Raw genomic sequence first — 52878 nt, 5'->3', positions numbered from 1 at the left:
CTCGGCCCACGAGTCCAGTGCTGCGACCATCGTGGCTCCCTCGCAGTGGTCGATGTCGGCCCACACCGCGTCCATCGACCCCATCGCGTCGAGCAGGATCGGGGCGGTCTTCTCCCCGATGCCTGGTACCCCGGGCAGGTTGTCGCTGGCGTCTCCGCGCAGGGCGGCGAAGTCGAGGTAGTTCGAGGCGTCGACACCGTAGAGCGCGCGCAGGCGGGTCGGGTTCAGCAGGGGCGAGTTGGCCATGCCGCCGTTGATCAACCGGAGCACCTGCGTGTGGTCGCTGATGTGCGCGAACGAGTCGCGGTCACTGGTGACGATCACGCAGTTCCAGTCGTTGTCGCGCGCCCAGGTGGCGGCCGACGCGTTGACGTCGTCAGCCTCGAGGCCCGGCGGAGTGAGGGTGGCCAGTCCGAGGGCGTCGAGCAGGGCGCCGGCCCGCTCGAGCTGGTCGACGAGCGCAGCGTCCTTCGGTGCGCGGCCCGCTTTGTACTCCGGGTAGAACGACTCACGCACCGACGAGACCCGGTCGTCGATGCCGAAGATCACGGCATCGGGGGCGAACTGCTCGATCGCCTCGATGATCTGGCGCAGCATGCCGTGCAGCGCCCACGCCGGCCGCCCGCCGCGGTCGACCAGGCCGGTCTCGGCGCGGGCGTGGTGGTTGCGGTGCAGCAACGACGGCGCGTCGACGGCCAGCAACAGCCGGCGGCCGCCCGGCTCAGTGGGGATCTTGGAAGGGCTCATGGTGTGGTCCGCATCCTACGGTCGGACTCCTCAGGGACCCTCGGGTGTGCAGCGGCAACGCACGGGGTGGAAGGATGGGGTCGTGCACCAGGTAACCGGAGGATCAGATGTCTGACAGGGAAGACGACTACTGCGAACTCTGCGACCTGAAGTTCAGCAACTGCGTCCACGGAATGCCGAAGCCGGTGGCGCCTGCGGAGCCGCCGAAGGCGGTGCGCAAGCCCCGGGTCGCCAAGCCTGAGAAGCCCGAAGCGGACAAGGTTTCTCCGGCGCGGGTCACCACGAGTACGCCGCGCGCAGCGCGACGCTGGACCGCACCCGCCGACTTCATGCCGCACATCGTGGCCGTGCTCGACGAGGCCGGCCAGGCGCTGTCCACCGAGGACGCGTTGGCCAGGATCGAGGAGCGGATGGCCGACCAGCTTCGTCCCGGCGACCTCGAGAGGTCTCCTCAGGGCGAGCTGCGGTGGCGTACGGCGGCCCGCAAGGCCCGCCTCGAGCTGGTGAACACTGGCCTGCTGAGCGCTGACCAGCCGGGAGTCTGGCAGCTCAACGACTGAGCCCCAGCTCGGCCTCGACGTCGTCGTACGCACCCTTGTCGAACGCGACCAGGTGCACGACCTGCACGGACGTGGGGGTCGACTCGAACACCTCGAGCGCGGCGGCGATCGAGTCGCGCCGCGGCCAGCCGTAGACCCCGGCGCTGATCAGGGGGAACGCCACGCTGCGCGCACCCAGCTCGTCGGCGACCTCGAGGGATCGCCGGTAGCACGACGTGAGCAGACTCCGGTCGCTCTGGCCGGCGGTGAGGTTGGGCCCGACGGTGTGGATGACCCAGCGCGCCGGCAGGTCGCCCCCGGTCGTCCATCCCGCGTCGCCCGTGGCCAGGCCGTCCGGGAACCTGGCGACACAGTCCGCGAGGACCCGTGGCCCGCCGGCCCGGTGGATCGCACCGTCGACGCCGCCGCCACCGCGCATGCGGTTGTTCGCCGCGTTGACCACGGCATCGACGTCGAGCGTGGTGATGTCGCCCCGGACCGGAGTGATCTGCGGTGTGCCCATGTCGTCGATTGTGCCGGGTGACATCGGCGGCGTCATCGGGGACGGACTGCTGCACGCCACCTGCCCACACCACCGGCAGGACGGCGCCGTATGTTCTGCCCGTGACCACCAATGAATCCGGGCCGGCCGAGCTCGCCGGGAAGCTCCTCGACGCGCAGGTCCGCTTCCACCTCGACCAGCTGACCGGTGACCGGCTCGCGGAGACGGTCTCGGGGCTTGCCGACGACCTCTTCACCGCGGCGGGCCAGCACCAGCTGGCCGACCTCGTCGACCGCGAGGCGGTCAAGGCCATCGTGGCGCGCGCCCTGGTCACGGTTCCGGGCAGCGCCGCCGTCAGTGGCATCGTCGAGCTGGCCGTCTCCGTGGCGTACGACGGCCCGGCCGAGCCGTTCCCCGTCGGAGACGTGGTCGCCCGTGAGCGCGTGGAGGCGCTGCTCGACGAGGTGCTCGGGCTGACCCCGGTCCTCGAGCGGGCACTGGAGCGCCTGACCGACAGCCCGCAGGTGGGCACGGTCGCGTCACGGTTCATGGGACGCATCGTCGGCGAGGTGCTGCAGGCCAACAAGGCGGTCGCCGACAAGGTGCCCGGGCTCGGGTCGCTGATGTCGTTCGGCACCAGCGCCGCCTCGAAGGTGATGGGCGCTGCCGACAAGCAGTTCGAGGGGCTGATCGGGGACGCGGTGGGCAAGAGCGGCACGTTCGCCGTACGCCGCCTCAACCGGATCATCATCGAGACCCTGCAGGACCCGACGACCCGCGAGGCCGTGCTTCAGGTCTGGGACCTCGTGGCCGCCGAACCCGTCGCCGGCGTGGAGCGGCACGCGACCCGCGAGGAGATCTCGGGGATCGTGGACGCCGCCCATGACCTGGTCATCACGACGGTCGGCGACGCGCACGTCGTACGCCTCGGTGAGGTCGTCGTCGACGCGTTCTTCGACCGGTTCGGCGGGTTCACGCCGACCGAGCTGCTCGACGAGCTCGACCTGACCCGCGACGACCTGGTCGCGGACCTGGTCCGCATCGCGCCCGCCGTCGTCGACGCGATGCAGGAGTCCGGCGAGCTCGAGCGGATCATCCGGGCGCGGCTCGAACCGTTCTACGCCTCCGACGAGGTCCGGTCACTGCTGGGATAGAGGGTGGGGCGCCCGCCGTCGACCGGCCGTTGCCGACCGGTCGACGGGCCCCACGGGTTGGACTGCTCAGGTTGGATCGCTCAGGCTGACTCGAACCAGGGGTGGTGCAGGTCGTAGAACGTGGCTCCCTGCATGACGGAGTCGAGCGCCTCGCGTACGTCGGCCGGCGGTTCGATCTTCTCTCCCTCGCGGGCGCTGGCCTCGTCGGTGAACGCGATCGTCTCCGTGAACGTGCCGTCGTCCTCGAGGGCGAGGGTGGCGCCGAGGATGTCCGGCCGCATCTGGTGCAGCATCTCGGTGTCGGCCATCATCGCCTTGAGTCGGCTCGGGTCCTCGACCTTGCCGCGGATCACCTGGACGAAGCCGGCGGTGTCGGATCCGCCGTCCATCATCAGGGTCACGTCGTCGCAGTCGTGGAACTCCACGGGCCCGTCCATCAGCTCCATCATCCGACCGGCCCACGCGTCCTGCTCGGGCCTGGCCGAGTTCTCCATCGCGGCCTCTCTCGACTCGAACCGGACGACGCCGATGAACATGTCGTCGTCGGTGAAGCCGTAGGTGCCGCCGAGGAACCCACGGGCCGTCGGGCCGAGCTCCTCGCGCCACGAGTCCGCCATGGCGTGCAGCTCGTCCTGTCTCGTGCACTTGCCCTGGATGATCTGGATGAACATGTGATGCCTCCTTGCAGTGGTGGGGATGTGGGTGTTGTTGATCAGGGGCGCAGCTCGAGGATGAGATTGACCGGCGTCTCGGTGGCCCTGCGGAACCGGGTGAACCCGGCGGCGGTGGCGATCTCGTGCAGCCTGGCTTCACCGGCCTGGGCGCCCAAGCCGGTGGCCACCTCCTGGGAGAGGCTCGAGGGGGTGCAGATCACGGTCGAGGCGGCGTAGAAGACCCGGCCGATCGGGTTCATGTTCTCGGCCAGACGGTCCTTCGCGAACGGCTCGACCAGCAGCACTGCGCCATCGTCGGCGAGTGCCGCGCGCGCGTGCTCGAGTGCGCCGAGCGGGTCGCCCATGTCGTGCAGGCAGTCGAAGAAGCAGATCAGGTCGTAGTCGGTGCCCGGGAAGTCCTTCGCCCTGGCAACCGCGAACTCGGTGTTGCCGCTGACTCCCTCCTCCTCGGCGGCCTGGACCGCGCGGATGATCGAGCTCTCGTGGTAGTCGAAACCGTGGAACGTCGACGCCGGGTAGGCGCTGGCCATCAGGGTGCTCGACGCGCCGTGCCCGCAGCCGACGTCGGCCACCTTCGCGCCGTGGCGCAGCTTCTCCTCCATGCCGTCCATGGCCGGGATCCACTCCGTGGTGAGGCTGGTGCGGTAGCCCGGTCGGAAGAACTGCTCCGTGCCCAGGAAGAGCTCCGGGTCGTGCTCGTGCCAGCCGAAGCCGTGGCCCTCCTTCATGGCTGTGGCGATCCGCGGGTAGTCGCGGTAGACCGACGACACGATGTGGTAGCCGCCGACCATGTACGCCGGGCTGTTGGCGTCGGCGAACACCATCGCCTGCTCGGGGGAGAGGGTGAACATGTCGGATGCCTCGTCGTACTCCAGGTAGCCGCTGGCGGCCTGGGCGGCCATCCACTCGTGCAGGTACGCCGAGGGGACGCCGGTTCGCTCGGCGAGCATCGTGGGGTTGGTCGGCGTACCGTCCGTCATCGCCTGCCACAGGCCGAGGTGGTCGCCGATCATCACCAGCGCGCCGTTCAGGGCGGCGCCGATGTCGGTGATCGCCTGGCCCGCCAGTGCTTCAAGCAGTTGTTCGTCGAGCGCACGTGTCGTGGTGCTCATCGCGGGTCCTTCTTCCGCATCGGGGCATGACCCCCGCCCCTCCAACGTAGATCGGCAAAGGCGCCGGTGGCATCACCGAAACGGGTGGTTTCGGCGCACGTGCGGCGCATGGTCTAGATTCCGCTGGGTGAGTGCCCAAGCCCCTTCCGCAGTGATCCTGATCCGAGCCAAGCGCTTCACGCCGAACCCGGCGACCGCGGCCGACAACGCCTTCCAGTCCGATGCACCCGCAGGGCAGTCCGAAGACGCCACCGCCACCCGCGCGCTGGCCGAGATGGACGCCCTGGCGAATGCACTCAAGGATGCCGGCGTGCGGGTGCACGTCTTCGAGGACGAGGACCACACCCGCCCCGACAGCGTCTTCCCGAACAACTGGCTCTCGACCCACGCCGGCGGCAACATCGCGGTCTATCCGATGTACGCCTCCAACCGCCGCCACGAGCGACGGGCCGACGTGCTCGAGATGCTGAAGTCGTCGTACCGGGTGCAGACGATCATCGACTACTCCGGCCTCGAGCCCGACGGCATCTTCCTCGAGGGCACCGGTGCGATGGTGCTCGACCACGTCTCGCGGGTCGCCTACACCGCGCGCAGCCACCGTGCCGACACCCATGTCCTCGAGCGGTTCTGCACCGACTTCGGCTACGAGCCGATGGCCTTCGACGCGGTCGACTCCGACGGCGTGCCGGTCTACCACACCAACGTGATCGGCTGTGTGGGCACGGACGTGGCGCTCTTCGCCCTCGGGATGATCCCCGACCTCCGCCGCCGCGAAGAGGTTCGTGAACGGCTCTCCGTCAACGGTCGCAGGGTCGTCGAGATCACCGAGCACCAGGTGCGTGAGTTCGCCGGCAACGCCGTCGAGCTGTGCGGTCGTACGCCGGAGGGCAAGCGCCGCTACATCATGGCGATGTCCGCGCGGGCCCGGCGCAGCCTGACCCCCGAGCAGGTCGAGGCGATCGAGGAGTCGTGCGAGATCGTCGACGTCGAGATCCCGACGATCGAGCTCGCCGGCGGATCGGTGCGCTGCATGATCGCCGGCGTGCACCTCGACCGTCGTCCGCTCGAGGCCCCGCCCGAGCTCACCGAGGCGGTCGAGGCGATCAACGAGGACCACCCGGTCACGCCCGACGGCCGCTTCGTCGCCATCGCCGACTGACGGCGTACGTCGCCGAACCGCTGGCGCTGGGGTTCTCCGGGGTAGCGGGTTAACGTCGGGACATGAGCGATCAACTGCAGCCAGAGGACACGCTCGACGACAGGGGCGTGGACGACATCCTCGACGAGGGCATCTCGCCCCCCGAGCGACCACGTGGCGTGACGGCCAAGGGCGTCACCGCCCGCGAGGAGCTCGAGGGCGAGTCCATCGACGAGCGACTCGCCCAGGAGGAACCCGAGGTCTGGGACGGCGTGCAGGCCGAGGTCGACGCGGACATCCTCGACGGCCCGGTCACCGGTGAGGTGGGTGAGGAGCGCGCCGGACGGCTGACCAGTCCCGACGAGGGCATGGGCGAGGACGACGAGTCGACGTTGGTCGGCCACGACGAGGGTATCGACGGAGCCGGTGCCTCCGCCGAGGAGGCTGCGATGCACGTCTTCGAGGAGTAGGTCGGCCGGGGTCTGGCCCTCGCCACGGTGGGTACCGCGTGGGTGACCCGGCACGTCCTCACGCAATCCTCGGGAGGCTCCGATGACTGATCCTGATCCGGCGGCGACGCCGTCGACCGCCGAACTCCTGCGCCAGCTCTCCGACGACACCCGTCGCCTTGTGCGCGACGAGATCGGCCTGGCCAAGGCGGAGATGACCGGCAAGGCGAGGAGTGCCGGCATCGGCGCCGGGCTCTTCGGGGCCGCCGGAATTCTCGGCCTGTTCGGTCTCGGCACCCTGATCACCACCGTGATCCTCGCCCTGGCGCTGGCCATGGACGCCTGGTTGGCCGCCCTGGTGGTGACGCTCGTGCTGTTCGCGGCCACCGGCGTGGCCGCGGTCGTGGGCAAGAAGCAGGTCGCCGAGGGGACGCCGCCGACGCCGGACAAGGCGGTGGCCAGCGTCAAGCAGGACATCAACGAGCTGAAGGGAGCCGGCCATGGCAACTGACGAGACCCGTGGACCCGTCGGAGAAGCTGAGTTCGAGCGCGACATCGAGGAGACCCGAGAGCGCCTCGGCCAGACCCTGGAGCAGCTGGGCGAGAAGTTCGACGTGAAGAAGCAGGCGCGCTCGCACGTCCCGCAGCTGGCAGTGGCCGCGGCCGTGGCCGCCACCCTCACCGCACTGGTCATCTGGCGCCGTAGGCGCTGAGGGTCGAGCGATGGTGGAGTTCGGCTACACGCTGATGACCGAGCAGGCCGGCCCCGTGGACCTGGTGCGCCACGCGGTGGCGGCAGAGGAGGCCGGCTTCGACTTCCTGGTGATGAGCGACCACTACTCGCCGTGGCTCGTGGAGCAGGGCCACGCGCCGTACGCCTGGAGCGTGCTGGGCGCGGTCGCCCAGGCGACCACCCGGATCCCGTTGATGACCTACGTGACCTGCCCGACGATGCGCTACCACCCGGCCGTGGTGGCCCAGAAGGCAGCGACGATGCAGCTGCTCTCGGGTGGGCGGTTCACGCTGGGGGTCGGCAGCGGGGAGAACCTCAACGAACACGTCGTCGGCGCAGGGTGGCCTGCGGTCGACACGCGTCACGAGATGCTGGCCGAGGCGATGGAGATCATCTCCGACCTGTTCGACGGCGGCCTCGTGGACTACCGCGGCATGCACTTCCAGGTGGATGCGGCACGGCTCTGGGACCTGCCCGACCAGCGGGTGCCGATCGGGCTGGCGGTCGGTGGTGCGCAGGTCACGGAGCGTTGCGCACCCCTGGCCGACCACCTGATCGGCGTCGAGCCCGACGCGGAGCTGGTCGCGGCGTGGAACCGTACGAAAGGAGCCGCGCAGATCGGCACCGACGGCACCCGCGGCATCGGGCAGCTCCCGATCAGCTGGGACCCCACCGACGCGGACGCCGCGACGGCACGGGCGCACGCGCAGTTCCGCTGGTTCGGCGGTGGGTGGGCGGTCAACAGCGACCTGCCGACGACGTCCGGGTTCGCGGGGGCCTCGAAGTTCGTGCGGCCGGAGGACGTCGCCTCCTCGATCGTGTGCGGCCCCGACCTCGACGCGATCGTCGACTCGGTCCGACCGTTCTGGGAGGCCGGCTTCACCGACGTGGCCGTCGTACAGGTCGACGGGTCCACGAACGACCGCTTCCTCGACGAGGCGGCCCGGCCGTTGCTGGACGCGCTGCGCGAGGCGGCGGGCTGACCAGCAGGGTCAGCCCTCGATGCCGGTGGCGGTGTGCGCCGAGCCCACCGGCTTGCTCTCCGGTGACCCCCGCTGCCGCAGGTAGATCGCCAGGACGGCCATCGAACCGACCGCCAGGAACTCCGACTGCCAGTTCTGCAGGGTGCGTGCCCAGAAGTCCGCATTCGCCAGGTAGGCGTGCCAGGAGATCGGGTCACGGCGTTGGCCGAGCCGGGTCTCGTTGTACGCCGCCCAGCCGCCGATCGACTGGCCCAACCAGGACAGGAAGAAGATCGCGGACATGACGAGGGCCAGCGACCACGAGTAGATCGTCGTGCGCAGGCCGCCGACCCGCGCCCACAGTGGCGAGTCCTCCGTGGCGTACGGGCCGACCTTCTGGTCCTCGTCGGACTCGAGCCCCGCCTTGTGCAGCACCTTCGACTCGGGCGACCCCTTCTGCAGGAACCAGACCGTGGCCAGGATGTAGAGCAGGAACTGGAGGTACTCGCTCTGCCAGTTCTCCATCACGTCCACCGCGAAGTCGGCCGACGTCAGGTACGTGCCGATCGGGATCCGGTCCGCGCCCTCGCCCAGCTGCTGGTCGTTGACCTGGTGCCAGCCGGCGAACGCCTGGCCGACCAACGCCGCCAGGAACAGGACGGCGAAGAAGATGCTGAGTGAGTTCTCCCTGACGAAACGACGCATCGTCATCTCACCTCACTGGTGCCGCAGGGCGATGGCAAGGCTGTAGGCGAGCCCTGCGGCGATCATGGCCAGGTATGCCACGAAGACGACACGCATCTCAGCCTCCCTGGAGTTGGCAGTCGTAGGGCTTGGAGTGCCGGACCGTGCAGCCGGCAGCGTCGACCCGCCAGTCGCCGTCGTGGCGCGAGAGGAACAGGGTGTCGTGGTCGTAGCGCACCTGGCCGGTGGTCCCGAACACGGCGACCTCTCCTGCGCTGCCCGGTGGTGGCAGCCGCTCGTCGGCCAGTGCCTCGTCACACGGCGCACCGGCAGACTGCACGAGGTCGTCGCGGGTGGTCGGCGCGAGCTGGGCGCAGGCCCGCGCCCAGTCACCGGCCTCGACCGCCTGCTCGAACTCGCGGGCCGTTCGTCGTACGTCGTCCTCGTGGCCGGAGCTGCACGCGCTGCACAGGAGCAGCCCGGACAGCGTCAGCGAGACAAGACGGAGCATGTCCTTCCGTACCCCGCCCGCCGAAGTCCATGCCGTCAGCCGGTGGTGTCACGCGACCGAGGGGGCGGTCCGTGTCACGAACTTGTGGGTGCCGTCGCACCACGGCAGGCGCTGCGACCTCTCGCAGCGGCACACCGCCACCACCGGCCTGGTGACCGGATGCTCGATCCCGTCGCTGTCGACCCAGGTGGCTGCTCCCCGCACCAGGAGGGGCCCACCAGGGCATGCCTGCGTGCGCACGTCCTGCGCGTCGGCCGTGGGGACTTCGCTCATGCCGGCGCCTCGACGAGCTGGTGCGACTCCCAGGTCTCCACCAGCGTCTCGGAGGCGATCGCCTCGACCCGGAGACAGGTCGCGGCGCCGAAGAGGACGTCGTCGGCGAGGCCGGGTTCACCCTCGACCATGGCCGCGCAGATCGAGCGGATCGCGAGCTGCTCGTGCACGGCGTCGGCCTCGACGTGCTCGTCGAAGTAGCGCGCCGTCGCGGCAGGCAGGCCGAGGCGCTCGATGCCGGAGAGGATACGTCGACACGGTGCCGAGCTGGTTGCCTCGAAGGCCGCGAGATGACCGAGGGAGGCACCGCGGAGCCGACGGCGCAGCGCGAACAACGACATCACGTTGTTGACCGCGAGCGTGGTGGCATCCGCCTCCTCGATGTAGGCGCCGTACGTGCTGTCGAGACCCAGCGCGTCGAGCGCGTCGGCGAAGAGCCCGGCGTGCAGTCGGTCGGCACGGCCGGCCCCGTACTCGTCGTACTGGAGCTCGGCCAGGGCGACCTTGGCAGGGCCGTCGATGCGGGGGAGCACGAAGCTCTGCGGATCCGACTCCTTGAGGTGGTAGATGCTGCGCCGGCGCATGAAGTCGGCGAACTGCTCCGAGGTGGCGCGCCGCTGCAGGAACGTGGCCAGCGAGCCGCCGTCGAGCTCGTCGATGAGGCCGCTCAGTCGGTTCGTGAAGCAGCCACCGGCGCGGTTGGCCCGTCGTACGTCGTCCGCGGTGAGGTCGCGGAGCAGGCTCTCCAGGGAGGCCTCGAGCATGCCGCGCGAGTGGATCAGCAGCGGGTCCCACTCGAGATCGGGGTCGACCGAGTCGAAACCGCGGTAGTGCAGCTCGAAGAGCATCCACAACGCCAGCTGGAAGTCCTCGTCGTGGAGGATCCGGTCGGCAGGGCGCGGCAGTGAGGTCACCGAAGACCAGTCCATGGAGCCTTGCGTGGCCCGTCCGGACAGGACCAGCCTCACCTGCTGGCTCAGTGGACCGCGCGGTGCGGGCAGCTGCATGGGTGACCTCCATGGGATGAGCGGGCCGCTGCGGTACCCGCCGGGACCGGTTTCAGACGTTCGTCGCGGGCTTCCGCTTCGCACGGTGACCGGGTCGACGGAGCAGCACCAGGACACCGCGCTTCCCGAAGGCGCGGACCTCCGATGCGACGAGGTCGACCTCGCCGACCATCCAGTCCCCGAGGTCGTCGGCCTGGGCGACGCTTCCCAGCTGGAGCACCGCGAGACCATCGCTGTGGAGGCAACGGTCGATGGTGAGCAGGCAGGCCCGGGCCAGTGCCAGCCCGTCATCCCCACCGTCGATCGCGACCAGCGGGTCTTCCGGGAAGCGATCGGTGTGGGCTGCCGGGACCCAGGGCGGGTCGGCGATCACCAGCGGGAAGACCTCGTCCGCGTCGAGGCAGTCGTCCACCGGCCGTCGGCGAACCTCCACCCGCTCGGCCAGGCCGGCCACGGCCGCGTTGCCGGCCGCGAAGTCGCAGGCCACGGCGTCGATGTCGACCAGCACGCCGTCGCGTCCGGTGCTCGCGATCGCCAACAGGCCGATGTGACCGGCACCTGTGCAGAGCTCGAGCAGTCTCCCCGGCGGTACGGCGAGGGCCAGCTCCGCGGCCCACGCCGACTGCGCCGCGGTCCACGGACGTGGCTCGAGCACGCGCTCGTCGTACACGATCGTGAGATCGCCGAAGGTGAGCTGCCGGGCGGCCGGGGCCTGGGAGGTGCGCATGTGCCGCGCGGTACCCGCCGCGTGGCCCCGTATGCCCTGTGGTCGAGGTCAGCCAGTGCGTGAGATCAGGCTGTCCGGACCGTTGAGCAGGTCGGAGGTGCAGAGCCTTCGGAACCTGAACTCGTCGCACAGCATCTCCAGCGTCGGCTCATGCAGCTCCGGTCGGTGCGAGGCGATTGCGTCCTCGACCAGCACGACGTGGAAGTCGTGGGCGTAGGCGTCCGCTGCAGTGGCCGCCACACAGGTGTGCGTCGACACCCCGGCGACGATGAGCAGGTCGATGCCGCGTGCGCGCAGCTGGTTCTCGAAGTCGGTCCCGTGAAACGCACTGTCGCGTGTCTTCACGACCTCGATCGCGCCGTCGGAGGCCAGCCCGGGGAGCGCCTGTGCGTCACTGTCCCCGGCGATGAGGAAGCCCATGTCGTCCTCCAGCATGTTGAGGGTCCAGGTCGACCGGTCAGGGAGGTGCTCGGTGCGCACCTGGAAGACCGGGACACCTCTGCGTCCGGCCCAGTGGTGCAGCTCGCTGCACCGTGCGGCGAGATCGCGTGCCCGGGGTGCGAGCGGGCCGGAGGAGAAGAAGGCGTCCTGCATGTCGATGACGACGACGGCGGGCGTGGATCCGTTCACGGCGCCAAACTACCGTTGCCGGGGGTCCCTTTCCCGCGAACGGGTACCGGAGTGCAGGTTCCCCTACGAATCGAGGACACCCATGGACGACGACCTGCTGCTCGGACAGCTCCAGCACCACTGGGCCGGCTCGAGCGCCGGCGTCGCCTTGTTCGAGCGCGTCGGACGCACGCACGGCGATCCGGAGGTGGCCGCGGAGATCCGGCTCATGGCGGCCGCGGTCAACGACGATCGTGAAGCGCTGCGACAGATCATCCTCAAGGTCGGCGGGAAACCGTCATCCGTCGCGGCCACCGGTGCTCGTGTCGCCGAGCTGCTGGGTCGCCTCAAGCCGAACGGGCGGATCGTCCGGCGCTCCCCGCTCACCGACGTGCTCGAGCTGGAGATGTTGCGTACGGCGGTCTCCGGCAAGCGGAGCGGCTGGCAGCTGCTGCGTGCACTGGCACCGCATGACTCCCGGCTCGACGAACGTGCACTGGACGAGCTCCTGCGCCGCGCGGAGGACGAGCTGACCCGCCTGGAGAAGATGCACGTGAGGGTCGGGCTCGAGCGGTTGCTGGAGCCTGAACCCGGTGGCGACTAGGGCTCGTTCGGCAAGCGGGCGGGTGAAACCGTCGGTTCGGGGTACCGGGACGGCCACGCGACCCGGCATCCGGCCGGTCGCAGACTTGGGAGGGTCACATGGCACTCGTCTTGTGGATCTTGGCCGTCATTCTGGTGGTCAGCGGAATCGTCTCGCTGGTGCGAGGACAGATCCTCTGGGGGGCAGTCCTGATCATCGTCGGACTGCTCGTCGGACCCGGCGGCGTCAGCCTCTTCACGTAGAGATGGCCGCGGAACGCAGGGGCAGCACCTCCGCGAAGGTGCTCTACCGCCCAGTGGGGCTGGTCACGTCCGTCGTGGCCGGCCTCCTGGCGAGCTCGGTCTTCCGGTGGGTGTGGAAGCGCGCCGCCCATGGCGATCGTGCAGATCCCCCGAAGCCCCTCGAGAGCGAGTACGCGCTCAAGGAGATCCTCGCTGCCGCCGTGGTCCAGGGCGCGATCTACGCAGTGGTGCGTGCCCTGACCGAGCGCGGGGGAGCGCGGGCCTTCGAGAGGGTCACCGGGGACTGGCCGGGGAGCTGACCTCCATGACTTCCCTCAGCTGCCTCATCCTCAACTGCACGCTCAAGTCCTCGCCGGCCGAGTCCAGTTCCGAGCTCCTCGGATCACAGGTCCTCGCTGCGCTGCTGGACCACGGGGTGACCGGCGAGATGCAGCGCGTCGTGGACCACGACGTGCGTTTCGGGGTGAGCACCGACGAGGGTGACGGAGACGAATGGCCGGTGCTGCGCGAGAAGGTGCTGGCCGCCGACATCCTCGTGCTGGTCACCCCGATCTGGCTGGGACAGCCGTCGTCGGTGTGCAAGATGGTGCTCGAACGCCTCGATGCCGAGCTCTCGGAGACGGACGACGACGGCCGCATGCTGACCTATGACAAGGTCGCCGGCATCGGCGTGGTCGGCAACGAGGACGGCGCCCACCACGTGACCGCCGAGCTGTGCCAGGCGCTCAGCGATGTCGGGTTCAGCCTGCCCGCCAATGCGGTGACCTACTGGGTGGGGGAAGCGATGCAGGGCGTCGACTACAAGGACAAGCAGCCCACCCCGGAGAAGACCGTCGAGACCACCAGGACGCTGGCACTCAATGCGTCTCACCTTGCCGGGCTGCTGGCGAAGTCGCCGTACCCGGCCACGAGTTGACCGGGTAGCACCATGAACGGCAGGCCGTCGTACGACGGGGGCTCAGGAGCCGTCGACGTCGAGGCCATCCACATCGAGAATGGCGATCGGATCCAGGCGGGTGACCTCCCGGGTGGCGAGGTCGACCATGACGGCGGTGTCCGCCGGCACCGGTGTCCATCCGGCCTGGCCCAGGCCGCTGGAGACGATCTCGAGCCGGCCGTCGTGCTCGCGGTAGTCCATCGCGAAGTACTCCGTCGTGTGCCGCGGCGGGATCTCGCCCTCGTCGTCGAAGAGCTCGCGCAGTGCCCGCAGTGGCGAGTCGGCGCGCGAGTTGATGTGGATGGCGAACATGTGGGTCGGTGTCAGCATCAGCGCGTTCAGGCTGCACCGGGGGAACTTCTTGATCAGCGTGCTGAGGGCAGTGGTCACGCCCACCGCCTCGTCGTCGTGCTCCTCGACGCTCTGGTGGACGAAGCGGAAGTAGCGCTCACTGTCGGTGTCGCCACGCAGCATCGACCGCGTCCTGGGGGTCAACAGGGCCTCGAGCTCGGCGATCGGGTGGATGTGGCCGTTGTGCGCGAACGCGGCGTCGTGGGCGAAGAACGGATGTGTGTTCTCGGGCCGGACCTCGAGGCCTCCGGTCGCCCAGCGCAGGTGCACCAGACCCGCACCGGAGAGAGGCTCGCGCACGAGAATTCCGTAGGTCTCGTCGATGTCGGCCGAGCGCGGCGAGCTGGACGTGCGGGTGGTGCCGTCCTTTGCGTGCCACGCCATGCCCCAACCGTCGGAGTGGACCGAGGTCAACGACGTGAACGCGGCGAGGCCCTCCTGGCCGAGCAGGTCGGCGACCGAGCACGGGGACTGGGTGACGTATCCGAAGAGGCGACACATGGCGGTGGGAGACCTTCCGGCCGACGAAGGGCAGGTGCGAAGCGCGATGAACGAACGCTCCAGGACAGGTACCCCGGATCTGTTCAGGACAGTCGGGGTCGAGGAGGAGCTCCTGCTCGTGGACGCCGAGACCGGCGCACCACGGTCGACGGCCAGCCACGTGCTGCGCGTGGCGGCCCGGCACGGCGACGGTGAGGCCGACGCGGACGACGTCGGTGGTTCCGTCGGACCGGAGCTCCAGGAGCAGCAGGTCGAGACGGACACGCCTCCCGAGGAGGACCTCGGCCTGCTCGAGATCCAGCTGGGCACGTGGCGTGAGAAGGCACGTGCGGCCGCGGCCGAGTCCGGGACGCTGGTGCTGGCCAGTGGCACCACCCCGCTGCCGGTGCGACCCCAGACCTTCGACGACGAGCGTTACTCCGAGATGGCGGACCGCTTCGGACTGACCGCGAGCGAGCAGCTCACCTGCGGCTGCCACGTGCATGTCTCGGTCTCCTCCGACGACGAGGCGGTCGGCGCACTGGACCGGATCAGGGTGTGGCTGCCGGTGCTGCTCGCGGTGAGCGCCAACTCGCCGTACTGGCAGGGAACCGACTCCGGCTACGACAGCTACCGGTCGCAGGCATTGACCCGGTGGCCGACCAACGGGCCGACCGAGGTCTTCGGCAGCGGTCGGGCGTACGACGAGCACCTGCGCAGGCTCACCGACACCGGAGTGCCGCTCGACGAGGGAATGGCCTACTTCGACGCCCGGCCGTCACGCAGGTACCCCACGCTCGAGGTGCGGGTGGCCGACGTGTGCCTGGACCCGCGCGACGCCGTGCTCGTCGCAGCGCTGGCCCGGGGGCTGGTCTCGACGGCGGCCGCCGACTGGCGCCGGGGTGTCGAGCCGGACTCCGCCTCCGTCGCCCTGTTGCGGCTGGCCATGTGGCAGGCAGGCAAGCGCGGCACCTCCGGTGACCTCCTCGACCCGGTCACCCACCGGCCGAAGCCGGCCCGTGAGGTGGTGGAGTCACTGGTCGCCCATGTGGCGTCGGCGCTGGAGGCGACGGGTGACACCGCACGGGTCCAGGAAGGCGTCGACCGGGTGTTCTCCCGGGGCACCGGCGCCGCCCGGCAGCGCGCGATCGTCGCGGAGGAGGGACGCCTCGACCGCGCAGTGGTGCGGCTGGCCCGGCTCACCTGACTCCACTGATGCCGACCCGAAGGTGGACGCGGGTGGATCGGCGCAGCATGATCGGTGATGACCGGACGAGGAGGCATTGATGAACCACCACCTTCGGGTGCATGCGCTCAACATCGTCGACGCGACGCGCTATCTGGTGCTCGGCACGGTCGACGACGCGGGCCATCCGTGGACGTCGCCGGTCTACTTCTCGTCGCGCGGGGTGCGTGAGTTCTTCTGGCAGTCGGCCACCGACTCCGTCCACTCGCGCAATCTCGAGCGACATCCGCGGGTCAGCCTGACCGTCTTCGACTCGACGGTCGCGCCGTACCACGGCCGGGCGGTGTACGCCGTCGGCCAGGCCGCTCCGCTCTCCGGGCCCGACCTCGACGAGGCGTTGGAGGCCTACCCGCGGGCGGCCGAGCGCCTGCACGCTGCCTCGTCGCGCGACGAGATGACCGAGCCCTCGCTGTACCGGCTCTATCGCGTGGTCGCCGACGAGGTGTGGGTGCTGTGCCCGCGCCCGCCCGGCCAGCCGTGCCCGTTGCACGGCGTCGCGGCGGACCACCGGGCGCTCGTCGACCTCGATGACTGAGATCGGAATTGCGGTCAACACCTGGCCTGATGCGGTCATAGCCTGAAGTCTGTCGCCTCGGGAGAGCTCGGGGCTGGATCCCGAGGAGAGTCATGGACTTCAAAATCGAACTCATTCCGCTCGCGGTGGCCGACGTCGACCGCTCGATCGAGTTCTACGGCAAGGGCCTGGGCTGGAGCATCGACCACGACCAGACCGTCTCGCCCGAGCTGCGCTTCGTGCAGGTGACACCGCCCGGTTCGGCCTGCTCGTTCTGCTTCGGGGTCGGACTCCAGATGATGCCGGAGGGTTCCTCGCAGTTCATCCAGGTCGTCGTCTCGGATGCGGACGAGGCGTTGGCCTACCTGCGCGAGCGTGGCATCGAGTGCGAGGGCGTCGACGACCAGCCGTGGGGCCGCTTCGTCTACCTCACCGACCCGGACGGCAACCGCTGGGCGTTCCAGCAGATCGTGATCCCGTCCTGACGGCGGGGCATCTGGTCGTCGTACGAACTCATCGACGTGGAAGCTCGGGCTGGCGCCTCATCGACCACCAGGTCGCCACGGCAAGCGAGGCGAGCACGATCGTGTCGCCGGCCACCGCGTCGAGGAAGTAGTGGTTGCCGGTCAGCACGACGGCGACCACCATCAGCAGCGGAAGCACTCTGCCGGCCATCCGAACCCAGGCATGTCCGGACTCGCGGACCAGGGCGATGCCGACCAGCAGGTCCCAGCCGACGTGGAAGCTCGGCATCGCGGCGTACGGGTTGGTGAACGCCGGTGGTTGCAACACGCGGTAGGCGTTGGTCTGGGTGGTCACCGTGTCGAGGAAGCCGAGGTCCATCAGGCGCGGCGGGGCGACCGGGTAGAAGGCGACGATCGCCATCCCCACCAGGCCCGAGATCAGCAGTGCGTTGCGGTAGACCGGGTAGGCGTCGGGGCGGCGCCACGCCAGCCAGACGAAGACCGTCCCGATCACCGGCCAGTGGCCGTAGATGTAGATGGCGTTGACCACGGTCATCAGGCCGGGCAGGTCCATCGCGAAGGACTGGGCCTGCTGCTCGACGAAGATGCCGAGGCTGCGCTCGAGCGCGACGAGGTCGTGCGCGTTCGACGTCGCCGTGGCGGCGTCGCCCACCGTGAGACTGCGTACGCCGAAGTACGTGGCCGCCGCGACCGCCAGCAGCACGAGCTGCCGGAGCACGAAACCGACGAGGGTGCGCGGTGGCGGCGTGGTGGCCTGGTCCGGAACGGCAGTGGGTCGGTCGAGAAGTGTCACCTGTCCACCGGACCACGCGTGGTGGGCCGGCCACATCGGGGCGAGCCCCGGACTGCACCCCGAGGCCGGGGTCGGGGTTCGGTCAGGGCCGGTGGCGCGTGTGTGCCCGGCCTGCCCGGCCACCACGCCCTAGAGTCGCTCTATGCCGACGCAGCAGGTGGAGAGCATCCGGGGCCGGTTCGAGCGGCTGCCCACGCGCGAGCACGCGGCCGGTGCGACCGCCGGTTCGATCGCGATCTCGCACCGGTGGGTGGCGGAGAAGAAGGGGCGGCGCAGGTCGACCGGCCGGTGGTACCGCATCTCGGCGGAGGAGTCCGGCGGCTCGATCTTCCGGGTGCTCACCTTCGACCCGACGCTGTCCTACGGCGGCGCACAGGGCGACCTCGTCATCGACTGGGCGGGCTGGCTGGTGCTGACGGACTACGCCGAGGACACCGGAGCCGGCCTCGCGCTCGAGTTCCGGCGGGCCCGGTGGTGGCACTACCCGCGGATCGCGGTCACGCACCCGGACCCGGTGTCGCGCGTCGCGTTGCGGGTCTCCGCAGTCGCCTTCGTGCTCGGGGTGATCCCTTTCCTGGTCTCGCTGATCGGGTGGCTGGCTGACCTCGGCTGAGTGGCCCGAGTCAGCGCTGGATCACGTTGAGCTGCGGCTCTCCGGCGACGTACCGCGCCAGCTGGGCCTCGACCAGCCGGTCGACCCGCGACAGCATCGCGGTGGTCCCTCCGGCCGAGTGCGGAGTGATCAGCACCGACGGGGCGGCCCACAGCGGGTGGTCGGCCGGGAGCGGTTCGGGGTCGGTGACGTCGAGGGCCGCCGAGATGCGGCCCGCCTCGGCGAGCAGTGCGTCGGTGTCGACGACCGGACCGCGCGAGAGGTTCACCAGCAGCGCGCCGTCGTGCATCCGGGCGAGGAACGCGGCATCGACGAGGTGGTGGGTCTCGTCGTTCAGCGGAGTCAGCAGGACGACCACGTCGGCGCTGGGGAGCAGCTGCGGGAGCTCGGTCATCGGCGCGGAGCCGTCGCGTCCGCTGCGCGTCACCCCGGTCACCGTGCACTCGAAGCCCTCGAGTCGACGCGCCAGTGCCTGGCCGATGCTGCCGAAACCGACGATCACCACATGCCTGTCGGCCAGCGACGGGCCGGCGTTGTCGCTGTCCCACACGCGCTCCGTCTGGGCCTTCACGAAGCGCGGGAGCTGGCGGATCGACGCGAGGATCAGCGCCACGCCCATCTCTGCCGTCGCCGGGTCGTGCACCCCTCGGGCATTGCAGAGCGTCGTACCCGCCGGCACCCACGGGGCGATGTCGTCGACGCCGGCGCTCTGCGACTGGATGACCTGGAGGTGCTCCATGCGCGGGATCAGGTGCTGGTAGTCGAGCTTCGCCGTGTACGGCGTGACCCAGAACGTGGTGGTCCTCAGCACCTCGGGATCCATGCCCTCACGGAACTCGTTGTAGGTCAGTCCGGCCGGCGGATCCTGCAGCCGGCTGACCGGGAACGGCAGGGTCACGACGGCGGTGGTGGTGGTGGGTGGTGACGGCAAGGAGTCCTCCAGTACGACGGCGGTCGGTCCAGCCTAGGTGTCCTACAGGGCGAGCGCCTCGCGCATCGACGGACGCCGCAGCTGCGCCGCCAGGTAGGCCGCCGCGACCAGCGTCAGGGCGCCCATCAACGCCCAGATCACCTGATAGCTCAGCAGCGTCACCAGCGCGGCACCGACGATGAGCGAGAGGGCCTGCGGCGTGCCGAGCAGCACCTCGATGGCGGTAGACACCCGGCCCATCAGGCGTTGCGGCGTACGTCGTTGGACCAGCGTGGTGAACGCGACGAAGGTGAGCGGCAGCGTGAAGCCCATCAGCATGATCGGCGCGAACAACAGGGTCAGCGTGGGGGCGAGGGAGACGCCGAGGAACGACGTGCCCATCAGGAAGAGGCCGAGCGCGATCGAGGCCGGCTCGCCGAGCGAGCGCACCAGCCGGCTGGCGCAGAGCCCTCCGACGATCGCGCCGAGGCCCTGCACGCTGACCAGCACCCCGACGTACTCGGCCGGCTTGTGGAACGCGTCGGTGATCGCATAGATCGACGCCTCCGCGTAGCCGAGCACCAGCAGCAGGATGGCGAACGAGATCACCACCTGGCGCAGCACCGGCTCATGGGCGAGGTGGCGGGCGCCGGCCGTCATCTCCGACCAGAAGTCGGCATCCTCGCGCTCGGGCAGGTCCTCGGTGAGCTTGATCCGCGCGATGCAGACCGCCGCGACCAGGAACGAGACCATGTCGACCACCACGACGCCCCACCCGTGGGTGAGTGCGAAGAGGGCGGCGCCGACCAGGGGGCCGAAGAGCCGGTAGCCCTCCTTGACCGTCTGCAACGAGGCGTTGGCGTCGACCAGGAGTTCGTCGGGGAGCAGCTCCTTGAGGAGCCCGTTGAGGCCGGCCGGCAGCACCACCATCGAGACTCCGTAGAGGAACGCGACGCTCCAGATGATCCAGACGTGGCTCGCGTCGTGCACGAAGAGCAGGGGAGTTAGCATGACCGCGGAGGCGACGTTTCCCCAGACCAGCAAGGGCTTTCGCCGCATCCGGTCGATCGTCGCGCCGAGCAGGGGAGCGATCAGCGTCGGCAGGAGCATGAAGAGGAAGGTCAGTCCGGCAAGGCCGTTGGAGTCAGTCAGCGTCTTCACCCAGAGGCTGAAGACGAGCAGCATGATCGAGTCGCCGAGCATCGAGGTCGTCGTGCCGGCGAACAGCCAGCCGAAGCCGGGGGAGCGGAACGCTGCGCGCATGGCTAGTCCGCGTGAGGTGCGTCGCCGTCGGGCGTCGGCTCGATCACGTCGTACGTCGGCACGGCCCAGGCCAGGAACGCGCACAGCCGTGAACCGGGTGGCCGCAGCGAGGGGTCGTCGTGCCGGTCGAGGGAGCGGGTGGCGATCTCCTTGAGCGTCTCGTTGATCTCGGCGAGCTCGTCGGCGGTCAGCCACAGCAGCGACTGGTTGACGTTCGCCGCCTCGTCCCAGACGGGGTCGTCCGTGCGGAGGCGTTCGAGGGCGTGGTCGAGGCGGGTGCGTTCGCGGTCGACCATCATGCGGGTCATCGCGGTGCCGGTACGTCGGGTCTCGTCGTCGTCCTCCGCCCCGCCCCAGCTGAGTCCGCGCGAGGTGGCCTGCCACGGGCGCTGCCGTCCCTTGCCGCCCTCGGCCGGCTCGACGAACCCGTGCTCGGCGAGCTTGCGCAGGTGCCAGGAGCAGTTCGCCGGCGTCTCGTCGAGGAGGTCGCCCAGCTCGGTGGCGGTGAGCGCACCACGCAGCACGATGTGCTCGTAGATCTCCTGGCGCACCGGGTGGGCCAGCGCCCGCAGCGCCCCGGCGTCGGTCAGTCGCCTCGTCTCCTGTCGCATGCGTCGAAACTACTCTTTCGAAACACTTCTTGCAATACATCGCGAACCGTGGATTCTTGCGCCCCGAACCGTGGATTCTTGCGGTGCGAACCGTGATAGGAACAGGGCTCATGGACCGGCCTGACGTTCACCGTGATTGCCGGGCTCTTCGTCACGCTCGGCCTGCTGTTGATGATCGGAGACCTCGAGGCGGTCGGCCTGGTGGTTGTCGGCGCGTTGCGCTAGTTGCCGTCGACCGGCCGCAGCGGCAGGCGGGCCCGGACCGACAAGGTGCCTGCCCCCTCCGCCAGCGTGAAGACCTGTCGGAAGGCGAGCTCGCGTGGCGCGGCGTCGACGTCCACGCGGAACACCACCCGCCCGGACGTGGTGCTCCGCCCGCCGTTCAGCCTCTGCCGGTGCACGGCCCGACGCCCATCCAGAGTGAAGAGTGGGCCGCTCTGGCGAGTGATGTAGAAGGAGTTGCCGGCCCGGTCCTCGGCATAGCCGCCGAACATCTGCAGGAGTACGCCGGCCCACAGGCTTCCCTCGTCGGCCCAACCGAGATCGCTGTCGTAGGGGTAGAGGGTGAGGTAGCTCGCGGTGAACCCGGCGCCGGCGGGGAGCAGGGCCTGACCGGGCCTCGCCGCGACGACGTTGCAGTCGTCCTCGACCTCGGCGCAACCGGCGTCATAGTGCCGTTGCGGTTCGTAGAGTGCCTGTGCCGCTCCGGCATCGATGGTGCCGGAGGCCACGTCGACGACCTGCGTGAGGCCGTCGTACTCGACCTCGATGCGCAGGTCGTCGGGCGCCAGCTTGCCGCGGAGCGCGATCACCACGAACTGGGGGTCGAGGGCGTCGAGGGTGTCACTGGGATCCTCGAGCTTCACCGAGTCCACGGTCACGCGCTGGTCACCGGCGGCGAGACGGATCTCGATCGGGTTCGGGTCGTTCTCGCGACCGAAGCCGCCGATCGCGCGGATCCTCCACGTCACCGGCACGAGGCTGCCGCCCTTCGGGGCGTGCAGGTCCCGGTACCTGCTGCTGCGTGGATCGTCGAAGTCGTAGCTGACCAGGTCGTGGTCCAGCGCATCGGTGGGGTCCGCGACGCTGACCGTGACCTCGCTTCCCGGCAGCAGCACGGTCTGCTCGGTGCCGTACGGCGACGCATCCAACGGGAGGGTCTTCCCGACTTCGAGCACGTCCACCGGGTCGTCGCGGAGCTCGCCCGCCAGTCGCACGGACAGTACGACGGCCTCGACCATCAGGGCCGCCGTCACGATCACGAGGGCCGTGCGCAGGTGGTTGGGGCGGGTCCGGATCTCCGTCTCGCTCATGCCAGTTTCCTTCCCGGGACGGTCCAGGCGATCACGGTGCGCTTGCGCTCGGTCACGATCGCGTCGCCCACGTGGGCCCGGACATGGGCGGAGAGGGCGAGGTCTCCGGCAGGTTCGCCGGCGGCCACGTCGAAGACGAACTGGTCTCCGTCGGGACTGCTCAGGTAGCCGTTGTCGAATGAGCTCAGGTCACTGCTCCTGACGCTGGGTCGTCCCTCGAGACTCGCCGACAGGGTGAAGCTGGAACGCCACAAGGCAATGGCCTCGGTGCGCACGCTCACGTCGTGCGGCGGCTCGACCTGGACGACCATGAACTCGCGACCGGGTTCGGCCCACCCGATCCCGTCGACGTACGGCGTGCGCAGGCTCACCGTCACCGTGCACGTCACGTACTCCGGATAGCTGATCCGCAAGGGGGAGTCGTCACCGCGAAGCGCGGGTCGTTGGCGGAAGCGCCCGCAGCCGAAGTCGTCGAGGTCCGCGAGCTCCTCTGCGCTGGGGATGTCCGCCAGTGCGGCGGCCCTCCCGTTGTCGACCGAGCCGTCGGAGGCGTCGACCACCTGGGTCTCGTCGTCGACGGTGATGCGGACCTCGATGTCCTTCGGGTGGCCCTCGACTGCGACCCACCTCTCGCCGCCCTGATCGAGGGGGCCGTTGGGATCGAGGCCGAGGCCGCCGGGGCCACTCAACGGATAGTCCTTCCCGTCCGCACGCAGCACGACCTCGATCTCCATCACGAAGGGCGTGGCGATCGTGGCCACCGGGATCCTGTCCTCGATGGTGGCCTGGACGCGGACGAAACTGCCGCCGTCGGGTGCCTGCAGGTTGGCCGGTGCGCCGGACAGGTCGGGCAACGTGTCCTTCGGCTCTCCTGCGGCCACGTGCAGCCGGGCCCACGGGATCCACACGGTCGCCTGGTCGGGCAGGTCCTTCGCGGGCGACGGCGCCCGGAACACGTCGCCGACCTCGGCACGCGGACGGCGGTCGTCCTTCTTGACCACGACCAGGGTGAGGGCCAGCGCCGCGACGACGACTGCCATCACTGCGGCCAGCAGGGGCAGGAGGCGCCGCCGCACAGGAGGGCGGTCCGCGCCGGATTCGTCGTCGTTCACGGACTGTTCTTTCCCGAGCGCGCACCACCGCAAACGGGGGGTACGGCAGACTCGGGTCCATGACTGATCCAGCCACGTTCACCCTGCACAGAGGCGGCGCCGACGGTTCCCTCGACGAGCGGCTCGACGCGGGCCTGACCGAGTTCAACCGCGCGGCCACCCCGGGAGTCCCCGACGCGGAGGAGTTCACGGTGGCCGTCAAGGACGCGGACGGCGAGCTGGCTGCGGGTGTCAGTGGCTGGACCTGGGGCACCGCCGCCGGCATCGGCATGACGTGGGTCCGTGACGACGTACGTCGCGACGGGTGGGGTGGTCGTCTCCTCGACGAGGCCGAGCAGGTCGCCCGTGACCGCGGCTGCGTGCAGATGCTGGTCTCGTCGTTCACCTTCCAGGCGCCGGGCTTCTACGAGAGCCGCGGGTACGTCGAGTTCGCCCGCACCGAGGGCATTCCGACGGCCGGATCGGCCGACGTGCACTTCCGGAAGTCGCTCGACTGATCGCCCCACTCGGCCGGTCGGAAACGCGGCGTGAAACTCGTCGTGAATGCGCCTGAGTGGCGGTCGGTGTTGCGTCGTACCCGCTCCTAGAATTGGAGCATGACGACAATGGGGGCAGCACCTGGGGAGGACGGGCTGAACGGCCTGTTCGATGCATCACCGGACCGAGGGGTCCGCACGTCCGCGGCCGCGGAGCTGGCGTTCCTTGCCGGCCTGGTCGCGATCTTCACCGCACCTTTCACGGCGGTTCGCGCGGTCTCGGTCATCGCCGGTGTGGTGGCGCTGGTCTTCGTCCTGTTCGGCATGGCCGCGACCAGTCGGGCGAACGTCGCCGGCCGGGCACTCGTGCCGGCCGGCCTGTTCCTCGCCCTGGCCTCGCTGGTCATGGTCGGCATGGGGTACGCCGGCTACGACACCGCGTTCGGTGACGGTGTCGTGCCGACGCTGGCCGAGTGGCTCGACACCCTCGACTCCTGGTTGCGACTGCCCTAGGCTCGGCCGGCCAGGACGGTCGACGTACGCCGGTGCCGCAGGACGACACCGAGCCGCACGAGGCCGAACCCGACGGCGAAGATCGCGAGCGCGACGAGGCCGTAGCTGAGCGGGAACTCGTCGGTGGTGAAGGCCGGGTCCGCACCACCGTCCAGTGAGTCCAGCATCAGGTACAGCGTCTGGAACGTGAACGCCCACAGGTACGCGACGGCGTACGTCGTGTTGGCGGCCAGCGTGGAGCGCAGGAAGTAGCCCGCCGGGAAGGCGACGAGGATGGCGACTGCGGCGATCATGAGGGCACCTCGACGTCCACGTGGGCGACGGGACGCCGCACGCCGGAGAGCATCAGGACGATTGCGGCGGTGGTCACCAGCACGTTGAGCGCGACCAGCAGCTTCAACCACGACGGGACGTCGACGAAGAACGCGGGAAGTGACGTGAGGGCGTTGACGATCAGCGCGCCCGAAGCGACGCGAAGCGCCGCCGGGCTGTCCGAGCGCCAGGCGACGATCACCGCGACGAGTCCGATGATGCCGAGCACGGTGCCGAGCAGGAGCACGACGTACGGCGGACCGGTCTCGCCGTCGGGCGTAGGGGTGAACGCGCTGGGAATGCTGACGACGCTGAGGAGTCCGGCGAGCACGAGGCCGACTCTCTGGCGGGTGGATTTGATGGACATCTGCTGGCTCCTGGGGAGGCTGGCCGGCGGGTTGCCGGCTGGTTGGCACCACGCTCGTCCCACCGGGCTTCCCGGCGACAGGGCGTCCCTTCCCGACATCTTCCACCTTCTCGGGCCCGCCTGGTGCGAAGGAGGGAAGGATTACCCATGCGCCCGGTCCCCGGTGCGTCCATCATGGGGTGGTGGACACGCTGCGCGTGGTGATCGCCGACGACCACCCCGTGGTGCGGGGCGGGTTGCGTGCGCTGCTGGAGACCAGCCCCGGGTTCGAGGTGGTCGCCGAGGCCGCCGACGGGGAGGCCGCCGTGCGAGAGGTGCAGCTGCTGCGGCCCGACGTCGTGCTCATGGACGTGCGGATGCCGGGGCTCGACGGCGTCGCGGCCACCGCCCGGCTGCACGAGACGGTTCCCGGGACGGCGGTCCTGGTGCTGACGATGTACGACGACGACGCGACCGTGCTCACCGCGATGCGTGCCGGTGCCCGTGGCTACCTGCTCAAGGGTGCGGAGCAGGAGGAGATCCTTGCCGCGATCCGCGCCGTCGTCGGGGGTCAGGTCATCTTCGGGCCCGGGGTGGCCGGAAGGGTGCTCGACTTCTTCGCGGCACCGTCGCCCGGGTCGATGGCGGGGGCATCCGGGGAGGCGGCGTTCCCCGAGCTGACCGCCCGGGAGCGCGAGATCCTCGACCGGCTCGCCGCGGGGCGCCGTACGGCGGTGATCGCCCGGGAGCTGTTCCTCTCGCCCAAGACGGTCAGCAACCACCTGACCACCATCTTCGCCAAGCTCCAGGTGGCCGACCGTGCCGCGGCGATCATCCGCGCCCGGGAGGAAGGCATGGGCCGCACGTGACGGTGTACCCCGTCCTGGTCGCGCTGGTCGTGACGGCAGTCAGCTGCGTGGGCAGTGGTCTGGCGCTCCTCGCCACCCGGCGCAGCAGACTCGCCGCGGGCCTCCTCGTGCTCGGTGGCGTGACGTTGGCCGCGGCCACGCTCGTCTCCGGCACCGGAGACGCCCGTCCCGCAGAGCAGCTGGCCGAGCTCCTTTTCGCGGCGGCCGCAGGGCTGTTGCTGCCCTTGGCGATCATCACCTATCCCCGGGTCGAGTGGCGTCACCCGGTCGACTTCGCCGCACTCGTGGGAGTGGCGGGCGCAGGGCTCCTGATCACGGTCCAGCCCGGGGCGTCCGACGCGCAGGGCGTCCTGGAGTTCACCGCCGGCTGCATCCTGATCGCGCACACGTGGTGGCGCATCGAGCGTGCGGACGCGGCCGCGCGACGCCCCCTGGTGTGGATGGCGCTCGCGCTGGGCGTCGCGGGTCTCGGGTGCGGCGTCCTCGTCTTCACCGCCGACGGCGGCCAAGGCTCCGCGAGCGACGTCGTGGTGGCCGTCGGCGTGGCTCTGTGGGCCATCGTCGCGCCGGCGATGTACGTCGGTGTCGCCCGGCCGGAGTTCATGGACGTGCGTGCCCTCGTGGTCCGGGTGGCCGTCGTCGCGGTCGCGGTGGTCTGCTACCTGTGCGTGTTCGTCGGCACGGTGTCGTTCCTCGACCTCCTCGGTGGCCCGGGCCTGCCTTCGTCCCCGTCCCCGGGAGTGCTCGGTGTCATCGGCGCCCTCGCTGCGTTGACCGTCCATCCACTGCAGGTGGTCCTGCGCGGCGTCGTGGACGAGCTGCTCTTCGGTCGCCGGCCGGACCCGTTGGACGCCGCGTCGCAGGTCGCCGGCCGTCTGGGCGACGATCCGGTGGTGGCGCTGCAGGCCGTGCGCGAGGCGATGGTGTTGCCGTACGCCGCGATCCGGGTGGACGGCGTCGACGTCGCGGTCTCGGGTACGCCGGTCACCCACGTGCACGCCTTGCCCCTCGCGTTCAGTGGGAGCACTGCGGTGCTGGCCGTCGGTCTGCGCCCCGGAGACCTGGCCCTGGGTCGCGGTGACGCGCACGTCCTCGAGCTGGTTGCGGCACTGCTGTCGCAGACGTTGCACGTGCGGGCGCTGGCCGACGAGCTGCGGCTCTCGCGGGAGGGCACGGTCACCGCCCTCGCAGAGGAGCGACGGAGGCTGCGCCGTGACCTCCACGACGGCCTGGGCCCGCGGCTCTCCGGGATCGCGTTCACCTCGGACGCCGTGCGCAACACGTTGCGGTCCCAACCCGACCGGGCCGAGGAGCTGCTCACCACCCTGCGGACCGAGACGGTCGCGGCGATCACGGAGATCCGTCAATTGGTGTACGCCATGCGGCCTCCCGCGCTCGACGAGCTCGGCCTGGTCGGTGCCCTGCGGCAGGCGGCCACCGCAATGCGCACTCCCGAGGGCGGACCGGTCCAGGTGAGGATCGAGGCGGCCGGGCTCCCTCCGCTGTCGGCTGCCGTCGAGGTGGCGGCGTACCGCATCGTCGCGGAAGCCCTGACCAACGTGGCCCGCCACAGCGGCCACCACCGCGCCCACGTGCGTCTGGCCTCGGACGGTCGGCAGCTGGAGATCGACGTCCTCGGCGAAGGCCTTGCCGCAGACCGGGCCTGCGCCTGGACACCGGGGGTGGGCATGGCGTCCATGCGCGAGCGGGCCGCCGAGCTGGGCGGCACGGTCACGGCCGGTCCGGGGCCCTCGGGAGGCAGGGTTCACGCGGTCCTGCCCCTGCCCGGCGGCGGGTAGGGCGAAGCCCGGGCAGGAGGCCCTTCTGCGAGGCTGTGCCCATGGAGCTACGTCATCTCGAGGGGTTCGTCGCGGTCGCCGAGGAACTCCACTTCGGTCGGGCCGCGGCACGACTGCACATGGCGCAGCCACCGCTGAGCCAGCAGATCCGCCTGCTCGAGCGCGACCTCGGCGCGACCCTGTTCGAACGCAGCACGCGCACCGTCCGGCTCACCCCGGCGGGGGAGTCACTGCTGGGCCCCGCTCGCGACGTCCTGGCCGCCGCGGCGGTCGCGCGTCGCGCCGTGCGGGCGTCGTCACTCGGCGAGGTCGGACGCGTGAGCATCGGCTTCGCCGGCGCCAGCAGCTATGACGCGTTGCCGCGCCTCGCGCAGGAGGTGAACGCCCAGCTGCCCGGCATCCAGCTGGTGCTGAGAAGCCAGATCTACTCCGGGGAGGCGCTCGGCCAGATCGCGTCGGGCGACCTCGACCTCGGCTTCGTCGCCCTGACGACCAGGCCCGACCTGGAGATGCGGGTGATCAGCAACGAGGAGATCGTCGTCGCGCTCCCGAAGGCGCATCCGCTCGCCCGCCGCAAGACCGTCGACCTCAACGCCCTCGCCACCGAGCCGTTCGTGACCTTCCCGGCTTCGCACGGCTCGGCGATCCATGACGCCACGACGCGGCTGTGCCTTGACGCCGGCTTCACGCCGATGGTGGCCCAGGAGGCGCCCGACGCCTACAACCTGCTGACCTTGGTCGGCGCCGGTGTTGGCGTGGCGTTGGTGGTGGGCTCCTCGCAGCACATCCAGCTCGAGCACGTGGCCTTCCGGCCGTTGCGCAAGAAGTCGGCCGCCCTGCCGATCGCGTTGGCCTGGCGGGCCAGCAACAACTCCGGTGCCCTGCGGGAGGTGCTGCGGGTGGCGGAAGAGGTTCTGCCTACCGTTGGGTAAGACGGAATCCGTCATACCAAGTGTCCAATTTAGTGTTGGACGCGTATCAATTTCATCGCCATCGTAGGTAGCCCCACGTGACCGCCCCCGCAACGAGGAGCTCCTCATGGCATCGAGCACGACAGCGAGCGTCGACCACGACGACCGCGCCCAGCGAGCCGGCGCTCGCAAGGCCGGCATCGCCGCCTTCGTCGGCACCACCGTCGAATGGTTCGACTTCTACATCTACGGCTCGGCCGCTGCGCTCGTGCTCGGTGACGTGTTCTTCCCGAACACCTCGTCGGCCGTCGGCACGCTCGCGGCCTTCGGCACCTTCTGGGTGGGCTTCCTGGCCCGCCCGCTCGGTGGCGTCGTCTTCGGCCACTTCGGGGACAGGTACGGCCGCAAGAAGTCGCTGATCGCGACCCTGATGATCATGGGCTTCGCCACCCTGGCGATCGGTTTCCTGCCCAGCTACGGCGCCATCGGCGTGGCCGCCCCGATCCTGCTTGTCCTGCTGCGCATGCTCCAGGGCGTCGCGGTCGGTGGCGAGTGGGGCGGAGCGGTCCTGATCGCCACGGAGTACGCACCGCCCGGCAAGAAGATCCTGTACGGCGCCTTCGCGCAGCAGGGCTCGCCGGTCGGCAACCTGTTGGCCACCCTGGCCTTCCTGGCCGTCACCCAGCTCTCCGACGAGGCCTTCGGCTCGTGGGGCTGGCGCCTGCCGTTCCTGTTCTCGGCACTGCTCGTCTTCGTGGGCCTGTTCATCCGGCTCAGGCTCAGCGAGACGCCCGAGATGACCAAGCTCCTCGACAGCAAGCGCACGGCCCGTATGCCCATCATGGAGCTGCTCCGCAACCACATGGGGATCGTCCTCCTCGGCGTCGGCGCCGTCACCGCGGGTGTGGCCGTCACCTACGTCAAGACCACCTTCGCGCTGTCGTGGGCCACCACCGAGCTGGACTTCAACCGCTCCGACTTCCTGGTCGTCGTGGCCATCTCGCTGGTCGTGCAGGTGCTCGTGCAGCCCTTCGGCGCCGTACTCGCCACGAGGATCGACCTCAAGCGAGCCATCCTGCTGATGCTGGTGCCCGAGCTGGTCCTGCTGCCGCTGATGTTCGTGCTGATCAACACCGGGTCGATGATGTGGGCCATCGTCGGCATGGCCCTCGCCACGGCCCCGCACGCGATGTACTACTCGGCGCTGGCCGGCATCCTGTCCGAGGTCTTCCCGGCCGAGATCCGCTACACCGGCATCTCGGTGAGCTACCAGCTCTGCACGACGATCTTCGCCGGTACGGCGCCCCTGGTCTCGCAGTTCCTCCTCAACGAGACCGGCTCCATCATCAGCGTGATCGTCCTCGGCCTCGGCTACGTGCTCATCTCCGTGGTCTGCGTGCTCGCCCTGATCGCCCGCACCTCCTGGCGTCGTACGCCGGTGCCGGTGACCGCCGGCGCGCACACCGCCTGACCGCCGACCACCCTTTCCCAGAAGAAGGCATCCCGATGAACCTCGCTGACCGCGACCCCGCCCTCCGCCCGCTGCTCGACGCGCTCATGCCCGCCGACGACCGCGCCCGCCTCGAGACCGTCCTCGACGACCTCGGCGAGCTGGCCGGCACCGAGCTCGACGCGCTGGCCGCCACCGCCGACCGCAACCCGCCGACCCTGCGCCAGTTCGCCGCCGACGGCACCCGCGTCGACGAGGTGGAGTACCACCCGGCGTACCGGCGGATGAGCGAGATCGCCTTCGAGACCTTCGGCCTGGCTGCGATGTCACACCGCTCCGGGGTCTTCGGGTGGCCCACGAGGACCCCGCACCTTGTGAAGTACGCCGTGTCCTACCTGTTCGTGCAGTCGGAGTTCGGCCTGGCCTGCCCGGTCTCGATGACCGACTCCGCGGCCCGGGTGCTGCGGCTCTTCGACCCGGAGAGCTTCGCCGACGAGATCGACGCGCTGAGCTCGACCGACATGGACACGCTCGCCACCGGCGCCATGTTCATGACCGAGAAGCAGGCCGGCACCGACATCGGCCAGACCGAGACCGTGGCCACCGACCACGGCGACCACTGGACCCTGACCGGCCACAAGTGGTTCTGCTCGAACGTCTCCGCCGACGTCATCCTGACCCTCGCCCAGGTCCCGGGGCAGGGGACCGGCACGCGCGGGGTCGGCATGTTCATGGTGCCGAAGTTCCGTCCCGACGGCACCCGCAACACCTTCCGCATCGAGCGGCTCAAGGACAAGCTCGGCACCAGGTCGATGGCCAGCGGCGAGGTCTCTCTCGAAAGTGCCTACGCCCGCCCGGTCGGTGACCTGACCCGTGGCTTCCTCCAGATGGCCGAGATGCTCAACGTCTCCAGGCTCTCGAACGCGATGCGCGCCAGCGCCCTGATGCGCCGCGCGGTCCGCGAGTCGATCGACCACACCCGCCAGCGGGTCGTCTTCGGCAGGACCCTCTTCGACCAGCCGCTGATGCGGGCCACCCTGCTGCCGCTGATGCTCGACGCCGAGGCCTCGCTGGGCCTGGTGCTCGAGGCCTCCGAGCGACTCGACGCCGCGGACGCGGGCGACGAGCGGGCCGCCGCACTCATCCGCATCCTCACCCCGCTGGCCAAGCACACCGTGTGCAAGCGGGCCCGCACCGTGACCGGTGAGGCGATGGAGATCCGCGGCGGCAACGGCTACATCGAGGACTGGGTCAACCCCCGCCTCGTGCGCGACGCCCACCTCGGCTCGATCTGGGAGGGCTCCTCCAACGTCATCGCCCTCGACGTGCTCCGCTGCATGCGCAAGGAGCAGGGCCACCAGGTCGTCACCGGCACCTACCTCGACCGCCTCGCCGCGCTCGACGAGCCGGCCGTCAAGCCGATGGCTGACGACCTGACGCTGCGGTTCCGGGCCTTGCAGGCCCGTGGTGACGCGCTGCTCGCGGCCGACGCCGACAGCCAGCAGGTCGGCATCGCGGCGTACGTCGACGACCTGTGCCACACCGTGGTGGCCACCCTGCTGCTCGAGCAGGCGCAGCGCGAGATCGTGGTCGGGCTGGGCCACCGCAAGCTGCTGCTGGCCCACACCGCCCTGCACCGCATCGTCGCCGGACGCCTTGTCGAGACCCCCGCCCTCACCGCGCTCGAGCAGATCGCGGACGGCGGCGAGGTCGCCGCCGACCTGGCCCGCGCGGCGTACGACGCCATCCCGTCGACCACCGAGGTGAGCACCCGTGCCTGAGTCCACCGGACCGCTCTCCGGCGTACGCGTCGTCGACCTCTCCAAGATCCTGGCCGGTCCCTACGTGACGATGTCCCTGGCCGACATGGGCGCCGACGTGATCAAGGTCGAGCACCCCGACGGTGGTGACCCGACCCGCAAGTGGGGCCCTCCGTTCAACGGCCCCGACGCCACCTACTACCTGGCCGCGAACCGCAACAAGCGGTCGGTGACGCTCGACCTGAAGTCGCCGGAGGGCCAGGCGGCCGTGCACCGGCTCATCGAGGACGCCGACGTGGTGGTCGAGAACTTCCGTCCCGGCAGCTCGCTGGCCGACGACTTCAGCTTCGAGCGCCTCTCCGAGCAGTACCCGAAGCTCGTGGTGCTGAACATCTCGGCCTTCGGCGAGACCGGCCCGATGAAGCTCGAGCCCGGCTACGACATGGTCGCCCAGGCCTCGGCCGGACTGATGTCGCTGACCGGTGAGCCCGACGGCCCGCCGCTCAAGGCCGGCTTCGCGATGGCCGACCTCAGCGCCGCGCTGTTCGGAACGATCGGCCTCCTCGCGGCCCTGGTCGAGCGGGGTCGCACGGGTCGTGGGCAGTACGTGACCACGTCGCTGTTCGAGACCCAGCTGGCGCTGCACATCAACTGGTCGACCGGCTACTTCGCCACCGGCGAACGGCCCAAGCGACTGGGCTCGGGCCACCCCAACCTCGTGCCCTACCAGGCCTACCCGGCCTCCGACGGCTACTTCGTGATCGCGGTCGGCAACGAGAGCATGTGGCAGAAGCTGTGCCACAACATCGACCGCCCCGACCTGCTCGAGGACCCCCGCTTCGCGCGGAACGCCGACCGGGTGACCAACCGCAAGGCGCTCAACGTCGAGATCGAGGCCGCCCTCGCCGGTCGCACGGTGGACGAGTGGTGCGAGCTGCTCGGCAAGGTCGGGGTGCCGGTCACCCCGATCCGTTCCCTCGACGAGATCTACGAGTCCGAGCAGACGAAGGTGCTCGGCATGATCGACACCGTCGACCACCCGGTCGTCGGACCGCTCGAGCAGATCCGCTTCCCGGTCAACTTCCGCGGCGAGCGCCCGGCCCTGCGCAGCGCTCCTCCCACGCTGGGCCAGCACAGCCGCGAAATCCTGTCCGAGATCGGGTACGACGACGCCGAGATCGACAAGCTCATCGGGGGTGCTTCATGACCGTGGCACTCCTCGATGACGGAGTATGTACCCGTTCGAAGGTACGACGGCGAGAGCGGCGACGAGCCCACGACGTACCCCTGGCCACTCACAGTCGACCCTCCTCACCGTCGTCCCTCTCACGTTAGGAACCACACCATGTCCAGCCCGACGCCCAAGACGCCCCTGGCCCTCTTCGACACCGACGCCCTGATCGGCGAGGAGGACCGCGCGATCCGCGACACCGTCCGCAAGTACGTCGAGGAGAAGGTCAAGCCGCAGCTGGCCGACTGGTACGAGTCCGCGACCATCCCCGCCCGTGAGCTGGCGCGTGAGCTCGGCTCGCTGGGCGTGCTCGGCATGCACCTCGAGGGCTACGGCTGCGCCGGTACGTCGGCGACGGCGTACGGCCTGGCCTGCATGGAGCTGGAGGCCGGCGACTCCGGCCTGCGCTCGCTGGTGTCCGTGCAGGGCTCCCTCGCGATGTTTGCGATCTGGAAGCACGGCTCCGAGGCGCAGAAGCAGGAATGGCTGCCCCGGATGGCCGCCGGCGAGGCGATCGGGTGCTTCGGCCTGACCGAGCCGGGCTTCGGCTCCAACCCGGCCGGGATGGTCACCCGCGCGAAGCAGGACGGCACCGACTGGATCCTGAACGGCAACAAGATGTGGATCACGAACGGCTCGGTCGCCGACGTCGCCGTGGTGTGGGCGCAGACCGACGAGGGCGTCCGCGGGTTCGTCGTACCGACGGACACCCCCGGCTTCTCCGCGCCGGAGATCAAGAAGAAGATGTCGCTGCGCGCCTCGGTCACCTCCGAGCTCGTGCTCGACAACGTGCGCCTCCCCGCCGACGCGGTGCTGCCCGAGGTCGTCGGCCTCAAGGGTCCGCTGTCGTGCCTCAACGAGGCCCGCTACGGCATCGTGTTCGGTGCCCTGGGTGCGGCGCGCGACTGCCTCGAGACGGCCATCGCCTACTCGCAGGAGCGCGACATCTTCGACAAGCCGCTGGCCGCCTACCAGCTCACCCAGGCCAAGCTCGCCGACATGTCGCTCGAGCTGGGCAAGGGCATGCTGCTCGCCCTGCACCTGGGCAGGCTCAAGGACGAGGGCAGGCTCGCCCCCGAGCAGGTCTCGCTCGGCAAGCTCAACAACGTCCGCGAGGCGATCGCGATCGCCCGTGAGTCGCGCACCATCCTCGGTGCCGCCGGCATCACGCTGGAGTACCCGATCATGCGGCACGCCAACAACCTCGAGTCGGTGCTGACCTACGAGGGCACCTCCGAGGTGCACCAGCTGGTCATCGGCCGCTCGCTCACCGGTGAGGCCGCCTTCCGCTGACGGGTCGCGAAGTAACCCGTGCGAAGGCTGGTCGTTGTGACGCGCGTGAAGAGAATCGCGCACGTCCTGATGCCCGCGCTGGTCAGTCTGGGTCTCGTCGGCCTGGATCTGGGTCTGGTCGGTCTGGCGCCGGTCGGTCCTGTCCAGGCTGCAACCTCGGTGCCGTCGTACGCCCCTCTCGACCGACCGGGACCGAAGCTCTCGGTGCCGGCGGCGAGGCTGCGTGAGTCCCTGGAGTGCCACGGATCGCCTGCGTCGACGAAGCGGCCAGTGCTGCTCAGCCCGGCCACCAGCGTGACGCCGCGGGAGAACTACGCCTGGAACTACATGAAGGCGTTCACCGCCCAGGGCCGCTACTGGTGCGCGGTGACCATGCCGCACCACACGTTCGGTGACATCCAGGTGGCGGGGGAGTACCACGTCCACGCGATCCGCACGATGTTCCGACGCACCGGTAAACGGATTTCGATCGTCGGGCACAGCCAAGGGGGCATGAACCCCCGCTGGGCACTCCGCTTCTGGCCCGACACCCGTGCGATGGTCGACGACATGATCGGGATGGCGCCCTCGAACCACGGCACCGAGTCGATCCCGTCCTGCATCCCCGGGGTGACCACGTGCACGCCGGCGGTCTGGCAGCAGCAGGCCGGAGCCCGCTTCATCCGGGCGCTGAACAGTCGCGCCGAGACCTTCCGCGGGATCAGCTACACCAACATCACCAGCCGCACGGACGAGGTCGTCACGCCGATGTCATCGTCCTTCCTGCACACCGGCGCAGGCCGGATCACGAACGTTCCGGTCCAGGACATCTGCCCGCTCGACGTCTACGAGCACAACCTGGTCGGCACGATCGACCCGACGGCGTACGCCCTGGTGATGGACGCGCTCAACCACAGGGGCCCGGCTGATCCGGCGCGCATCGACCGCGTGGTCTGCGGCCAGCTCCACATGCCGTACGTCGACCCCGCCGAGCTCGACTACGTGCCCATGCTGGTGGCACTGCCGAACCTGGCCAGCACGCTGTTGCCCTACGTCAACACGGCAGGTGCGCCGATGGTGAAGGCCGAGCCGCGGCTGCGCTGTTACGTGTTCACCGGTCGCTGCTGAAGCCCTGGACGACCACCGGTGGCTACGCTCGGGAATGACTCGTCGAGAGGACATTCCATGCAGAGCGTGACCCTGAACAACGGCGTCGAGATGCCGATCCTCGGCTTCGGCGTCTACCAGATCCCGCCGGAGGAGACCGAGCAGGCAGTCGCCACCGCCCTCGAGGTCGGCTACCGCCACCTCGACACCGCAGCGGCGTACGGCAACGAGGAAGCCGTCGGCCGGGCCATCGCCTCCAGTGGCATCGCGCGGGACGAGCTCTTCGTCACCACCAAGATGTGGGTCAACGACCAGGGCGAGGAGAACGCGACGGCGCTCTTCGAGGAGTCCCGGGCCAAGCTCGGCCTGGAGTACGTCGACCTCTACCTCATCCACCAGCCGTTCGGCGACTACTACAGTTCGTGGCGGGCCATGGAGCAGCTGAACAAGGACGGCGCCGCGCGGGCGATCGGTGTCTCGAACTTCCACTCCGACCGGCTGCTCGACCTGCTGAACCACAACGAGATCACCCCGGCGGTCAACCAGATCGAGACGCACCCGTTCTTCCAGCGCAGGGCCGACCAGGACCTGATGCGGGCCAACGGCGTGCAGATCGAGTCGTGGGGCCCGTTCGCCGAGGGCCGCCACAACCTGTTCACCGACCCGCTGTTGAGCGAGATCGGCGCCGCGCACGGCAAGTCCGTCGCGCAGGTCGTGCTGCGCTGGCTGATCCAGCGCGAGGTCGTGGTGATCCCCAAGTCCGTACGCCGCGAGCGGATGGCCGAGAACTTCGACGTCTTCGGCTTCGAGCTCACCCCCGAGCAGCAGGAGCAGATCAGCACGCTCGACCGGGGCGAGTCCGCGTTCTTCGACCACCGCGACCCCGCATGGGTCGAGCGCCTCGGCGGCCGCAGGTCCTGACCAGGCTGGTTCAGGAGAAGGGCGGCGGCCCCAGGATCTCGATCGCGTGGGTCTGCGCGGCCGCAGCACCCACCCGCGCCATGTCGAGACCGGTCGGGTCGGCTCCCTCCACGACCGGGTCGCTGGCGAGCCGGTAGAACGCCTCCCCACTTCCCGGGGTCTGCAGGCACAGCATCCTGGCCCGCGGTGAGGTGACCATGAACGCGTGCGGAACACCGCGCGGAACGACGGCGATCCCGCCGGCTCCCAGCGGGTGCAGCTCTCCGTCGATGTGGACGGAGATCTCGCCGTCGAGCACGTAGAACGTCTCGTCGGCATCAGGGTGCCGGTGCAGGGGAGTGACCTTGCCCAGGTCGAGGCTGTCCTCGAAGAGCAGGAAGCTGCCGTCGGTCTCGGCGGAGGTCGCCAACCAGGTGTGCATGCCGCCGCCGCAGAACCAGCGGCGTTCGCCGGTGCCCGGTGCGCGAACGGTGGAGGTGGAGGTCTTCATGGGTGCCCCCTCGGGCTACATGGGACAAGAGTCCCATAACGAAACTAAGGTACCGTGTCCGTCATGTCAACGGGCTACGTCGGTTCCGGGAGGACCAACCAGAAGCAGCGCACGCGCGACGCGCTGGTGCGGGCCGCCAGGGACCTGATCGCCCGCGGGGGCGATGCGCCCACCATCGAGGAGGCTGCCAACGAAGCCTCGATCTCCCGCACGACGGCCTACCGCTACTTCCCGACCCAGCGGGACCTCCTCGTGGCGGCGCACCCCGAGGTCGCCGCGAGCTCCCTGCTGCCCGACGGCATTGGGAACGACCCGGTCGAGCGTCTCGACGCGGCCGTCGCCGAGTTCACGGAGATGATCGCCGAGACCGAGACGCAGCAGCGCACCATGCTCCGGCTCTCACTGGAGTCGGCCACCGACACCTCCGAGCTGCCGCTGCGCCAGGGGCGTGCGGTCGGGTGGTTCGCCGAGGCGCTGTCGGTGCTCGTCGACGATCTCGGTGAGGACGGCGTACGACGGCTCGCGGTGGCGATTCGCAGTGCCGTCGGCATCGAGGCGAGGGTCTGGTTGATCGACGTCGCCGGGCTCGCGCCGGCCGAGGCGACCGACGTGCTCCGGTCGAACGCCCGCGCGATCCTGCAGCAGGCAATGGTGACGACGAGAGGTGGAGCGAATGGGTGAGCGCATTTCCTGTGCGATGCAGGGAGAGACGGCCGAGGCCTACGCGACGGGCGACCACGGCCCGGGAGTGCTTCTCTACATGGACGCCATCGGCCTGCGCCCGCAGATCGAACGGATGGCGGACCGCATCGCTTCCTGGGGGTACGTCGTCCTCGCGCCGCACGTCTTCTGGCGCGACGGACTGGCCGTCGACCTCGCCCCGGCCGGTGACCTGACGGCGCCGGGCAGTCGCGAGGCGTTCTTCGCGACCGGCGTGATGGACCGGGTGCGTTCGTTGACGCCCGAGTTGATCCGCGCCGATGCCGACGTCTGGATCGAGACCCTGCGCTCCCGTCCCGGTGTCGCCGAAGGTCCGATCGCTGCCACCGGCTACTGCTTCGGTGGGCGGCTGGCCCTTGTCACCGCCGCGCACCGACCCGACGACGTCGCGGTGGTCGGCATGTTCCACACCGGCGGCATCGTGACGGACGCTCCGGACAGCCCGCATCTCCTCGTGCCCGACATCGCGGCCAGGGTCGTCGCCGGGCACGCCGACGGTGACGCGTCCAACACGCCCGAGCAGATCGCCGCCTTCGACCAGGCCCTGCGTGCCCACGGCGTACGACACCAGACGGCCGTCTATCCCGGTGCCGCGCACGGCTACACGATGGCCGACACCTCGATGTACCAAGAGGCCGGAGCCGAACGACACTTCGCCGAGCTCAAGAAAGCCCTGGACGGAACGCTCGCCCGCTGAGGAAGGCATGCCGGTGCACCGCGACGCTTGGAGGCGTGGCGGTCGCGGCTTCTTGGTGGCGGAGGCGGGCGGCTAGTGCGCCTGGATTCGTCGGAACCTGACCGAGTTGTCGCCGCCGACGGAGTGGTCGTAGTCGGGGTGGTGGATCAGCCGGTGGTGGTGCGGACACAGGAGCCGGCCCTTGGCCAGGTCGGTGGGTCCGCCCTGCGACCAGGGGTCGTCGTGGTGGGCATGGCAGACCGAGGCGGGCATGCCGCAGCCCAGGGCGGTGCAGCCCTTGTCGCGAATGACCAGCGCCCGGTACTGCCCCGCGGAGTAGAAGCGGCGGAGTCGGCCGAGGTCGAGGACTTCGCTGGGGCCGTCGAGCATGGCCGGCAGGAAACCGGTGCGGCACGAGAGGCGTCGGAACTCGCCGGCGGTGATCTTGCCGCCGTTGACCAGGGTGGCGTAGCCGTGCTTCTTGAGCAGGTCGTTGATGTCGATCGTGATGACCAGCGCGACGCTGCTGGCGGCGTGGGTGGGCAGCTTGTCGGCGGGGAACATCTCGATGAGCTCCATGAACGCCTGCCCCATGCGTTCGGGGGTGATTGACGCGCCACCAGTGTCGGGGTCGCCGGGAAGCTGACGGCGCGGGTCGGCCAGGGCGAGGAGCTGGTTGCGCAGGAGCTGGCCCTGGACGACGGGGAGGCTGAAGCGGCCGTGGATGCGGCCGTGTCCGTCGTTGCTGAAGGTGATCCGGGCCTTGGCGTTGGCCTCGTCTTCTTCCTTCTGGAGACGCTTGGCCTCGTCGTCCTCGAAACGTTGGGGGTCGAGCTTCTCCAGGATCCCTTTGCCGAGTTCGGCGAGGTCCGAGGCGTCGAACTGGCGGGCGAAGCCGAGGAGCATGTCGCGGGCCTTGTCGTAGAGGGCCGACTCGAGGTCCTTGGGAAGGTCATGGAGGCTTTCGAGGATGACGCGGGCCTGATCGGTGTGCAGGTCGCCGTCGGCCAGTGCGGTGGCGATGGGTTCGTGCTCGGGCTTGTCGAGGCCGAGGGCCAGGTTGACCCTTTTCATCGCGTCAGACTTGGTGAGCAGGTCGCGCTTGGCCCACCAGTTGGCGGTGTGGCGAGCGCCGGTCTTGTCGGCCAGGCTTCGCTGGTGGGCTTCGACGATGACCCGGGAGGTGGCGTGGGTGAGCCGGTCGCCGAAGGCGGTCAGGGTCTCCAGCAGCTGGGCGATCTGCGCGTCGTCCAAGGGGGAGAGCGCCATGGTGGCGAGATCGGTGAGGTCGTCGTGGAGGCGCGCCACCAACTCGTCCGCGAAGGAGGAGCTGGTCGTCATGGCCTCGGGGCTCCGATCAGGACGCACCACCCGACAAGGGCTGTGCACGGTGAATGGATGCCGCCGAGTCCTCGCCGCTGACGGCGTACCCCCGGAGGGAACTGCGCTCCGCCCTGGCAACTGACGAGCCCGGCACACGCAGACCCGTGAAGGGCGACCCGCCTGGGCGGGTCGAGCTCATCGTCCTCAGTGCCGGACTATTGACTCGAGCTCAAGATTCATCGTACGCCTGTTCGAAGCGACATGCAACAGATTCAGCGGAGAATCTGCGCTAATCTGCATGCATGGCCACCGTGCAGATCCGCAACCTCGACGACGACGCCTATGCCGTGCTCAAGCGGCGGGCAGCCGCCTCCGGACGCTCCCTCCAGGAGTTCCTGCGGCTCACCCTCGAGCGACAGGCCGCGGAACCGACCGTCGAGGAGGCACTGGCCGCGGCCCGCGCCGACCTCGCGTGGACCGACGTCCCACCGATGGCCGACATCGTCGAGGCGCAGCGCGCTGACCGCCGCCGATGATCGTCATCGACAACTCCGTGCTGGTGGCCGCGCTGGTTGGACCCGACCCACTCAGTTCCGCCATCCGGCAGCGCCTCGCTGTCGAGCAGGTGGTCGCTCCCGACCTGATCGACGTGGAGGCAGCGAGTCTGCTCCGCGGCTTCGTCCGCTCCGGCAGGCTGACGGACCAGCAGGCCGATCGGGCCGTCGCCGCACTCGCTGCATTCCCCCTCGAGCGGGTTCCGCATGCCCGACTGCTCCCCGGCATCTGGAGCCTGCGCGAGACCCTGACGGCGTACGACGCCACCTATGTCGCGTTGGCCGTCTCCCTGGGCGCAACCCTGGTCACCGGCGACCGACGGCTCGCCAAGGGTGCGGGTGCCCGCTGCGTCGTCGAGGTGATCGGCGGCCGGTGAGCGTTCAGCCTGCGGTGACCGGCTGCAGGGGGAGTCGCGCCTCGATCGGCATCTTGACGCCGTTGCCCAAGGTGATGACCGTCTGGATGCGCAGGACCTTCGGCTCGTCGTCCGCCTCCACGCGCAGGATCGCTCGACCGGAGGTGCTGCCCTCGCCGCCCTTGAGCCCCTCACGGCCAACCGGCGGCCGGCCGTCGAGGGTGACTCGCGGGGGTGCCTGACGTCGGTCGATCACCACGTTGCCTGCGGCGTCCGTGCCGAGCGCGCTGAACGAGGAGATCCGCACTCCGGCCCACAGGGTGCCCTCGTCGGCCCAGCCCAGCTCGGCGTCCCAGGGGTAGAGCGTCACCTGGCTGGCGGTGAAGCGCCCCTGCATCGGGTGAAACTGCTGGTCGGCGCTGGCCGGGACGTATTGGCAGTTGTCCTCCACCGCGTGGCAGCCGGCATCGAAGTTGGGCTCCGGTTCATAGAGCGCCTGCGCCACCCCGGCGTCGATCTCGCCGGACGCCACGTCGAGCACCTGGGTCTGGCCGCCGAACTCCACCTCGACCTTGAGGTCGTCGGTGTCCAGGTCTCCGGGCAGTGCGACCACCACGTCGTGCTGCTCGTAGGACGTCTGGCCGGTCGACGGGTCGCCGAGCCTGACGGAGCCGATGGTCACCTTCTCCCCCTCGGCGACCAGCCGGATCTCTGTCGCAATGGCGAGCCCGGAGGCCAGCCCGCCCGTGGGACGAATGCTCCATGACACCGGAACGAGACGGCCGCCCTCGGGGGCGTGCAGTGCGCGCTGCGAGTTGCGCCTCGAGTCGTCCTTGTCGTAGGCGACGAACTCGTGGTCGAGCGAGTCGAGTGGCCGACCGACCGCGACGTCGACCTTGTTGAGGGGCACGATCACCGTGTGGGTCTCGGCGTACGGCGGTGAGTCCAGGCGCAGCGTCTCGCCCGCGGACAGGACGTCGACGGGGTCGTCGCGCAGCTCGCCGGCCAGGCGCGTGCCGAGCCTGACTGCCGCGATGACGAGTGCGACGCTGAGCACCAGCAAGACCACAGGCACCCAGGTGGGACGCGTCCGGGCGCTCATGCGAGATTCCTTCCCGGGACGGTCCACTCGATACGTGCGTGCTCGGTCCGGAACGCGAAGCCGCGCTGGCCCCGGGCGCGGATGCGCGTGGTGATGGTCAGGTCGCCGGCCGGCTTGTCCTTGGCGACGTCGAAGACGAACTGGACGGCGGTCGGCCCGAGGACGTACTGCCCGAGTGCCTTCGTGTCAGCAGGCTCGGAGAGGCTTGCGCTGCCACCGAGCTCGGCGGAGTGCCGGAGCGTGTCCTGGAAGCTCGTGGCCGTCGGCGCACCGTCGGGAACCGACACGTCCACGTAGTCCGGCGGATCGATCTGGACGACCAGGAACTCGTGCCCCGGTTCGGCCCAGCCGATGCCGTCGACGTACGGCGTGCGCAGGGTCTGCTGCACCTTGCACTCCACGGACTTCGGGTAGTCGATCTGGACGGGGGAGTCGTCCGTACGACGGAACCTGCCGCACCCGATGTCCTTGCGGTCCTGGAAGTGCTCCTGGACGCTGGGCAGGGCCGCCAGCTCGGCGGCGCGGCCCAGCTCGACAGACCCGTCGGATGCGTCGACGACCTGCTCCTCGTCGCCGATGCGTACGACGACCGCGAGGTCCTTCGGGTGCCCCTTGACGGCGACCCATCGCTCCTCGCTCGTGCTGTTGGGATCGGCGGCCGTGTAGTTGAGCCCGCCCGGCCCCGACAAGGAGTAGTCCGTGCCGTCGGCCCGGAGCAGCAGCTCGACGTCGGCCGTGTAGGGCCAGGTGACGGTGGAGAGCAGGACGCCTCCTGTGTTCCTCGCCTGGACCTGCACGAAGCTTCCACCCTTCGGGGCTCGCACGTTGGCGTCGGCACCGAGCAGGTCGGGCAGTTCGTCCCGTGGCTCGCCGGCCCCGACCTCCAGCCGGATCCAGGGCAGGAAGACCTCTCCCCGGTGCTTCACCGCACCGCCGCCGGGGTTGGCGAACACATCGCCGACCTCCGCGCGCGGTCGGTCGTCGGACTTCTTCACGACCACCACCGCGACGGCGAGTGCGAGGACGACGAGCCCGAGGACCACAGGGAGAAATAGGAGGGTGCGGCCCAGCCGCTGCTTGATGGCATCCTGCACGGACGCTCTATTCCCCGGGCAGCGGCGCGCAAACGGAATCCGGGACGACCTGGTTCAACGGCTGAGCTTGCGCCACCCGCCGGCACGGTTGTTGGACACGATGGCCCGGAGGTACGTGATCAGCGCCGGCCGGTTGATCGGGTCGCCCTCATAGATCTGGATCGCCCGCGCGGTCGCGTTGTCGTGCCCCTGGTTGATGATGCCGTCGGGGTCGGGAATCGTCGGGTCGTAGACGAAGAGGTTGATGTGGTCCTTGGTGGCCAGCAGGGCGCAGACGTTGCCGTCGAGCACGAAGTAGGGCTGCACCGTGCGCTTGATCGTTTCCTCGATCGCGGGCTCGGCCTCGTGGATGATCGCGCGCAGGCTCCTGCAGATCTCCTGCTGCCATGCAGGCAGACCATCGATGTAGCTGTCGACTCCGGGATGAGCAGTGGCCGCCATGTTGGCCAGACTAACGGGCTGCTAGCCGAGGGCCAGTCGCGCGGCCACGAGCAGCATCGTCGCGGCGATCAGCACCTCGAGGACCTGCCACGCCCGCGGGCGCTCGAGGACCGGTGCGACCAGGCGAGCGCCGAACCCGAGGCCGCTGAACCACACGACGCTCGCGACCACCGCCCCCAGTGCGAACCACCAGCGGCCATCGACGACACCTGAGCCGTGGGTGCTGTGGGTGGCCGCGATCGAGCCGATCAGGAGCACCGTGTCGAGGTAGACGTGCGGGTTGAGCCAGGTCAGTGCGACGGCACGGCCGACGACGGTACGGCGGGCCTCGCCGCGGGCCTGGGCGAGTCCGTCGGTGTGCAGGGACTCGGTGTGGAAGGCGCGGCGCAACGAGCCTGCGGCGTACCAGAGGAGGAAGGCCACGCCGAGCCAGCGGACGACGTCGATGAGCCACTCGGCGCGGTCGACGATGGTTCCGATGCCGCTGACTCCGGCGATGATGAGGACGGCGTCCGAGACCGCGCAGATCGCCACCACGGCAGTGATGTGGTGGCGGATCAGCCCCTGTCGCAGCACGTAGGCGTTCTGGGCGCCGATGGCGACGATGAGGGGTCCACCGGTGATGAAGCCGGCGAGGGCGGAAGCAGACATGCCCTCGACCGTAGGCGCCGAACGCAATGTAGAACAGCGAATGTTTCTTCACCTGATGAAGAAGTGCTTCACTGGTCAGATGCACTTCGACCCCGCCCAGCTCGAGACGCTCCTCGCCATCGCCGAGGAGGGATCGTTCGACGCCGCGGCCCGGCGGCTGCACGTGACGCCCAGTGCGGTCAGTCAGCGGGTGCGCGCGGCGGAGCGGGCTGCCGGGCAGGTGTTGGTGCGGCGTACGTCGCCGGCGGAGATCACCGACGCGGGGGCACCCCTGATGCGACTCGGTCGGCAGATGCGCCTCCTCGCCGCCGAGGCCGCCGCGTCGATGGGCAACGACGCCGTCGTGGACCTCGCGGTCGCGGTGAACGCCGACTCCCTGGCGACCTGGTTCCGGCCGGTGCTCGCGACCGTGGCCGAGCTGCCGACGACGGCCCTGCGACTCTTCGTGGAGGACGAGTCGTTGTCGCACGACCTGCTCCGTCGGGGCGAGGTGCTGGCGGCCGTCACCGGCGAACCCCAACCGGTCCAGGGCTGCTCGGTCGAGCCGCTCGGCACGCTTCGATACGTCCCCGCCGCGGCGCCCGCGTTCGTGGAGCGGCACCGGCGGGGGAGGAGCTTCGACTGGTCGAGGGCTCCGGTCGTGGTCTTCAACGCCAAGGACCGGCTCCAGGACGGTGTGCTCGCCGCCCACGGGGCGACTCGTCCGGCCGTGGTGCACCGGGTGCCGAGCTCGGCGGACTTCCACGAGGCCGTGCTCTGCGGTCTGGGATGGGGAGCGGTCCCCGAGCCACAGCTCGAGCCGGCGCTGGCGGCGGGCGACCTGGTCCGCCTGCCCGGTGCGAAGGCGGTCGGCGTGCCACTCCACTGGCAGCGCTGGCGACTCGACAGCCCCGCCCTCGACGCGCTCACCGACGCCGTACGACGAGCCGCGGCCGGCGCACTGCACCGCCTGCGCTGACGGGAGTACGTCACACTCTGTGGTTTCGGGCCCGGTGGCGGAGTTACCTTCGAAGGGACGGGGATCACACCACGGGTTGGACCAACGCAGTTTCGCCCGGCTTTGTGCTGGAAGGCGAGCTCGAAGAGATTTGAAGCATCTGCGCACCATTGTCCACTCCAAGACGGTCCTGCTCCTCGGCGTCGCTGTCGCGCTCGCCGTGCCGGCCGTCACGCTGCCGCGCCTGCCGTCGGTCTCGCCCTGGCCGATCCTGCTCGGCCTGCTGCCTTGGATGATCGGCAAGTACGTCCTGTGTCCGCTGAGGTGGCGCGCCCTGACGAACGCCGACTTCGGTCGCCGCTGGTTCCTCCGTGCGTACGCCGAGTCCGAGCTGCTCGGACTTCTCACACCCGGCCACGTCGGGGCGGACCTCTGGCGGATCCGCAGGCTCACCCACGCCGACGTCCCACGCGGTGACGCGGTGGCCAGTGTCGCGGTCGACCGGACCGTGGGGGCGGTGGGGCTGGCGATGTTCGTGGTGTTCGCCGGGTCGGCACTCCCGTGGCGCATGATGCTCACCGCGTTGGGCATCGGGCTGGCGTTCGTCGTGGGCTTCCTCGTGGTCAGGCGCGTCCGCCCGAAGCTGCTCCCGCTCGGGCCGCTGCCGCCGCCGAAGAATTTCGCGCACGCGCTGGCCCTCTCGGCCGCCTACCAGGCGTCGATCGCCATGCTGCTGCTCGGCACCCTGGGCGCGACTGGCTACACGCTCTCGCCGCTGGAGCTGCTCGGTGCGTTCGGCGCCAGCCAGGTCGCGGGCGCCGTACCGGGTCCCAACGGTGCGAGTCCCCGGGACGGCGCGCTCGTGGTCGGTCTGGTCGCCCTCGGCGTCCCGTGGACCGCGGCCGCGGCTGCGGTCACCCTCAAGGCGGCCGTCGCCTGGCTGCCCGCCCTGGCCCTCGGCGGCGCCAGCCTGATCGCGACCCGACGGATGATCCGCCACACGGCAGCTGCCTGACCTGCAGTCCTCCCTCTTATTCGGGAGGAAACCTGGCGCGCCTTCGCGCACACTGGGGGCAGGGAGGGTCAGTGGTTCGCTGGTTGTGGATCTTCAAACAGGCCATCCTCGTCGTCAGTGGCGTCGGGGCCTACTTCGGTGTCCGGGGAGCCACCGAGGGCTCGGTCGACGCCGCGATCCAGCACGCCCACCTGATCGTCGAGTGGGAGCAGGCCCTCGGCATCTACGTCGAGAAGACCCTCCAGGCGCCGTTCACCGAGTCCGCCCTCCTGGCCACCCTGGCCAACTGGGTCTACATCTGGGGGCACTGGCCGGTCATCGGTGCGACGATGCTCTGGACCGGCATCTGGCACCGCGCCGTGTTCCTCCGGCTCCGTGACGCCATGCTGGTCTCCGGGCTGCTGGGCATGACCATCTTCGTGTTCTACCCGGTGGCGCCGCCCCGGCTGGCCGGCCTCGGGTTCATGGACAGTGTGAGCGAGCGGTCGCTGTCCTACCGCGTGCTCCAGCCGCCTGCCTTCGTCGACCAGTACGCCGCCATGCCGAGCCTGCACGCCGGATGGGACCTGCTGATCGGCATCGCGATCATCAGCGCCTCCTCCTCGGTGGCGCTCCGAGCCTTCGGCCTCGCCATGCCGGTGCTGATGGCGGTGGCAGTGGTGGTGACCGGCAACCACTTCATCCTCGACGTCGCGGCCGGGCTGCTCCTGGCGCTCATCGGCCACGCGGCGAGCGTCGCGCTCGAGCATCGACGGGTACGTCGGTCGCCCGGCCGCGTCCTCCGGGTGGCGTCGTGAGCCTGCTCGCGATCGCGCACCGGGCCGGCAACTCGCTCACCGCGCTGCACGAGGCAAACCGGCTCGGCGTCGACGTGATCGAGTGCGACATCCACCGGCACCGCAACCGCCTCGAGGCAACCCACCTCAAGAGCGCCGGCCCGTTCCCGTTCCTCTGGGACCGCTGGGAGCTGGTCCCGGTGACGGCGCCACGGCTCGGCCTCCGCGAGCTGCTCGAGGCCGATCGGCACGGCACCACGTTCATGCTCGACCTCAAGGGCATCGGCACCGGTGTCGGTGCCGCCGTGGCCCGGTTGCTGGGCACCCGCGGACACCGCCGGCCGGTCCTCGTCTGCGGTCGCAACTGGCGCGCGGTCGAGGAGGTGGCCGTGCTCGAGCACGTGCAGCCGGTGCTCTCCGCCCGCAATGCACGGGAGCTCGGCGGCCTGTGGGAGAAGGTGAGAGGTGGCCGCATCCATGGCGTCTCGGTCCACAACTCGCTGCTCGACGGGGCGGTCGTGGCCAAGCTCCGGCGTCATGTCGAGGTCGTGATGACCTGGCCGATCAACGACCTGACGATGTTGGACCTGATGGTCGACCTCGGGGTCAACGGCATCATCAGTGATGAGCTGGAGGTGCTGGCCGAGGTGGTCAGGCGCCGGGACTGACCTGCCGCGCACCGGGACCGGGAGCACTCCGCGACTCCCGCGCCGACTGGAGCCGATGCCCGGCGGCGCACTCCACCGCAACCGAGACGGGTTCGCCGCAGTCGCGGTGCGTGACCACCACAGCAGGCCCCGCGTCGTCCGCGCGGTGGCGGTCGCCCCAGTTCAGCAGCGAGATCAGCACCGGATAGAGGTCCAGGCCCTTCTCGGTCAGCTTGTACTCGTGGCGCGTGCGGCGTCCGGGCTCCCGGTAGGGGAGCGCCTCGAGCACGCCCGCGGCGACCAGCTTGCGCAGGCGGTCGGCGAGCACCGGGTCCGAGACGCCCATGTGGTCGCGCATCTGGTCGAAGCGCCGTACGCCGTTGAAGGCCTCGCGCAGCACGAGGATCGTCCACTTCTCGCCGATCACGTCGAGGGTGCGCTGGATCGAGCAGTTGTCGGTGTCGTAGTCGAGCCACTGCACGGCGTCACCTGTCTCTCGTTGTGTCGGCGCGGCCAGTGTAGTCTAACTTGGAGAAACACAGTCAGCCTACGAACGGAGTCGCCCATGACCACCCACACGCAGGGCCCCGACGTCTCGCTGCCGGCCGCCAGCGCGTTCGTCGCGGCGTCCGGTTTCGTCGTCGACGAGGTCACGCCCACGCACGTGCGGGGTCACGTCGACCTCGACGAGTCGCACCACACGCCCTGGGGAGTCGTCCACGGGGGCGTCTACGCGACGATCGTCGAGAGCGCCGGCAGCATCGGCGCCAGCCATGCCGTGGGTGAGCGCGGACAGTTCGCGGTCGGCGTGCACAACGGCACCGACTTCCTCCGCTCGACCACCGGCGGCCGCGCCACCGTCGTCGCCGACGCCCTCCACCAGGGGCGCAGCCAGCAGCTGTGGGACGTCGTGATCACCGACGACTCGACCGGCAAGGTGCTGGCGCGCGGGCAGCTGAGACTGCAGAACCTGCCGCTGCCGTCGTACGACGACAAGGGCGGCAACTGACATGTCCGAGCGTTCGACTGTCGTCACCTGGAGCGACAACTCAGAGGCCCTTGCTGCCCTGCCAAAGCTCGACGGGCTCGACTTCCTCAAGCGGATGATGGCCGGCGAGCTGCCGCCGGCACCGATCGCCGGGCACATGCGCATGGAGCTGTTCGAGGCCGAGCCCGGGACGGTGACGTTCCGCTGCCACCCCGACGAGTCGCACTACAACCCGATCGGCATGGTGCACGGCGGGCTGGTCTGCACGCTGCTCGACTCGGCCCTCGGTTGCGCGGCCCAGACCACCCTGCCGGCGGGCACGGGCTACACGTCCATCGAGCTCAAGGTGAGCTACCTGCGCCCGGTGACCTCCGACAGTGGACCGCTCACCTGCACCGGCCGCGTCACCAAGCCCGGTCGCCGGGTCACGTTCGCGGAGGGCGAGGTCGTCGACAAGGACGGCCGCACCGTCGCCACCGCCTCCGGCACCTTGCTGGTGTTTCCCCTGAGTGGCCCGGACTAGAGTCGAACGTATGGAGGTCGGGCAACATTTCGTGGGCATCGACCTGGCGTGGAAGCCGGCCAACCGCACGGGCATCGCGGTGGTCGACGAGTCCGGTCGGCTGCGCACGTCGGGCGTCGTGCGCAGCGATGACGAGATCGCCGACTGGCTGGCCATGCATGCGGCGAAGCCCGTCGTCGTGGCGGTGGACGCTCCGCTGGTGGTGCCCAACGCGACCGGCCAACGCGTGGGGGAGAACCTCGTGGCCAGGGCGTTCGCGAGCTACCACGCGTCGCCGTACCCCTCGAACCGGGCGAACCCGATCTTCGATCCGCCGCGCGCCGAGTCCCTGGCGCACCGGTTCGGCTGGTCGGTGGATCCCGACGAGCGGGGCAGCGCGGAGAGCCCGGTGTGCATCGAGGTCTATCCGCACCCGGCGATGGTGAGCCTGTTCGGCCTGAGCAAGGTGCTGCCCTACAAGTCGGGTCGGGGTCGTACGCCGGACGCGCGGCGCGAGACCTTCGGCGAGCTGATGGATCACCTCGAGGCGGTCCATGAGCTGCAGCTGACGAGCGTGCGCCGGTGGCAGGAGATCCGCACGGTCGTGGACCAGGCGACCCGGCACGTGCACCTGGAAGTGATCGAGGACGAGATCGACGCGATCCTGTGCGCTCACCTCGCGTGGCTGTGGCACCACCGGCCGGATGAGCTCAAGGTCTACGGGAGCCTCGCCGAGGGCTACATCGTCGCGCCGCCACCACCCGAGAGAGACGGCTCACCGGCCACCTTCGGGCGCACCGTCATCGGCCGCCCCGCGGGGTACGGCGGCGAGGAACGCGAGCGCGCGTGGAAGCAGGCCGTCCGCACCGCGTTCAGGGGTTGCGCGCTACCGAAGGACTGTCGGGTGGCGATCGAGCTCGCGTTCATGCTCGCGCCGAACCAGACCGGACTCAACGAACCCGATCTCGACAACCTCGTCACGCCCACGATCGACGCACTCGACGAGGTGCTCGGGCGCCTGCCGGGCACGGGCTCGCGCATCGCCGCGGACGACGTACGGGTGGACCGGATCATGGCCTCCAAGCAGCCCGCCACCAGTGAGCCCGGCGCACACATCGTCGTCCGCGAGCTGCCGCCCAGATAGCCGACGCAGTTACCACCTCAGGCAGGTCAGCACGAACGAGTTCGGTCCGAGCCCGCGTCCGAGCCACATGTAGGAGCCCGTGCCGACGTACCTCGGGCAGAAGCTGGAGGAGATCCGGCTGGCGCGCGTGTAGCTGTACGCCGAGTAGACGAGCTTGCTCTTGGCCACGTGGAACATGTGCGGCTGCGCGCAGTTCACGCGCTGGGCGTACCGCGTGCCACACATGCGGAGGCGCTGCGGAAGGGTGGTGGTCACCTTCGTGAGGCGCCCGGTGGTCGACGTCGCGAGGGTGGTCACGCCGCCCTGGACACCGAGGGTGCAGATCACCCAGTGCGAGCCCGCGGCGCGCTGGGCGGCGGTCGGGATGAAGATCCAGTTGTCGTACGCCGACTCGGCGTACCTGATCGTGTTGTTGCCGAGGACCAGCTTGATCGCCGGCCGGCACTTCGAGGAGACGAAGTTGCGGAACCGGGCGTTGGAGCCGTCCAGCGGGATGTCCGACGGCACCGCGGCGCGGGCGACGACCTTCAGGGTGTGCTTGGTGGCGCACGAGACCGGGCCCCTCGGCAGTGACGCCGAGCTGTTCGCGGCCGACAGCTGCACGTTGAAGCACTGGTTCACCCGCGGCGCACCGGCCAGCGGGTCGGCGGCTGCCGCGGCCTGCGCCTGGGTTGCGGGGGAGAGGAGGAGCGCGGCGAGCACCGTCAGGGTGACGGTGACGGCAACGTTGCGCACGGATCGAAGCATGGGCTTCCCTTCACTGAAGACTGCGAGCAATCTAGAGGTCGGATGCCGACTTCGTCCGCGAATCGCCGAATTGGAAGCAGTCTTCAGTGCGCGAGGTAGTCGTTCTGCCCGAGCCGGTGCAGCACGAGGGCGAGAGTCACCCGGGTCAACCCCGGGGCAGTCGTGATCGAGTAGCCCAGCTCGGCCTCGGCGCGGGCGACCCGCGTCGCGACGGAGTTGTGGTGGATGTGCAGCTGTCGAGCCGCTTCGCGCAACGAGCCGACGCACAGCAGCACCTCCACCGTGCGCAGGACGTCCTGGCCGGACGAGGTCTTGCCCAGCCGCTCCAGCGCCTGGACGTCGGCCACGCCTGCGACGTCCTCGGGGCGGAGCTTGGCGGCGAGGAGCTCGTAGGGCCCGAGGTCCGCCTGGAACATCAGGTTGCGACTCGCGGGTCCGTCCGACGCGTAGCGCAGCGCGTTGATCGCGCCCTGCCAGGCTTCCTGCACCTCGGTCGCCCGGAACGGACGGCTCACGCCCACGTGGGTCCCCGGAGGCACCGCCGCGTCGCGCTCCGGCGGAGCCGCGGTCGCGATCGCCGTGATGCCGTCCAGCTGGGCGATCCGACGCCAGGCATGGGTCGGCAGGTGCGCGACGACGTGCGCCGCGGCCGCGCGGTCGCCGTGCACCGCCAGCATCGTGACCGGGGTCGAGGGGGTGATCCCGAGGAGCTGGATCGCACGGGAGCGGTCGGCGCTCGAGGCCACTCGCCCGAGGATCAGCTCGAGGAGCGCGGGGTCGTCCATGCGCAGGGTGGACGCCCCCGGGTTGCCCAGCGCCGCGATGCAGGCCAGGCCGAACCTCTCGAGCAGCACGTCGTCGAGGGGAAAGGCCTCCTGCGGGCTGCGCGAGATCCACACCGTGTGCCCGGTGACGAGCAGGCGGGTCGAGGCGTGCTCGGGGCAGCGTTCGCCGGGCTCGGCGATCCCGACCGAGCCCTCGGCGAACCGGCCGGCCTGGGAGAGCACGGTCTGGATGTCAGAGCGTTGCTCGATCAGGGCGTCGAAGAAGCCCACCACACGCATGGCGTTCTCGGCCCTGGCGTCCAGGGACGAAAACCTCAGCAACAACCCTTGCATACGGGCACCGCGCTCTCTCACGAGTCCAGGGTGCCCAGTAGACACCGTGTCTACTGAGTTCGCAAGGGGTGTCCCATCAGGGACTGAGGACGAATCCCTCGTAGTCGGCTTCGACCTGCTCCCGGCAACGGCGTGAGTAGTTGTCGTACCCGCCGACGTACACCATGAAGGACTTCGGCTTCCCCTCGATGTTGGCGCCCTTGTACCAGGAGTCGGTGTCGCCGAACAGCGTGTACGACGCGGCGGTCTGCACCTCGGCGTCCCACTTGTTCTCCCACTCCGCGGTGGTGTCGATCCGCTGGACGCCTCGCGTGTCCAGGTCGTGGATGACGTCGAGCACGTACTGCACCTGCCACTCGGCCCCGGCGATCATCTGTGCCAGGACGCCGGGGCTGCCGGGGCCGTGGATCATGAAGAGGTTCGGGAATCCGGCGACGAACATGCCGAGGTAGTTGGTCGCCCCGTCCTTCCACTTGTCGCGCAGGTCCAGGCCGTCGACGCCGGTGACGTTGAGCCGGGTCAGCGAGCCACTCACCGCGTCGAAACCCGTCGCCAGGACGAGGATGTCTAGCTCGTACTCGCCGTCTGCGGTGCGGACGCCACGCGGGGTGATCTCCTCGATCGGCGACTCGCGTACGTCGACGAGCGTCACGTTCTCGCGGTTGTACGTCGCGTGGTAGCCGCTGTCGAGGCACACCCGCTTGGTGCCGATCGCGTAGCGTGGGCAGAGCTTCTCGGCGACCACGGGGTCGGTGACGATCGAGCGGATCTTGTTGCGCATGAACTCCGCCAGGAGCTCGTTCGCCTCCGCGTTCACCATGGTGTCGTTGAACGCCACGAGCAGGTTGAACCCCGATCGGGACGCGTACAGGTCCTCCATGATCGCCTCGCGGACAGCGGGCTCCATGTCGAGGATGGCGCCGTACTTCGGAGGAAACATGCTGAGCCCCTGGTCGGTGCGCATCGCCTCGCGCCGTTCCGCGTAGGTGTCCTTCCACTCGCGCTCGTAGTCCGGATCCAGCGGCTGGTTGTTGTTGGGCATCGTGAACGCCGGGGTCCGCTGGAAGACGTGGAGGTGGCTGGCCGTCTTGGCGATCTCGGGGATGGCCTGGACCCCGGAGGAGCCGGTGCCGATCACGCCGACCCGCAGGCCGTCGAACGACACGCCCTCCTTCGGCCACTGCGACGTGTGGTGCCAGTCGCCCTCGAACGAGTCCAGTCCCGGGAAGCCAGGGACGTTGGTGGCGTCGAGGCTGCCCGTCGCGGAGATCACGTAGTGCGCCGTCACCTCGTCACCGCGCTCGGTGGTCAGGTGCCAGATGTTTGCCTCTTCGT

Annotated in this window: 66 protein-coding genes (2 of these 66 running past the window's edge); 37 read left to right on the top strand and 29 right to left on the bottom strand. The window is 69.8% G+C overall.

The genetic code is table 11. The features are described 5' to 3' along the window. Positions 1-747, bottom strand: partial view of a 5'-3' exonuclease gene (locus ASD30_RS22815; RefSeq protein ID WP_082564113.1) — the 5' portion only. Its footprint begins 276 nt before the window's first position; 747 of the gene's 1023 nt are visible here — the first part of the coding sequence; it begins with the start codon at positions 745-747; its stop codon lies off the left edge, out of view. 107 nt (positions 748-854) lie between these two features. On the opposite strand from ASD30_RS22815, the gene ASD30_RS22810 reads away from it, so the two are divergent. Further along, positions 855-1307, top strand: coding sequence for a hypothetical protein (locus ASD30_RS22810; RefSeq protein ID WP_056687594.1), 453 nt, complete (start codon positions 855-857; stop codon positions 1305-1307). On the opposite strand, the gene ASD30_RS22805 is transcribed toward ASD30_RS22810, so the two are convergent. Beyond that, entirely contained in the window at positions 1297-1809 is a 513-nt protein-coding gene (locus ASD30_RS22805) for an O-acetyl-ADP-ribose deacetylase (protein ID WP_056687755.1), read from the bottom strand. The two genes, ASD30_RS22810 and ASD30_RS22805, sit on opposite strands and share 11 nt — an antisense overlap. A 101-nt stretch (positions 1810-1910) precedes the next feature. On the opposite strand from ASD30_RS22805, the gene ASD30_RS22800 reads away from it, so the two are divergent. Next, complete coding sequence (locus ASD30_RS22800; protein WP_056687592.1) at positions 1911-2942, top strand: hypothetical protein; 1032 nt, start codon at positions 1911-1913, stop codon at positions 2940-2942. An 80-nt stretch (positions 2943-3022) separates the two neighbouring features. Here ASD30_RS22800 and ASD30_RS22795 read toward each other — a convergent pair whose 3' ends face one another. Together ASD30_RS22795 and ASD30_RS22790 are read right to left on the bottom strand one after the other, a co-directional pair. Next, the gene (locus ASD30_RS22795; protein ID WP_056687590.1) at positions 3023-3613 is read right to left on the bottom strand and encodes a hypothetical protein; all 591 of its coding nucleotides are present in this window, start codon (positions 3611-3613) and stop codon (positions 3023-3025) included. Between the two features lie 41 nt (positions 3614-3654). Next, positions 3655-4728, bottom strand: a complete 1074-nt coding sequence (locus ASD30_RS22790) for a class I SAM-dependent methyltransferase (RefSeq protein ID WP_056687588.1) — start codon at positions 4726-4728, stop codon at positions 3655-3657. Between the two features lie 127 nt (positions 4729-4855). On the opposite strand from ASD30_RS22790, the gene ctlX reads away from it, so the two are divergent. From ctlX to ASD30_RS22765, 5 genes are all read left to right on the top strand, one after another. Next, positions 4856-5887, top strand: a complete 1032-nt coding sequence (gene ctlX, locus ASD30_RS22785; protein WP_056687587.1) for a citrulline utilization hydrolase CtlX — start codon at positions 4856-4858, stop codon at positions 5885-5887. Positions 5888-5949: 62 nt separating this feature from the next. Beyond that, positions 5950-6336, top strand: coding sequence for a DUF5709 domain-containing protein (locus ASD30_RS22780; RefSeq protein ID WP_056687585.1), 387 nt, complete (start codon positions 5950-5952; stop codon positions 6334-6336). Positions 6337-6418: 82 nt separating this feature from the next. Beyond that, positions 6419-6826 (top strand): phage holin family protein, encoded by a 408-nt coding sequence (locus ASD30_RS22775; RefSeq protein ID WP_056687583.1) that lies wholly within the window; start codon positions 6419-6421, stop codon positions 6824-6826. Next, on the top strand, positions 6816-7028 hold the full coding sequence (locus ASD30_RS22770) for a DUF3618 domain-containing protein (protein WP_056687581.1): 213 nt from the start codon (positions 6816-6818) through the stop codon (positions 7026-7028). The genes ASD30_RS22775 and ASD30_RS22770 overlap by 11 nt, the downstream gene beginning before the upstream one ends. Positions 7029-7038: 10 nt before the next feature. After that, positions 7039-8031, top strand: a complete 993-nt coding sequence (locus ASD30_RS22765; protein WP_056687579.1) for a TIGR03557 family F420-dependent LLM class oxidoreductase — start codon at positions 7039-7041, stop codon at positions 8029-8031. Positions 8032-8040: 9 nt separating this feature from the next. Here the strand turns inward: ASD30_RS22765 and ASD30_RS22760 are convergent, their stop codons facing one another. The 6 genes from ASD30_RS22760 to ASD30_RS22735 form a co-directional block, all read right to left on the bottom strand. Next, positions 8041-8721 carry a DUF6766 family protein gene (locus tag ASD30_RS22760; protein ID WP_235532662.1) on the bottom strand — a complete coding sequence of 227 codons (681 nt, stop codon included), beginning with the start codon at positions 8719-8721 and terminating at the stop codon, positions 8041-8043. 91 nt (positions 8722-8812) lie between these two features. Next, positions 8813-9205, bottom strand: a complete 393-nt coding sequence (locus ASD30_RS22755; protein WP_056687577.1) for a hypothetical protein — start codon at positions 9203-9205, stop codon at positions 8813-8815. Positions 9206-9253: 48 nt separating this feature from the next. Then, positions 9254-9478: a CDGSH iron-sulfur domain-containing protein gene (locus ASD30_RS22750; protein ID WP_056687575.1), complete on the bottom strand. Its 225-nt coding sequence runs from the start codon at positions 9476-9478 to the stop codon at positions 9254-9256. Further along, positions 9475-10485, bottom strand: a complete 1011-nt coding sequence (locus ASD30_RS22745; RefSeq protein ID WP_056687573.1) for an iron-containing redox enzyme family protein — start codon at positions 10483-10485, stop codon at positions 9475-9477. The genes ASD30_RS22750 and ASD30_RS22745 overlap by 4 nt, the downstream gene beginning before the upstream one ends. Before the next feature lie 52 nt (positions 10486-10537). Next, a complete protein-coding gene (locus ASD30_RS22740) occupies positions 10538-11212 on the bottom strand; it encodes an RsmD family RNA methyltransferase (RefSeq protein WP_056687571.1) in 675 nt (224 codons plus the stop codon). 48 nt (positions 11213-11260) lie between these two features. Then, entirely contained in the window at positions 11261-11842 is a 582-nt protein-coding gene (locus ASD30_RS22735; protein ID WP_056687569.1) for a cysteine hydrolase family protein, read from the bottom strand. 82 nt (positions 11843-11924) lie between these two features. Between ASD30_RS22735 and ASD30_RS22730 the strand changes: the two genes are divergently transcribed. The 4 genes from ASD30_RS22730 (at position 11925) to ASD30_RS22720 (ending at position 13583) form a co-directional block, all read left to right on the top strand. Then, positions 11925-12425, top strand: coding sequence for a hypothetical protein (locus tag ASD30_RS22730; RefSeq protein ID WP_056687566.1), 501 nt, complete (start codon positions 11925-11927; stop codon positions 12423-12425). A 98-nt stretch (positions 12426-12523) separates the two neighbouring features. Further along, entirely contained in the window at positions 12524-12667 is a 144-nt protein-coding gene (locus ASD30_RS27305) for a GPGG-motif small membrane protein (RefSeq protein WP_200950045.1), read from the top strand. Between the two features lie 2 nt (positions 12668-12669). Next, positions 12670-12966: a DUF4235 domain-containing protein gene (locus tag ASD30_RS22725; protein WP_056687564.1), complete on the top strand. Its 297-nt coding sequence runs from the start codon at positions 12670-12672 to the stop codon at positions 12964-12966. Between the two features lie 5 nt (positions 12967-12971). After that, entirely contained in the window at positions 12972-13583 is a 612-nt protein-coding gene (locus ASD30_RS22720) for a flavodoxin family protein (protein WP_056687562.1), read from the top strand. Between the two features lie 42 nt (positions 13584-13625). Here the strand turns inward: ASD30_RS22720 and ASD30_RS22715 are convergent, their stop codons facing one another. Further along, positions 13626-14456 carry a class II glutamine amidotransferase gene (locus tag ASD30_RS22715; protein ID WP_056687560.1) on the bottom strand — a complete coding sequence of 277 codons (831 nt, stop codon included), beginning with the start codon at positions 14454-14456 and terminating at the stop codon, positions 13626-13628. A 46-nt stretch (positions 14457-14502) separates the two neighbouring features. On the opposite strand from ASD30_RS22715, the gene ASD30_RS22710 reads away from it, so the two are divergent. The 3 genes from ASD30_RS22710 (at position 14503) to ASD30_RS22700 (ending at position 16680) form a co-directional block, all read left to right on the top strand. After that, positions 14503-15642: a carboxylate-amine ligase gene (locus tag ASD30_RS22710; RefSeq protein ID WP_056687748.1), complete on the top strand. Its 1140-nt coding sequence runs from the start codon at positions 14503-14505 to the stop codon at positions 15640-15642. Positions 15643-15721: 79 nt separating this feature from the next. Beyond that, positions 15722-16216, top strand: a complete 495-nt coding sequence (locus tag ASD30_RS22705; RefSeq protein WP_056687558.1) for a pyridoxamine 5'-phosphate oxidase family protein — start codon at positions 15722-15724, stop codon at positions 16214-16216. Between the two features lie 92 nt (positions 16217-16308). Further along, positions 16309-16680, top strand: a complete 372-nt coding sequence (locus ASD30_RS22700) for a VOC family protein (protein ID WP_056687556.1) — start codon at positions 16309-16311, stop codon at positions 16678-16680. Between the two features lie 28 nt (positions 16681-16708). Here ASD30_RS22700 and ASD30_RS22695 read toward each other — a convergent pair whose 3' ends face one another. After that, the gene (locus ASD30_RS22695) at positions 16709-17473 is read right to left on the bottom strand and encodes a phosphatase PAP2 family protein (RefSeq protein WP_162251042.1); all 765 of its coding nucleotides are present in this window, start codon (positions 17471-17473) and stop codon (positions 16709-16711) included. Between the two features lie 142 nt (positions 17474-17615). On the opposite strand from ASD30_RS22695, the gene ASD30_RS22690 reads away from it, so the two are divergent. Beyond that, positions 17616-18086 (top strand): hypothetical protein, encoded by a 471-nt coding sequence (locus ASD30_RS22690; protein ID WP_056687553.1) that lies wholly within the window; start codon positions 17616-17618, stop codon positions 18084-18086. 10 nt (positions 18087-18096) lie between these two features. On the opposite strand, the gene ASD30_RS22685 is transcribed toward ASD30_RS22690, so the two are convergent. From ASD30_RS22685 to ASD30_RS22665, 5 genes are all read right to left on the bottom strand, one after another. Continuing rightward, the gene (locus ASD30_RS22685; RefSeq protein WP_056687551.1) at positions 18097-19017 is read right to left on the bottom strand and encodes a 2-hydroxyacid dehydrogenase; all 921 of its coding nucleotides are present in this window, start codon (positions 19015-19017) and stop codon (positions 18097-18099) included. 42 nt (positions 19018-19059) lie between these two features. Then, the gene (locus ASD30_RS22680; RefSeq protein ID WP_056687549.1) at positions 19060-20259 is read right to left on the bottom strand and encodes an MFS transporter; all 1200 of its coding nucleotides are present in this window, start codon (positions 20257-20259) and stop codon (positions 19060-19062) included. 2 nt (positions 20260-20261) lie between these two features. Next, the gene (locus ASD30_RS22675) at positions 20262-20870 is read right to left on the bottom strand and encodes a winged helix-turn-helix domain-containing protein (RefSeq protein WP_056687547.1); all 609 of its coding nucleotides are present in this window, start codon (positions 20868-20870) and stop codon (positions 20262-20264) included. A gap of 221 nt (positions 20871-21091) precedes the next feature. Continuing rightward, on the bottom strand, positions 21092-22183 hold the full coding sequence (locus tag ASD30_RS22670; protein WP_056687545.1) for a hypothetical protein: 1092 nt from the start codon (positions 22181-22183) through the stop codon (positions 21092-21094). After that, entirely contained in the window at positions 22180-23295 is a 1116-nt protein-coding gene (locus ASD30_RS22665; RefSeq protein ID WP_056687542.1) for a hypothetical protein, read from the bottom strand. The genes ASD30_RS22670 and ASD30_RS22665 overlap by 4 nt, the downstream gene beginning before the upstream one ends. Positions 23296-23354: 59 nt before the next feature. Here ASD30_RS22665 and ASD30_RS22660 point away from each other — a divergent pair, with 59 nt between their 5' ends. After that, positions 23355-23792: a GNAT family N-acetyltransferase gene (locus tag ASD30_RS22660; protein WP_056687540.1), complete on the top strand. Its 438-nt coding sequence runs from the start codon at positions 23355-23357 to the stop codon at positions 23790-23792. Between the two features lie 99 nt (positions 23793-23891). Continuing rightward, positions 23892-24284, top strand: coding sequence for a hypothetical protein (locus tag ASD30_RS22655; RefSeq protein WP_156388686.1), 393 nt, complete (start codon positions 23892-23894; stop codon positions 24282-24284). On the opposite strand, the gene ASD30_RS22650 is transcribed toward ASD30_RS22655, so the two are convergent. Both ASD30_RS22650 and ASD30_RS22645 read right to left on the bottom strand, forming a co-directional pair. Then, positions 24281-24577 carry a hypothetical protein gene (locus ASD30_RS22650; RefSeq protein ID WP_056687536.1) on the bottom strand — a complete coding sequence of 99 codons (297 nt, stop codon included), beginning with the start codon at positions 24575-24577 and terminating at the stop codon, positions 24281-24283. The two genes, ASD30_RS22655 and ASD30_RS22650, sit on opposite strands and share 4 nt — an antisense overlap. After that, positions 24574-24963 (bottom strand): hypothetical protein, encoded by a 390-nt coding sequence (locus ASD30_RS22645; protein WP_056687534.1) that lies wholly within the window; start codon positions 24961-24963, stop codon positions 24574-24576. The genes ASD30_RS22650 and ASD30_RS22645 overlap by 4 nt, the downstream gene beginning before the upstream one ends. A gap of 182 nt (positions 24964-25145) precedes the next feature. Here ASD30_RS22645 and ASD30_RS22640 point away from each other — a divergent pair, with 182 nt between their 5' ends. The 9 genes from ASD30_RS22640 to ASD30_RS22600 all read left to right on the top strand — a co-directional run bounded on the left by ASD30_RS22640 (position 25146) and on the right by ASD30_RS22600 (position 36262). Next, positions 25146-25811: a response regulator transcription factor gene (locus ASD30_RS22640; protein ID WP_156393761.1), complete on the top strand. Its 666-nt coding sequence runs from the start codon at positions 25146-25148 to the stop codon at positions 25809-25811. After that, positions 25808-27610 (top strand): sensor histidine kinase, encoded by a 1803-nt coding sequence (locus ASD30_RS22635; RefSeq protein WP_056687530.1) that lies wholly within the window; start codon positions 25808-25810, stop codon positions 27608-27610. The genes ASD30_RS22640 and ASD30_RS22635 overlap by 4 nt, the downstream gene beginning before the upstream one ends. Positions 27611-27651: 41 nt before the next feature. Continuing rightward, on the top strand, positions 27652-28542 hold the full coding sequence (locus ASD30_RS22630) for a LysR family transcriptional regulator (RefSeq protein ID WP_056687528.1): 891 nt from the start codon (positions 27652-27654) through the stop codon (positions 28540-28542). A 106-nt stretch (positions 28543-28648) separates the two neighbouring features. Next, complete coding sequence (locus tag ASD30_RS22625) at positions 28649-29992, top strand: MFS transporter (protein WP_056687526.1); 1344 nt, start codon at positions 28649-28651, stop codon at positions 29990-29992. 35 nt (positions 29993-30027) lie between these two features. Continuing rightward, positions 30028-31752: an acyl-CoA dehydrogenase family protein gene (locus ASD30_RS22620; protein WP_056687524.1), complete on the top strand. Its 1725-nt coding sequence runs from the start codon at positions 30028-30030 to the stop codon at positions 31750-31752. Beyond that, positions 31745-32938, top strand: a complete 1194-nt coding sequence (locus tag ASD30_RS22615; protein ID WP_056687522.1) for a CaiB/BaiF CoA transferase family protein — start codon at positions 31745-31747, stop codon at positions 32936-32938. Before ASD30_RS22620 ends, ASD30_RS22615 begins: the two co-directional genes overlap by 8 nt. A 138-nt stretch (positions 32939-33076) precedes the next feature. Next, a complete protein-coding gene (locus ASD30_RS22610) occupies positions 33077-34255 on the top strand; it encodes an acyl-CoA dehydrogenase family protein (RefSeq protein ID WP_056687520.1) in 1179 nt (392 codons plus the stop codon). Between the two features lie 45 nt (positions 34256-34300). After that, entirely contained in the window at positions 34301-35362 is a 1062-nt protein-coding gene (locus ASD30_RS22605; RefSeq protein ID WP_056687518.1) for a lipase family alpha/beta hydrolase, read from the top strand. Between the two features lie 57 nt (positions 35363-35419). Further along, the gene (locus tag ASD30_RS22600; RefSeq protein ID WP_056687515.1) at positions 35420-36262 is read left to right on the top strand and encodes an aldo/keto reductase; all 843 of its coding nucleotides are present in this window, start codon (positions 35420-35422) and stop codon (positions 36260-36262) included. A 10-nt stretch (positions 36263-36272) separates the two neighbouring features. On the opposite strand, the gene ASD30_RS22595 is transcribed toward ASD30_RS22600, so the two are convergent. Then, positions 36273-36752, bottom strand: a complete 480-nt coding sequence (locus tag ASD30_RS22595; RefSeq protein WP_056687513.1) for a quercetin 2,3-dioxygenase — start codon at positions 36750-36752, stop codon at positions 36273-36275. Positions 36753-36815: 63 nt separating this feature from the next. Here ASD30_RS22595 and ASD30_RS22590 point away from each other — a divergent pair, with 63 nt between their 5' ends. Both ASD30_RS22590 and ASD30_RS22585 read left to right on the top strand, forming a co-directional pair. Next, positions 36816-37433, top strand: coding sequence for a TetR/AcrR family transcriptional regulator (locus tag ASD30_RS22590; RefSeq protein WP_056687511.1), 618 nt, complete (start codon positions 36816-36818; stop codon positions 37431-37433). Next, complete coding sequence (locus ASD30_RS22585; RefSeq protein ID WP_056687509.1) at positions 37426-38169, top strand: dienelactone hydrolase family protein; 744 nt, start codon at positions 37426-37428, stop codon at positions 38167-38169. Before ASD30_RS22590 ends, ASD30_RS22585 begins: the two co-directional genes overlap by 8 nt. Before the next feature lie 72 nt (positions 38170-38241). On the opposite strand, the gene ASD30_RS22580 is transcribed toward ASD30_RS22585, so the two are convergent. Next, positions 38242-39489 carry an HNH endonuclease signature motif containing protein gene (locus tag ASD30_RS22580; RefSeq protein ID WP_056687507.1) on the bottom strand — a complete coding sequence of 416 codons (1248 nt, stop codon included), beginning with the start codon at positions 39487-39489 and terminating at the stop codon, positions 38242-38244. 284 nt (positions 39490-39773) lie between these two features. Here ASD30_RS22580 and ASD30_RS22575 point away from each other — a divergent pair, with 284 nt between their 5' ends. Together ASD30_RS22575 and ASD30_RS22570 are read left to right on the top strand one after the other, a co-directional pair. After that, positions 39774-40007: a FitA-like ribbon-helix-helix domain-containing protein gene (locus ASD30_RS22575; RefSeq protein ID WP_056687505.1), complete on the top strand. Its 234-nt coding sequence runs from the start codon at positions 39774-39776 to the stop codon at positions 40005-40007. After that, positions 40004-40402: a type II toxin-antitoxin system VapC family toxin gene (locus ASD30_RS22570; RefSeq protein WP_056687503.1), complete on the top strand. Its 399-nt coding sequence runs from the start codon at positions 40004-40006 to the stop codon at positions 40400-40402. Before ASD30_RS22575 ends, ASD30_RS22570 begins: the two co-directional genes overlap by 4 nt. Before the next feature lie 4 nt (positions 40403-40406). Here the strand turns inward: ASD30_RS22570 and ASD30_RS22565 are convergent, their stop codons facing one another. The 4 genes from ASD30_RS22565 to ASD30_RS22550 are packed head-to-tail and all read right to left on the bottom strand — an operon-like array spanning position 40407 to position 43669. Further along, entirely contained in the window at positions 40407-41483 is a 1077-nt protein-coding gene (locus ASD30_RS22565; protein ID WP_056687501.1) for a hypothetical protein, read from the bottom strand. Next, positions 41480-42577, bottom strand: coding sequence for a hypothetical protein (locus tag ASD30_RS22560; RefSeq protein ID WP_056687500.1), 1098 nt, complete (start codon positions 42575-42577; stop codon positions 41480-41482). Before ASD30_RS22560 ends, ASD30_RS22565 begins: the two co-directional genes overlap by 4 nt. A gap of 54 nt (positions 42578-42631) precedes the next feature. Continuing rightward, on the bottom strand, positions 42632-43018 hold the full coding sequence (locus ASD30_RS22555; RefSeq protein WP_056687498.1) for a DUF1801 domain-containing protein: 387 nt from the start codon (positions 43016-43018) through the stop codon (positions 42632-42634). 21 nt (positions 43019-43039) lie between these two features. Further along, on the bottom strand, positions 43040-43669 hold the full coding sequence (locus ASD30_RS22550; protein WP_056687495.1) for a LysE/ArgO family amino acid transporter: 630 nt from the start codon (positions 43667-43669) through the stop codon (positions 43040-43042). 79 nt (positions 43670-43748) lie between these two features. On the opposite strand from ASD30_RS22550, the gene ASD30_RS22545 reads away from it, so the two are divergent. The 4 genes from ASD30_RS22545 (at position 43749) to ASD30_RS22530 (ending at position 47065) form a co-directional block, all read left to right on the top strand. Next, positions 43749-44627, top strand: coding sequence for a LysR family transcriptional regulator ArgP (locus tag ASD30_RS22545; protein ID WP_056687745.1), 879 nt, complete (start codon positions 43749-43751; stop codon positions 44625-44627). A 130-nt stretch (positions 44628-44757) separates the two neighbouring features. Further along, complete coding sequence (locus ASD30_RS22540) at positions 44758-45621, top strand: lysylphosphatidylglycerol synthase domain-containing protein (protein WP_056687494.1); 864 nt, start codon at positions 44758-44760, stop codon at positions 45619-45621. A 71-nt stretch (positions 45622-45692) separates the two neighbouring features. Next, complete coding sequence (locus ASD30_RS22535) at positions 45693-46418, top strand: phosphatase PAP2 family protein (protein ID WP_162251040.1); 726 nt, start codon at positions 45693-45695, stop codon at positions 46416-46418. Continuing rightward, entirely contained in the window at positions 46415-47065 is a 651-nt protein-coding gene (locus tag ASD30_RS22530) for a glycerophosphodiester phosphodiesterase (protein ID WP_056687492.1), read from the top strand. The genes ASD30_RS22535 and ASD30_RS22530 overlap by 4 nt, the downstream gene beginning before the upstream one ends. Here ASD30_RS22530 and ASD30_RS22525 read toward each other — a convergent pair. Next, entirely contained in the window at positions 47049-47525 is a 477-nt protein-coding gene (locus tag ASD30_RS22525) for a winged helix-turn-helix transcriptional regulator (protein WP_056687490.1), read from the bottom strand. The genes ASD30_RS22530 and ASD30_RS22525 overlap by 17 nt on opposite strands. Before the next feature lie 84 nt (positions 47526-47609). Here ASD30_RS22525 and ASD30_RS22520 point away from each other — a divergent pair, with 84 nt between their 5' ends. Genes ASD30_RS22520 through ASD30_RS22510 form a run of 3 tightly spaced genes read left to right on the top strand, consistent with a single transcriptional unit; the run spans position 47610 to position 49678 of the window. Next, entirely contained in the window at positions 47610-48053 is a 444-nt protein-coding gene (locus tag ASD30_RS22520; RefSeq protein ID WP_056687488.1) for a PaaI family thioesterase, read from the top strand. Position 48054: 1 nt separating this feature from the next. Beyond that, complete coding sequence (locus ASD30_RS22515; protein ID WP_056687486.1) at positions 48055-48555, top strand: PaaI family thioesterase; 501 nt, start codon at positions 48055-48057, stop codon at positions 48553-48555. Positions 48556-48565: 10 nt separating this feature from the next. After that, complete coding sequence (locus tag ASD30_RS22510; RefSeq protein ID WP_056687485.1) at positions 48566-49678, top strand: DUF429 domain-containing protein; 1113 nt, start codon at positions 48566-48568, stop codon at positions 49676-49678. Between the two features lie 9 nt (positions 49679-49687). Here ASD30_RS22510 and ASD30_RS22505 read toward each other — a convergent pair whose 3' ends face one another. From ASD30_RS22505 to ASD30_RS22495, 3 genes are all read right to left on the bottom strand, one after another. Then, the gene (locus ASD30_RS22505; RefSeq protein WP_162251038.1) at positions 49688-50413 is read right to left on the bottom strand and encodes a septum formation family protein; all 726 of its coding nucleotides are present in this window, start codon (positions 50411-50413) and stop codon (positions 49688-49690) included. A gap of 95 nt (positions 50414-50508) precedes the next feature. Next, a complete protein-coding gene (locus tag ASD30_RS22500; RefSeq protein WP_156393758.1) occupies positions 50509-51531 on the bottom strand; it encodes a PucR family transcriptional regulator in 1023 nt (340 codons plus the stop codon). Between the two features lie 88 nt (positions 51532-51619). Then, on the bottom strand, positions 51620-52878 hold the 3' portion of the coding sequence (locus ASD30_RS22495) for a flavin-containing monooxygenase (protein ID WP_200951225.1). It continues 349 nt past the right edge of the window; 1259 of the gene's 1608 nt are visible here — the last part of the coding sequence; its start codon lies off the right edge, out of view; the stop codon is at positions 51620-51622.

The organism is Nocardioides sp. Root140 (assembly GCF_001426745.1).
Classification (GTDB): Bacteria; Actinomycetota; Actinomycetes; order Propionibacteriales; family Nocardioidaceae; genus Nocardioides.
Note: the sequence above shows the minus strand (reverse complement) of the source record. Positions and strands in the feature narration are given on the sequence as shown.

Excerpts from the sequence above, each read along its gene's own strand:
- ASD30_RS22810 (WP_056687594.1), top strand. The coding sequence starts at position 855 with ATGTCTGACAGGGAAGACGACTACTGCGAACTCTGCGACCTGAAGTTC.
- ASD30_RS22805 (WP_056687755.1), bottom strand. The coding sequence starts at position 1,809 with ATGGGCACACCGCAGATCACTCCGGTCCGGGGCGACATCACCACGCTC.
- ASD30_RS22795 (WP_056687590.1), bottom strand. The coding sequence starts at position 3,613 with ATGTTCATCCAGATCATCCAGGGCAAGTGCACGAGACAGGACGAGCTG.
- ASD30_RS22790 (WP_056687588.1), bottom strand. The coding sequence starts at position 4,728 with ATGAGCACCACGACACGTGCGCTCGACGAACAACTGCTTGAAGCACTG.
- ASD30_RS22780 (WP_056687585.1), top strand. The coding sequence starts at position 5,950 with ATGAGCGATCAACTGCAGCCAGAGGACACGCTCGACGACAGGGGCGTG.
- ASD30_RS22775 (WP_056687583.1), top strand. The coding sequence starts at position 6,419 with ATGACTGATCCTGATCCGGCGGCGACGCCGTCGACCGCCGAACTCCTG.
- ASD30_RS22770 (WP_056687581.1), top strand. The coding sequence starts at position 6,816 with ATGGCAACTGACGAGACCCGTGGACCCGTCGGAGAAGCTGAGTTCGAG.
- ASD30_RS22765 (WP_056687579.1), top strand. The coding sequence starts at position 7,039 with ATGGTGGAGTTCGGCTACACGCTGATGACCGAGCAGGCCGGCCCCGTG.
- ASD30_RS22760 (WP_235532662.1), bottom strand. The coding sequence starts at position 8,721 with ATGACGATGCGTCGTTTCGTCAGGGAGAACTCACTCAGCATCTTCTTC.
- ASD30_RS22755 (WP_056687577.1), bottom strand. The coding sequence starts at position 9,205 with ATGCTCCGTCTTGTCTCGCTGACGCTGTCCGGGCTGCTCCTGTGCAGC.
- ASD30_RS22750 (WP_056687575.1), bottom strand. The coding sequence starts at position 9,478 with ATGAGCGAAGTCCCCACGGCCGACGCGCAGGACGTGCGCACGCAGGCA.
- ASD30_RS22745 (WP_056687573.1), bottom strand. The coding sequence starts at position 10,485 with ATGCAGCTGCCCGCACCGCGCGGTCCACTGAGCCAGCAGGTGAGGCTG.
- ASD30_RS22740 (WP_056687571.1), bottom strand. The coding sequence starts at position 11,212 with ATGCGCACCTCCCAGGCCCCGGCCGCCCGGCAGCTCACCTTCGGCGAT.
- ASD30_RS22730 (WP_056687566.1), top strand. The coding sequence starts at position 11,925 with ATGGACGACGACCTGCTGCTCGGACAGCTCCAGCACCACTGGGCCGGC.
- ASD30_RS27305 (WP_200950045.1), top strand. The coding sequence starts at position 12,524 with ATGGCACTCGTCTTGTGGATCTTGGCCGTCATTCTGGTGGTCAGCGGA.
- ASD30_RS22725 (WP_056687564.1), top strand. The coding sequence starts at position 12,670 with ATGGCCGCGGAACGCAGGGGCAGCACCTCCGCGAAGGTGCTCTACCGC.
- ASD30_RS22720 (WP_056687562.1), top strand. The coding sequence starts at position 12,972 with ATGACTTCCCTCAGCTGCCTCATCCTCAACTGCACGCTCAAGTCCTCG.
- ASD30_RS22715 (WP_056687560.1), bottom strand. The coding sequence starts at position 14,456 with ATGTGTCGCCTCTTCGGATACGTCACCCAGTCCCCGTGCTCGGTCGCC.
- ASD30_RS22710 (WP_056687748.1), top strand. The coding sequence starts at position 14,503 with ATGAACGAACGCTCCAGGACAGGTACCCCGGATCTGTTCAGGACAGTC.
- ASD30_RS22705 (WP_056687558.1), top strand. The coding sequence starts at position 15,722 with ATGAACCACCACCTTCGGGTGCATGCGCTCAACATCGTCGACGCGACG.
- ASD30_RS22700 (WP_056687556.1), top strand. The coding sequence starts at position 16,309 with ATGGACTTCAAAATCGAACTCATTCCGCTCGCGGTGGCCGACGTCGAC.
- ASD30_RS22690 (WP_056687553.1), top strand. The coding sequence starts at position 17,616 with ATGCCGACGCAGCAGGTGGAGAGCATCCGGGGCCGGTTCGAGCGGCTG.
- ASD30_RS22680 (WP_056687549.1), bottom strand. The coding sequence starts at position 20,259 with ATGCGCGCAGCGTTCCGCTCCCCCGGCTTCGGCTGGCTGTTCGCCGGC.
- ASD30_RS22675 (WP_056687547.1), bottom strand. The coding sequence starts at position 20,870 with ATGCGACAGGAGACGAGGCGACTGACCGACGCCGGGGCGCTGCGGGCG.
- ASD30_RS22670 (WP_056687545.1), bottom strand. The coding sequence starts at position 22,183 with ATGAGCGAGACGGAGATCCGGACCCGCCCCAACCACCTGCGCACGGCC.
- ASD30_RS22660 (WP_056687540.1), top strand. The coding sequence starts at position 23,355 with ATGACTGATCCAGCCACGTTCACCCTGCACAGAGGCGGCGCCGACGGT.
- ASD30_RS22655 (WP_156388686.1), top strand. The coding sequence starts at position 23,892 with ATGACGACAATGGGGGCAGCACCTGGGGAGGACGGGCTGAACGGCCTG.
- ASD30_RS22650 (WP_056687536.1), bottom strand. The coding sequence starts at position 24,577 with ATGATCGCCGCAGTCGCCATCCTCGTCGCCTTCCCGGCGGGCTACTTC.
- ASD30_RS22645 (WP_056687534.1), bottom strand. The coding sequence starts at position 24,963 with ATGTCCATCAAATCCACCCGCCAGAGAGTCGGCCTCGTGCTCGCCGGA.
- ASD30_RS22630 (WP_056687528.1), top strand. The coding sequence starts at position 27,652 with ATGGAGCTACGTCATCTCGAGGGGTTCGTCGCGGTCGCCGAGGAACTC.
- ASD30_RS22625 (WP_056687526.1), top strand. The coding sequence starts at position 28,649 with ATGGCATCGAGCACGACAGCGAGCGTCGACCACGACGACCGCGCCCAG.
- ASD30_RS22620 (WP_056687524.1), top strand. The coding sequence starts at position 30,028 with ATGAACCTCGCTGACCGCGACCCCGCCCTCCGCCCGCTGCTCGACGCG.
- ASD30_RS22610 (WP_056687520.1), top strand. The coding sequence starts at position 33,077 with ATGTCCAGCCCGACGCCCAAGACGCCCCTGGCCCTCTTCGACACCGAC.
- ASD30_RS22600 (WP_056687515.1), top strand. The coding sequence starts at position 35,420 with ATGCAGAGCGTGACCCTGAACAACGGCGTCGAGATGCCGATCCTCGGC.
- ASD30_RS22595 (WP_056687513.1), bottom strand. The coding sequence starts at position 36,752 with ATGAAGACCTCCACCTCCACCGTTCGCGCACCGGGCACCGGCGAACGC.
- ASD30_RS22590 (WP_056687511.1), top strand. The coding sequence starts at position 36,816 with ATGTCAACGGGCTACGTCGGTTCCGGGAGGACCAACCAGAAGCAGCGC.
- ASD30_RS22585 (WP_056687509.1), top strand. The coding sequence starts at position 37,426 with ATGGGTGAGCGCATTTCCTGTGCGATGCAGGGAGAGACGGCCGAGGCC.
- ASD30_RS22580 (WP_056687507.1), bottom strand. The coding sequence starts at position 39,489 with ATGACGACCAGCTCCTCCTTCGCGGACGAGTTGGTGGCGCGCCTCCAC.
- ASD30_RS22575 (WP_056687505.1), top strand. The coding sequence starts at position 39,774 with ATGGCCACCGTGCAGATCCGCAACCTCGACGACGACGCCTATGCCGTG.
- ASD30_RS22570 (WP_056687503.1), top strand. The coding sequence starts at position 40,004 with ATGATCGTCATCGACAACTCCGTGCTGGTGGCCGCGCTGGTTGGACCC.
- ASD30_RS22565 (WP_056687501.1), bottom strand. The coding sequence starts at position 41,483 with ATGAGCGCCCGGACGCGTCCCACCTGGGTGCCTGTGGTCTTGCTGGTG.
- ASD30_RS22555 (WP_056687498.1), bottom strand. The coding sequence starts at position 43,018 with ATGGCGGCCACTGCTCATCCCGGAGTCGACAGCTACATCGATGGTCTG.
- ASD30_RS22550 (WP_056687495.1), bottom strand. The coding sequence starts at position 43,669 with ATGTCTGCTTCCGCCCTCGCCGGCTTCATCACCGGTGGACCCCTCATC.
- ASD30_RS22545 (WP_056687745.1), top strand. The coding sequence starts at position 43,749 with ATGCACTTCGACCCCGCCCAGCTCGAGACGCTCCTCGCCATCGCCGAG.
- ASD30_RS22520 (WP_056687488.1), top strand. The coding sequence starts at position 47,610 with ATGACCACCCACACGCAGGGCCCCGACGTCTCGCTGCCGGCCGCCAGC.
- ASD30_RS22515 (WP_056687486.1), top strand. The coding sequence starts at position 48,055 with ATGTCCGAGCGTTCGACTGTCGTCACCTGGAGCGACAACTCAGAGGCC.
- ASD30_RS22510 (WP_056687485.1), top strand. The coding sequence starts at position 48,566 with ATGGAGGTCGGGCAACATTTCGTGGGCATCGACCTGGCGTGGAAGCCG.